54 protein-coding genes and 2 tRNA genes (2 of these 56 only partly in view) are annotated in these 55,169 nt (G+C 71.2%); 33 read left to right on the plus strand and 23 right to left on the minus strand.

The features are described from left to right. The 11 genes in view from H4696_RS32135 to hypB are tightly spaced (at most 8 nt apart) and all read left to right on the plus strand, a layout consistent with a single transcriptional unit that may run on beyond the window. Positions 1 to 1,507 carry the 3' portion of a nickel-dependent hydrogenase large subunit gene (locus H4696_RS32135; protein WP_086862285.1) on the plus strand. The gene continues 266 nt to the left of window position 1, outside the view, so 1,507 of the gene's 1,773 nt are visible here — the last part of the coding sequence; its start codon lies beyond the left edge, outside the window; it ends in the stop codon at positions 1,505 to 1,507. Beyond that, positions 1,507 to 2,016, plus strand: coding sequence for a NifU family protein (locus H4696_RS32140; RefSeq protein ID WP_086862284.1), 510 nt, complete (start codon positions 1,507 to 1,509; stop codon positions 2,014 to 2,016). Before H4696_RS32135 ends, H4696_RS32140 begins: the two co-directional genes overlap by 1 nt. Then, positions 2,013 to 2,600: a DUF5947 family protein gene (locus H4696_RS32145; protein WP_169735057.1), complete on the plus strand. Its 588-nt coding sequence runs from the start codon at positions 2,013 to 2,015 to the stop codon at positions 2,598 to 2,600. The genes H4696_RS32140 and H4696_RS32145 overlap by 4 nt, the downstream gene beginning before the upstream one ends. Then, a complete protein-coding gene (locus H4696_RS32150) occupies positions 2,593 to 3,222 on the plus strand; it encodes a DUF6084 family protein (protein WP_086862283.1) in 630 nt (209 codons plus the stop codon). The genes H4696_RS32145 and H4696_RS32150 overlap by 8 nt, the downstream gene beginning before the upstream one ends. After that, entirely contained in the window at positions 3,219 to 4,346 is a 1,128-nt protein-coding gene (locus H4696_RS32155; protein WP_086862282.1) for a hypothetical protein, read from the plus strand. The genes H4696_RS32150 and H4696_RS32155 overlap by 4 nt, the downstream gene beginning before the upstream one ends. Then, positions 4,343 to 4,831, plus strand: coding sequence for a hydrogenase maturation protease (locus H4696_RS32160; protein WP_086862281.1), 489 nt, complete (start codon positions 4,343 to 4,345; stop codon positions 4,829 to 4,831). Before H4696_RS32155 ends, H4696_RS32160 begins: the two co-directional genes overlap by 4 nt. 3 nt (positions 4,832 to 4,834) lie before the next feature. Beyond that, positions 4,835 to 5,107 (plus strand): HypC/HybG/HupF family hydrogenase formation chaperone, encoded by a 273-nt coding sequence (locus H4696_RS32165; protein ID WP_086862280.1) that lies wholly within the window; start codon positions 4,835 to 4,837, stop codon positions 5,105 to 5,107. A gap of 8 nt (positions 5,108 to 5,115) precedes the next feature. Then, positions 5,116 to 6,243: a hydrogenase formation protein HypD gene (gene hypD / locus H4696_RS32170; protein ID WP_086862306.1), complete on the plus strand. Its 1,128-nt coding sequence runs from the start codon at positions 5,116 to 5,118 to the stop codon at positions 6,241 to 6,243. Next, a complete protein-coding gene (gene hypE / locus H4696_RS32175; protein ID WP_086862279.1) occupies positions 6,240 to 7,316 on the plus strand; it encodes a hydrogenase expression/formation protein HypE in 1,077 nt (358 codons plus the stop codon). Before hypD ends, hypE begins: the two co-directional genes overlap by 4 nt. Continuing rightward, positions 7,317 to 7,652 carry a hydrogenase maturation nickel metallochaperone HypA/HybF gene (locus H4696_RS32180; protein ID WP_086862278.1) on the plus strand — a complete coding sequence of 112 codons (336 nt, stop codon included), beginning with the start codon at positions 7,317 to 7,319 and terminating at the stop codon, positions 7,650 to 7,652. Beyond that, positions 7,645 to 8,340, plus strand: a complete 696-nt coding sequence (gene hypB / locus H4696_RS32185; protein ID WP_086862277.1) for a hydrogenase nickel incorporation protein HypB — start codon at positions 7,645 to 7,647, stop codon at positions 8,338 to 8,340. The genes H4696_RS32180 and hypB overlap by 8 nt, the downstream gene beginning before the upstream one ends. On the opposite strand, the gene hypF is transcribed toward hypB, so the two are convergent. Together hypF and H4696_RS32195 are read right to left on the minus strand one after the other, a co-directional pair. Then, positions 8,297 to 10,447, minus strand: coding sequence for a carbamoyltransferase HypF (hypF, locus tag H4696_RS32190; protein ID WP_086862276.1), 2,151 nt, complete (start codon positions 10,445 to 10,447; stop codon positions 8,297 to 8,299). The two genes, hypB and hypF, sit on opposite strands and share 44 nt — an antisense overlap. A gap of 4 nt (positions 10,448 to 10,451) precedes the next feature. Continuing rightward, the gene (locus H4696_RS32195) at positions 10,452 to 11,363 is read right to left on the minus strand and encodes a LysR family transcriptional regulator (RefSeq protein ID WP_086862275.1); all 912 of its coding nucleotides are present in this window, start codon (positions 11,361 to 11,363) and stop codon (positions 10,452 to 10,454) included. A gap of 87 nt (positions 11,364 to 11,450) precedes the next feature. Between H4696_RS32195 and H4696_RS32200 the strand changes: the two genes are divergently transcribed. From H4696_RS32200 to H4696_RS32210, 3 genes are all read left to right on the plus strand, one after another. Continuing rightward, positions 11,451 to 12,752, plus strand: a complete 1,302-nt coding sequence (locus H4696_RS32200; protein WP_086862274.1) for an aspartate aminotransferase family protein — start codon at positions 11,451 to 11,453, stop codon at positions 12,750 to 12,752. A 64-nt stretch (positions 12,753 to 12,816) separates the two neighbouring features. Then, a complete protein-coding gene (locus H4696_RS32205; protein ID WP_086862273.1) occupies positions 12,817 to 13,386 on the plus strand; it encodes a hypothetical protein in 570 nt (189 codons plus the stop codon). Further along, positions 13,383 to 13,586 (plus strand): DUF6186 family protein, encoded by a 204-nt coding sequence (locus H4696_RS32210; protein ID WP_086862272.1) that lies wholly within the window; start codon positions 13,383 to 13,385, stop codon positions 13,584 to 13,586. The genes H4696_RS32205 and H4696_RS32210 overlap by 4 nt, the downstream gene beginning before the upstream one ends. Positions 13,587 to 13,641: 55 nt before the next feature. Here the strand turns inward: H4696_RS32210 and H4696_RS32215 are convergent, their stop codons facing one another. Next, positions 13,642 to 14,991 carry a cellulose binding domain-containing protein gene (locus H4696_RS32215; protein ID WP_192782648.1) on the minus strand — a complete coding sequence of 450 codons (1,350 nt, stop codon included), beginning with the start codon at positions 14,989 to 14,991 and terminating at the stop codon, positions 13,642 to 13,644. Continuing rightward, on the minus strand, positions 14,988 to 16,619 hold the full coding sequence (locus tag H4696_RS32220) for a glycosyl hydrolase family 18 protein (RefSeq protein ID WP_086856712.1): 1,632 nt from the start codon (positions 16,617 to 16,619) through the stop codon (positions 14,988 to 14,990). The genes H4696_RS32215 and H4696_RS32220 overlap by 4 nt, the downstream gene beginning before the upstream one ends. Positions 16,620 to 17,459: 840 nt before the next feature. On the opposite strand from H4696_RS32220, the gene H4696_RS32225 reads away from it, so the two are divergent. Further along, on the plus strand, positions 17,460 to 17,660 hold the full coding sequence (locus H4696_RS32225) for a hypothetical protein (RefSeq protein ID WP_086856711.1): 201 nt from the start codon (positions 17,460 to 17,462) through the stop codon (positions 17,658 to 17,660). Between the two features lie 8 nt (positions 17,661 to 17,668). Next, positions 17,669 to 18,832 (plus strand): hypothetical protein, encoded by a 1,164-nt coding sequence (locus H4696_RS32230; RefSeq protein ID WP_086856710.1) that lies wholly within the window; start codon positions 17,669 to 17,671, stop codon positions 18,830 to 18,832. A gap of 13 nt (positions 18,833 to 18,845) precedes the next feature. On the opposite strand, the gene H4696_RS32235 is transcribed toward H4696_RS32230, so the two are convergent. The 3 genes from H4696_RS32235 to H4696_RS32245 form a co-directional block, all read right to left on the minus strand. Further along, a complete protein-coding gene (locus tag H4696_RS32235) occupies positions 18,846 to 19,505 on the minus strand; it encodes a DUF4097 family beta strand repeat-containing protein (protein WP_086856709.1) in 660 nt (219 codons plus the stop codon). A gap of 82 nt (positions 19,506 to 19,587) precedes the next feature. Beyond that, the gene (locus H4696_RS32240; RefSeq protein ID WP_086856708.1) at positions 19,588 to 20,583 is read right to left on the minus strand and encodes a HEAT repeat domain-containing protein; all 996 of its coding nucleotides are present in this window, start codon (positions 20,581 to 20,583) and stop codon (positions 19,588 to 19,590) included. After that, positions 20,577 to 21,221, minus strand: coding sequence for a HEAT repeat domain-containing protein (locus tag H4696_RS32245; protein WP_086856714.1), 645 nt, complete (start codon positions 21,219 to 21,221; stop codon positions 20,577 to 20,579). The genes H4696_RS32240 and H4696_RS32245 overlap by 7 nt, the downstream gene beginning before the upstream one ends. 180 nt (positions 21,222 to 21,401) lie before the next feature. Here H4696_RS32245 and H4696_RS32250 point away from each other — a divergent pair, with 180 nt between their 5' ends. Genes H4696_RS32250 through H4696_RS32270 form a run of 5 tightly spaced genes read left to right on the plus strand, consistent with a single transcriptional unit; the run spans position 21,402 to position 26,350 of the window. After that, positions 21,402 to 22,307: an ABC transporter ATP-binding protein gene (locus H4696_RS32250; RefSeq protein ID WP_086856707.1), complete on the plus strand. Its 906-nt coding sequence runs from the start codon at positions 21,402 to 21,404 to the stop codon at positions 22,305 to 22,307. Further along, positions 22,304 to 23,065: an ABC transporter permease gene (locus H4696_RS32255; protein WP_086856706.1), complete on the plus strand. Its 762-nt coding sequence runs from the start codon at positions 22,304 to 22,306 to the stop codon at positions 23,063 to 23,065. Before H4696_RS32250 ends, H4696_RS32255 begins: the two co-directional genes overlap by 4 nt. Beyond that, positions 23,065 to 24,240 (plus strand): streptophobe family protein, encoded by a 1,176-nt coding sequence (locus H4696_RS32260; protein ID WP_192782649.1) that lies wholly within the window; start codon positions 23,065 to 23,067, stop codon positions 24,238 to 24,240. The genes H4696_RS32255 and H4696_RS32260 overlap by 1 nt, the downstream gene beginning before the upstream one ends. Continuing rightward, positions 24,228 to 24,914, plus strand: coding sequence for a response regulator transcription factor (locus H4696_RS32265; protein ID WP_192782650.1), 687 nt, complete (start codon positions 24,228 to 24,230; stop codon positions 24,912 to 24,914). The genes H4696_RS32260 and H4696_RS32265 overlap by 13 nt, the downstream gene beginning before the upstream one ends. After that, positions 24,911 to 26,350, plus strand: coding sequence for a sensor histidine kinase (locus H4696_RS32270; protein WP_192782651.1), 1,440 nt, complete (start codon positions 24,911 to 24,913; stop codon positions 26,348 to 26,350). Before H4696_RS32265 ends, H4696_RS32270 begins: the two co-directional genes overlap by 4 nt. Before the next feature lie 80 nt (positions 26,351 to 26,430). On the opposite strand, the gene H4696_RS32275 is transcribed toward H4696_RS32270, so the two are convergent. The 5 genes from H4696_RS32275 to H4696_RS32295 form a co-directional block, all read right to left on the minus strand. Then, positions 26,431 to 26,504 (minus strand) — tRNA-Arg (locus H4696_RS32275). A gap of 46 nt (positions 26,505 to 26,550) precedes the next feature. Further along, positions 26,551 to 26,639: transfer RNA gene (locus H4696_RS32280), tRNA-Ser, on the minus strand. Positions 26,640 to 26,704: 65 nt separating this feature from the next. Then, entirely contained in the window at positions 26,705 to 28,420 is a 1,716-nt protein-coding gene (locus tag H4696_RS32285) for a phosphatidylglycerol lysyltransferase domain-containing protein (protein WP_086863961.1), read from the minus strand. A gap of 37 nt (positions 28,421 to 28,457) precedes the next feature. Beyond that, positions 28,458 to 30,437, minus strand: coding sequence for an acetoacetate--CoA ligase (locus tag H4696_RS32290; protein ID WP_086863962.1), 1,980 nt, complete (start codon positions 30,435 to 30,437; stop codon positions 28,458 to 28,460). Positions 30,438 to 30,456: 19 nt separating this feature from the next. Further along, on the minus strand, positions 30,457 to 31,086 hold the full coding sequence (locus tag H4696_RS32295) for a dienelactone hydrolase family protein (protein ID WP_086863963.1): 630 nt from the start codon (positions 31,084 to 31,086) through the stop codon (positions 30,457 to 30,459). Between the two features lie 146 nt (positions 31,087 to 31,232). On the opposite strand from H4696_RS32295, the gene hisC reads away from it, so the two are divergent. Continuing rightward, positions 31,233 to 32,297 (plus strand): histidinol-phosphate transaminase, encoded by a 1,065-nt coding sequence (gene hisC / locus H4696_RS32300; protein WP_086863964.1) that lies wholly within the window; start codon positions 31,233 to 31,235, stop codon positions 32,295 to 32,297. Here the strand turns inward: hisC and H4696_RS32305 are convergent. The 3 genes from H4696_RS32305 to H4696_RS32315 all read right to left on the minus strand — a co-directional run bounded on the left by H4696_RS32305 (position 32,278) and on the right by H4696_RS32315 (position 34,104). After that, positions 32,278 to 33,051 carry a sulfite exporter TauE/SafE family protein gene (locus tag H4696_RS32305; protein ID WP_086863965.1) on the minus strand — a complete coding sequence of 258 codons (774 nt, stop codon included), beginning with the start codon at positions 33,049 to 33,051 and terminating at the stop codon, positions 32,278 to 32,280. The genes hisC and H4696_RS32305 overlap by 20 nt on opposite strands. Positions 33,052 to 33,130: 79 nt before the next feature. Continuing rightward, entirely contained in the window at positions 33,131 to 33,484 is a 354-nt protein-coding gene (locus H4696_RS32310; protein ID WP_086863966.1) for a VOC family protein, read from the minus strand. Continuing rightward, complete coding sequence (locus H4696_RS32315) at positions 33,481 to 34,104, minus strand: GNAT family N-acetyltransferase (protein WP_086863967.1); 624 nt, start codon at positions 34,102 to 34,104, stop codon at positions 33,481 to 33,483. Before H4696_RS32315 ends, H4696_RS32310 begins: the two co-directional genes overlap by 4 nt. A 44-nt stretch (positions 34,105 to 34,148) precedes the next feature. Here H4696_RS32315 and H4696_RS32320 point away from each other — a divergent pair, with 44 nt between their 5' ends. The 3 genes from H4696_RS32320 (at position 34,149) to H4696_RS32330 (ending at position 37,224) form a co-directional block, all read left to right on the plus strand. Then, complete coding sequence (locus H4696_RS32320) at positions 34,149 to 34,832, plus strand: FadR/GntR family transcriptional regulator (RefSeq protein WP_420831520.1); 684 nt, start codon at positions 34,149 to 34,151, stop codon at positions 34,830 to 34,832. Beyond that, positions 34,832 to 35,644 carry a class I SAM-dependent methyltransferase gene (locus H4696_RS32325; protein WP_086864924.1) on the plus strand — a complete coding sequence of 271 codons (813 nt, stop codon included), beginning with the start codon at positions 34,832 to 34,834 and terminating at the stop codon, positions 35,642 to 35,644. Before H4696_RS32320 ends, H4696_RS32325 begins: the two co-directional genes overlap by 1 nt. Positions 35,645 to 35,763: 119 nt before the next feature. Next, a complete protein-coding gene (locus H4696_RS32330) occupies positions 35,764 to 37,224 on the plus strand; it encodes an NF041680 family putative transposase (protein ID WP_338078642.1) in 1,461 nt (486 codons plus the stop codon). An 8-nt stretch (positions 37,225 to 37,232) separates the two neighbouring features. Here the strand turns inward: H4696_RS32330 and H4696_RS32335 are convergent, their stop codons facing one another. Further along, positions 37,233 to 37,730, minus strand: a complete 498-nt coding sequence (locus H4696_RS32335) for an FBP domain-containing protein (RefSeq protein ID WP_086855732.1) — start codon at positions 37,728 to 37,730, stop codon at positions 37,233 to 37,235. Positions 37,731 to 37,794: 64 nt separating this feature from the next. Here H4696_RS32335 and H4696_RS32340 point away from each other — a divergent pair, with 64 nt between their 5' ends. After that, a complete protein-coding gene (locus tag H4696_RS32340) occupies positions 37,795 to 39,285 on the plus strand; it encodes an adenylate/guanylate cyclase domain-containing protein (RefSeq protein ID WP_086855733.1) in 1,491 nt (496 codons plus the stop codon). Here H4696_RS32340 and H4696_RS32345 read toward each other — a convergent pair. Then, positions 39,273 to 40,262: a beta-ketoacyl-ACP synthase III gene (locus H4696_RS32345; RefSeq protein WP_086855726.1), complete on the minus strand. Its 990-nt coding sequence runs from the start codon at positions 40,260 to 40,262 to the stop codon at positions 39,273 to 39,275. The genes H4696_RS32340 and H4696_RS32345 overlap by 13 nt on opposite strands. Positions 40,263 to 40,474: 212 nt before the next feature. On the opposite strand from H4696_RS32345, the gene H4696_RS32350 reads away from it, so the two are divergent. The 3 genes from H4696_RS32350 to H4696_RS32360 all read left to right on the plus strand — a co-directional run bounded on the left by H4696_RS32350 (position 40,475) and on the right by H4696_RS32360 (position 43,404). Further along, complete coding sequence (locus H4696_RS32350) at positions 40,475 to 40,948, plus strand: Lrp/AsnC family transcriptional regulator (RefSeq protein ID WP_086855727.1); 474 nt, start codon at positions 40,475 to 40,477, stop codon at positions 40,946 to 40,948. Positions 40,949 to 41,644: 696 nt separating this feature from the next. After that, positions 41,645 to 42,844 carry an MFS transporter gene (locus H4696_RS32355; RefSeq protein ID WP_086855728.1) on the plus strand — a complete coding sequence of 400 codons (1,200 nt, stop codon included), beginning with the start codon at positions 41,645 to 41,647 and terminating at the stop codon, positions 42,842 to 42,844. A 155-nt stretch (positions 42,845 to 42,999) separates the two neighbouring features. Beyond that, the gene (locus tag H4696_RS32360) at positions 43,000 to 43,404 is read left to right on the plus strand and encodes an SsgA family sporulation/cell division regulator (RefSeq protein ID WP_086855729.1); all 405 of its coding nucleotides are present in this window, start codon (positions 43,000 to 43,002) and stop codon (positions 43,402 to 43,404) included. Between the two features lie 94 nt (positions 43,405 to 43,498). On the opposite strand, the gene H4696_RS32365 is transcribed toward H4696_RS32360, so the two are convergent. Further along, entirely contained in the window at positions 43,499 to 44,602 is a 1,104-nt protein-coding gene (locus tag H4696_RS32365) for a S1 family peptidase (protein WP_086855730.1), read from the minus strand. A 443-nt stretch (positions 44,603 to 45,045) separates the two neighbouring features. On the opposite strand from H4696_RS32365, the gene H4696_RS32370 reads away from it, so the two are divergent. Together H4696_RS32370 and H4696_RS32375 are read left to right on the plus strand one after the other, a co-directional pair. Continuing rightward, positions 45,046 to 47,955, plus strand: coding sequence for an ATP-binding protein (locus tag H4696_RS32370; RefSeq protein WP_192782653.1), 2,910 nt, complete (start codon positions 45,046 to 45,048; stop codon positions 47,953 to 47,955). A 148-nt stretch (positions 47,956 to 48,103) separates the two neighbouring features. Next, positions 48,104 to 48,712 (plus strand): DUF1345 domain-containing protein, encoded by a 609-nt coding sequence (locus tag H4696_RS32375; RefSeq protein ID WP_086864270.1) that lies wholly within the window; start codon positions 48,104 to 48,106, stop codon positions 48,710 to 48,712. A 1-nt stretch (position 48,713) separates the two neighbouring features. On the opposite strand, the gene H4696_RS32380 is transcribed toward H4696_RS32375, so the two are convergent. The 4 genes from H4696_RS32380 to H4696_RS32395 all read right to left on the minus strand — a co-directional run bounded on the left by H4696_RS32380 (position 48,714) and on the right by H4696_RS32395 (position 52,397). After that, the gene (locus H4696_RS32380; protein ID WP_086864271.1) at positions 48,714 to 49,424 is read right to left on the minus strand and encodes a G1 family glutamic endopeptidase; all 711 of its coding nucleotides are present in this window, start codon (positions 49,422 to 49,424) and stop codon (positions 48,714 to 48,716) included. A gap of 229 nt (positions 49,425 to 49,653) precedes the next feature. Then, positions 49,654 to 50,703 (minus strand): ABC transporter substrate-binding protein, encoded by a 1,050-nt coding sequence (locus H4696_RS32385; RefSeq protein WP_086864272.1) that lies wholly within the window; start codon positions 50,701 to 50,703, stop codon positions 49,654 to 49,656. Positions 50,704 to 50,716: 13 nt separating this feature from the next. After that, positions 50,717 to 51,601, minus strand: coding sequence for an ABC transporter permease (locus H4696_RS32390; RefSeq protein WP_086864273.1), 885 nt, complete (start codon positions 51,599 to 51,601; stop codon positions 50,717 to 50,719). Continuing rightward, complete coding sequence (locus H4696_RS32395) at positions 51,591 to 52,397, minus strand: ABC transporter ATP-binding protein (RefSeq protein WP_086864274.1); 807 nt, start codon at positions 52,395 to 52,397, stop codon at positions 51,591 to 51,593. The genes H4696_RS32390 and H4696_RS32395 overlap by 11 nt, the downstream gene beginning before the upstream one ends. 192 nt (positions 52,398 to 52,589) lie before the next feature. On the opposite strand from H4696_RS32395, the gene H4696_RS32400 reads away from it, so the two are divergent. Together H4696_RS32400 and H4696_RS32405 are read left to right on the plus strand one after the other, a co-directional pair. Beyond that, positions 52,590 to 54,167, plus strand: a complete 1,578-nt coding sequence (locus H4696_RS32400; RefSeq protein ID WP_086864275.1) for a sensor histidine kinase — start codon at positions 52,590 to 52,592, stop codon at positions 54,165 to 54,167. Continuing rightward, entirely contained in the window at positions 54,164 to 54,823 is a 660-nt protein-coding gene (locus H4696_RS32405) for a response regulator (RefSeq protein ID WP_086864276.1), read from the plus strand. Before H4696_RS32400 ends, H4696_RS32405 begins: the two co-directional genes overlap by 4 nt. A gap of 1 nt (position 54,824) precedes the next feature. Here H4696_RS32405 and H4696_RS32410 read toward each other — a convergent pair whose 3' ends face one another. Continuing rightward, positions 54,825 to 55,169, minus strand: the 3' portion of a protein-coding gene (locus H4696_RS32410) for a hypothetical protein (RefSeq protein WP_086864277.1). The gene runs 273 nt beyond the window's last position; only the last 345 of its 618 coding nucleotides appear in the window; the start codon falls outside the window, past its right edge; it ends in the stop codon at positions 54,825 to 54,827.

Genomic DNA, 55,169 nt, shown 5'->3' on the forward strand with positions numbered 1-55,169 from the left:
CTACGGCGTCCGCCCGCCGCACCTCGGAGAGTGGATCCTCAACCTCGGCGAGGCCGCCGAGTACATGTTCGACCACAACATCTTCCAGGAGAACCTGGTCGGGGTCGACTACTGCGAGAAGATGGTCGCCGAGACCAACCCCGGTGTCCTGGAGCTGGCCAACCGCACCGAAGCACCGCACGCGCGCGACCACGGGTACCGGACCATCGGCGACATCATGCGCTCGCTCAACCCGCTCGAGGGCGAGTTCTACCGCGAGGCCCTGCAGGTCTCCCGGAGCACGCGCGAGATGTTCTGCCTGATGGAGGGCAGGCACGTCCACCCGTCCACGTTGTACCCCGGCGGCGTCGGCACGGTCGCCACCGTGCAGCTGTTCACCGACTACCTGACCCGGCTGATGCGCTACGTCGAGTTCATGAAGCGCTGCCTGCCGATGCACGACGACCTCTTCGACTTCTTCTACGAGGCCCTGCCCGGCTACGAAGAGGTCGGGCGGCGCCGGATCCTGCTCGGCTGCTGGGGCAGCCTCAACGACCCCGAGCACTGCGACTTCAGCTACGAGAACATGGAGTCCTGGGGCCGCAAGATGTTCGTGACGCCGGGCATCGTCGTCGACGGCAAGCTCGTCACCACCAGCCTGCTCGACATCAACCTCGGCATCCGGATCCTGCTCGGCAGCTCGTTCTACGAGGACTGGGCCGACCAGCCGATGTTCGTCACGCACGACCCGCTCGGCAACCCGGTCGACCAGCGCCACCCCTGGAACCAGCACACGATCCCGCGGCCGGCGAAGCGCGACTTCGACGGCAAGTACTCGTGGACGATGTCGCCGCGCTGGTTCGACGGCAAGGACCACCTGGCCCTCGACACCGGCGGCGGCCCGATCGCCCGGCTGTGGGTGACCGCGCTGGCCGGCCTCGTCGACACGCCGTACGTGAAGTCGACCGGGCACAGCGTGACGATCACCCTGCCGCGCACGGCGACCAAGCCCGAGGTCGGCTTCGAGTGGAAGATCCCGCAGTGGAGCAACGCGCTCGAACGCAACCGCGCGCGGACGTACTTCCAGGCGTACGCGGCCGCGATGGCGCTGCACTTCGCCGAGCAGGCCCTCGGTGAGGTCCGCCAGGGCAACACGAAGACGTGGGAGCCCTTCAAGGTTCCCGAGGAGGGCGTGAGCTGCGGCTTCACCGAAGCGGTGCGCGGCGTGCTGTCGCACCACATGGTGATCAAGGGCGGCAAGATCGCGAACTACCACCCGTACCCGCCGACGCCGTGGAACGGCAGCGTGCGCGACAGCTTCGGCACGCCGGGGCCGTACGAGGACGCCGTGCAGAACACGCCGATCTTCGAGGAGAACACGCAGGAGAACTTCAAGGGCATCGACATCATGCGCGCGGTCCGCAGCTTCGACCCGTGCCTGCCCTGCGGCGTCCACATGTACACCGGCAAGGGCAAGGTCCTGGAACGGCTGCACACCCCGCACGCGTTCGGCGGGGAGCTCGGCTGATGACCGAAGTCGACCGGGTCGGCGAGCGCATCGAGCAGCTGCTGGGCGAGTTCTCCGGCCCGGAGGCCGAGCTCGCCGAGGAACTCGTCCACACGCTGCTCGAGTTCTACGGCGCCGGGCTGGCCCGGATCGTCGAAGCCGTCGACCGGCCGTTGCTCGACCGCCTCCTCGAGGACGACCACGTCCGCGGCCTGCTCGTGCTGCACGACCTGCACCCCCGATCGACGCACGAGCGGGTCGCCGAAGCGCTCGACGAGGTGCGGCCGTACCTGGGTTCGCACGCCGGCGACGTCGAGTTCGTCGGGATCGACGACGGCGTCCTCCGGCTGCGGCTGCAGGGGAGCTGTGACGGCTGCCCGTCCTCGACGGTCACCGCGAAGTACGCCATCGAGCGCGTGGTCCGGGCGGCGGCACCGGAGATCTCCGACGTCGTCGTCGAAGGGGTGGCCGAAGAAGCCGGTCCGGGCGGCCGTCCCCTGCTGCCCCTGTGTCCCGTGGAGGTCCCGTGACCGGCGGCCTGCGCAGGTTCCGCACCCGCGCCCCGCGCGCCGCGCCCGGCGAGAAGTGCGAGCTGTGCGCGGAACCGATCGGTGCCGAGCACGGGCACGTCATCGACCTCGAGTCCCGGACGATCCTGTGCGCCTGCCGGGGCTGCTACCTGCTCTTCACCCACCGCGGCGCGGGCGGCAAGCGGCACCGCGCGGTGCCGGACCGCGTCCGGCACCTCCCGCGCTTCGAGCCGGGCGCCGCGCTGTGGGCGTCGGCCGGCATCCCGGTCCGGACGGCGTTCTTGTTCCGGAACTCGGTGCAGGACCGCGTCGTCGCGTTCTACCCGAGTCCGGCGGGTGCGACGGAGTCCCTGCTGCCGCTGGGCACGGGCGACGACCTGCTCGCCGACGTCGCCGACGACGTCGAAGCACTCCTGGTCAACCAGCTCGACGACGACTTCGAGGGGTTCCTGGTGCCGATCGACGTCTGCTACGAGCTGGTCGGGCTCGTCCGGACGACCTGGCGCGGCTTCGACGGCGGCACCGAAGCCCATGAGGCCATCGACGGGTTCTTCGCTCGGTTGCGGGAGCGCGGCGATGGCTGAGCTGACCTTCGACTGCATCGACGTCCGGCCGCTGAAGTACGCCGCCTCCCCCACACTCGCGTTCAAACTGCGGATCTCCGAGCTGAGCGGGCAGCCCGTGCACGCGATGGTGCTGCGCGTCCAGATCCGCATCGAGCCGCAGCGCCGCCGGTACGCCGACGACGAGTCGGAGCTGCTCACCCACCTCTTCGGCGACCGGTCCCGGTGGGGCGAGACGCTGAAGCCGTTCCAGTTCACGACCGTGTCGGTGACCGTGCCGGGGTTCACCGGTGCCACCGAGGTCGACGCCGAAGTGCCGTGCACCTACGACCTCGAAGTCGCGGCGGGCAAGTACTTCCACGCGCTGTCCGAGGGCGTCGTGCCGATGGTGCTGCTGTTCAGCGGGACCGTGTTCGGCAAGGGCGGGCCGGGGTTCTGGGTCGAGCAGGTGCCGTGGCACACGCAGGCCGAGTGCCGGATGCCGGTGGCCGTCTGGGACGAGCTGATGACCCGCTACTTCCCGAACGCCGCGTGGATCAAGCTGCCGCGCGAGACGGTCGACGCGCTGCTCAAGTACAAGGCGCGGCACGCGATCCCGACCTGGGAAGCCGCGATCGACAAGCTGCTGGCCGGTGAACCGTGAACGTTCTCGAGCAGGCCCGCGCGGTCGGTGACGCCGTGCTCTACGAGGGCTACCTCCTCTACCCGTACCGGGCGTCGGCGCCGAAGAACCGCGTGCGCTGGCAGTGGGGCGTGCTGATGCCGCCGTCGTACGCGTCGGCGGAGATCGGCGAGCACGCGTCGGCACGCGTCGAGTGCGTCGTCGAGCCGCTGGAACGCACGATCCTGCGCGTCAAGCTGCGGTTCCTGCGGGCCGAGGCACGCGCCACGGCGGACGAAGGCGTCGAGCACGAGATCGACTTCGAGCTGCCGCTTTCGGAACTGCCCGCCGAGAAGCCGTTCGACGTGCACGAACTGTCCGGCGTCCTGACCGCCCGGGTCGACCCGCTCGACGGGCCGTTCGGCGGCGCCCGGCTGCGCGTCGAGGTGCACAACACGACGTCGTGGCACTCGGACGGCGTCCGCGAGCACGCCCTGCGGCACGCGCTGCTCGCCGCCCACCTCGTGCTCAGCGTCGACACCGGGCACTTCCTGTCCATGCTGGACCCGCCGGAGTGGGCGAAACCGGCGGTCGAGGCCTGCCGGCAGGAGCGGCTCTGGCCGGTGCTGATCGGCGACACCTCGCGCAGCACGGTAGTGCTCGCGTCCCCGATCATCCTCTACGACGACCCGGCGATCGCCCCGGAAAGCCCGGGCGACCTCTTCGACGGCACCGAAATCGACGAGATCCTCACCTTGCGCACGATGACGCTGACCGACGAGGAGAAGCGCGAGGCCCGGGCCACCGACCCGCGCGCGGCGGCGATCGTGGACCGCGTCGACGCGATGCCGCCGGAGCTGCTGGAGCGGCTGCACGGCGCGGTCCGGTCCGTCCGGCCGGTCGAGCCTTCGGTGGTCGTCGCCGGTGTCCGCGTGGCCGAGGGGTCCCGCGTGCGCCTGCGGCCGAACCTGCGCGGCACCGACGCGCAGGACATGTTCCTCACCGGCCGGACCGCCACCGTGCGCACGGTGCTGTCCGATGTGGACGGCGGCACGCACGTCGCGGTCACCCTCGACGACGACCCCGGCGCCGACCTGCAGCACGCGCAGGGCCGGTACCGGTACTTCTCCCCCGACGAGATCGAACCCTTGGAGGTCGCGGAATGAGGCCACGAGTACTGGTCGCCGGCATCGGCAACATCTTCCTGGGCGACGACGGTTTCGGCGTCGAAGTCATCAAGGAGCTGGAGCAGGCCGATCTGCCGCCCTGGGTGCAGATCGCCGACTACGGCATCGCCGGCATGCACCTCGCCTACGACCTGATGGGCGGCTACGACACGACGATCCTGCTCGACGCGACCCCGCACGGCCGCCCGCCCGGCACGCTCTCGCTGATCGAAGCCGACACCGAGGACCTGGCGGCGTCGGCGTCGATCGACGCGCACGGCATGCGGCCGGACGCGGTGTTCCGGCTGCTCAGGTTGCTCGGCGGCGACGCCGGGCGCGTGCTGCTCGTCGGCTGCGAACCGGCGTGCCTCGACGAAGGGATCGGGTTGTCGCCCGAAGTGACCGCGGCCGTCCCGGCGGCCGTCCGTGCGGTCACCGAACTCGCCTGGGGAACCAGTCCGCAGCTGCAAACCACGGAGGTCTGAACCGTGTGCCTCGGCATTCCCGGTGAAGTCATCGAGATCAGCGAAGAGCGTCCCGACCTCGCGAAGGTGTCCGTGAGCGGAGTCAAACGCACCATCAACATCGGCCTGCTCGAAGACGATCCGCCGAAGCCCGGCGAGTGGGTCCTCATCCACGTCGGCTTCGCACTGTCCAAAATAGACGAAGCCGAGGCCGCGGCCGCCCTCGAATTCCTCGAAAGCATCGGCAAGGCGTACGAGGACGAAATGGCCGCGCTGCTGGAATCCCGGATCGAGTAGGAGTGCTCATGCGTTTCGTCGACGAGTTCCGCGACGCGGACAAGGCGCGGGCACTGTCCGCGAAGATCACGTCGTTGTGCGAGCCGGGCCGGCAGTACAAGTTCATGGAGGTCTGCGGCGGCCACACGCACACCATCTACAAGCACGGCCTCGAGGACTACCTGCCCGAGAGCGTCACGCTGGTGCACGGGCCGGGCTGTCCGGTGTGCGTGATCCCGATGGGCCGCATCGACGACGCCATCCACATCGCCCGGCAGCCCGGCGTGCTCATGACGTCGTTCGGCGACATGATGCGCGTCCCCGGCTCCGGCGGGAACTTCTTCGACTCCAACGCCGAGGGCACGAACATCCGGATGGTCTACTCGCCGCTCGACTCGCTGAAGATCGCGCGGCAGCACCCGGACCTGCGCGTGGTGTTCATGGCGATCGGGTTCGAGACGACCACGCCGTCCACCGCGATGACGCTGCTGCGCGCGGCCGCCGAAGGCATCGAGAACTTCTCCGTGTTCGGCAACCACGTCACGATCATCCCGGCCATCAAGGCCATCCTCGACTCCCCCGACCTGCGGCTCGACGGCTTCATCGGCCCGGGCCACGTGTCCACGGTGATCGGCTGCCGGCCGTACGAGTTCATCGCCCGCGACTACGGCAAGCCCGTGGTGGTCGCCGGGTTCGAGCCGCTGGACATCCTGCAGTCGATCTACATGTTGATGCTGCAGCTCTCCGAGAAGCGGTCCGAGGTCGAGAACCAGTACTCGCGGGTCGTGCCCTGGAACGGCAACCTCGTCGCGCTGAAGGCGATCAACGAGGTGATGGAGCTGCGGCCGTACTTCGAGTGGCGCGGCCTGGGGTTCATCACGCACTCGGCGATGGCGATCCGCGAGAAGTACGCGAAGTTCGACGCCGAGCGGATCTTCGAGATCCCCGGCTTGCGCGTCGCCGACCCGAAGGCGTGCCAGTGCGGCGAAGTGCTCAAGGGCGTGCTGAAGCCGTGGGAGTGCAAGGTGTTCGGCACCGCGTGCACCCCGGAAACGCCGATCGGGACGTGCATGGTCTCGCCCGAGGGCGCCTGCGCGGCGTACTACAACTTCGGCCGGTTCAGCCGGCAGCGCGTCCGGGAGGCGAGCCGCACATGACCACCACCGAGCGCGAGCAGCAGGTCCTCGACCGCATCGAGCGGGCCCGACGCCGGCGCGCGAAGGTCCGCGAAGAGCGCATCACGCTGTCCCACGGCGCGGGCGGCAAGTCGACGCACACGCTGATCGAGGCGGTGTTCCTCGACGCGTTCCGCAACCCACTGCTGGAACCCCTCGAAGACGCGGCGACGCTGACCATCGGGGACGCCCGCCTGGCACTGACCACGGACTCCTACGTCGTCTCACCGCTGTTCTTCCCCGGCGGCAACATCGGCGACCTGGCCGTGAACGGCACGGTGAACGACCTCGCGGTGTCCGGCGCGCGGCCGCTGTACCTGACCGCGGGGTTCATCCTCGAGGAAGGCTTCCCGGTCGAGGACCTGCTCAAGATCGTCGACTCGATGAGGTCCGCGGCCCTCGCGGCCGGCGTGCAGATCGTCACCGGCGACACCAAGGTCGTCGAGCGCGGCAAGGCCGACGGCGTGTACGTCAACACCGCCGGGGTCGGCGTGCTCACGCGCACCGGCCTGGGCGTGGCCACCGTGAAGCCCGGAGACGCCGTCCTCGTTTCCGGGCCGATCGGCGACCACGGCGTCACGATCATGCTGGCCCGCGGCGAGCTCGACATCGACGCCGACCTGGTGTCCGACACCGCACCGGTGCACGAGCTGGTCGCCGGGCTGCTGGCCGCGGCGCCCGGCGTGCGCGCGATGCGGGACGCGACCCGCGGCGGCGTCGCGACGATCCTCAACGAGATCGCGAAGGCCGCCGAGGTCGCCGTGGTCGTCGACGAGAAGGCCGTCCCGGTGCGCGAACAGGTCCGCGGCGCGTCGGAGCTGCTGGGCATCGACCCGCTGTACGTCGCGTGCGAAGGCCGGATCGTGGTCGTCGTGGACGGCGCCCAGGCCGGCGACGCGCTGGCCGCGTTGCGGGCCCACCCGCTCGGCGCGGACGCCGCCGTGATCGGACGGATCGCGGACGACCCGCCGGGGATCGTGCTGCTGAACACCGCGTTCGGCGGCACGCGGATCGTGGACCTGCTGGTCGGGGACCCGCTGCCGAGGATCTGCTGAATGCACGAGATGGCGATCACGCAGTCGGTGGTCGACGCGATCGTCGCCAAGCTGGGCGACGCGACGGTGACGAGCGTGCAGCTGGAGATCGGGCGGCTGTCCGGCGTGGTGCCCGACAGCGTCCGCTTCTGCTTCGACGTCCTCTGTGCCGGAACCTCCCTGGCAGGGGCCCGGCTCGACATCGCCGAGCCCGCGGGCCGGGCGCGCTGCCGCGACTGCGGCGAAGAGTTCGGCCTCGACGACTTCATCCTGCTGTGCCCCTGCGGCAGCGCCGACGTCTCGGTGCTCGCCGGACGCGAACTGCGCATCACTTCAGTGGAGGTCAGCGATGTGTGACACGTGCGGCTGCTCCGATTCGGAGGTCCGGATCACCGACCACGCCCACACGGTGGTGCTGGAGCAGGACATCCTGGCGAAGAACGACGAACTCGCGGCGCACAACCGCGCGCACCTGAGCGAGTCCGGCGTCTTCGCGATCAACCTGATGAGCTCGCCCGGCGCCGGGAAGACGACACTGCTGGAACGGACGATCCGGGCTTCGGACACGCCGTGCGCGGTGATCGAAGGCGACCAGGAGACCTTGCTCGACGCCGAGCGCATCAAGGCGACCGGCGCGCCGGTGGTGCAGATCAACACCGGCGCGGGCTGTCACCTGGACGCGTCGATGCTGCACCGGGCACTGCATTCGCTGAGTCTCTCGCCCGGCTCGACGTTGTTCATCGAGAACGTCGGCAACCTGGTCTGCCCGGCGCTGTTCGACCTCGGCGAGGCGGCCCGCGTGGTGATCCTCTCGGTGACCGAGGGGCCGGGGAAGCCGTTGAAGTACCCGCACATGTTCGCCGCCACGGACTTGGTGCTGCTCAACAAGGTCGACCTGCTGCCCTACGTCGACTTCGACGTCGCCGAGTTCGAGCGGGACGTCCGCCGGGTGAACCCGTCGGCGGGGCTGGTGCAGGTCAGCGCGACCCGCGGCGACGGCCTCACCGAGTGGTACGACTGGCTACGGCGACCTGTCCGAAGCTGATCCCGCCGTCGTTGCACGGGACGTCCCGGTGGGTCAGGACGCGGAAACCCTCTCGTTCCAGGGATTCCACGGTCCGGTCCAGCAGGAGGACGTTCTGGAAGACGCCACCGGAGAGCGCGACCGTCGTGCTGTGGTCGCGGAAGCGGTCGCAGGTCCGCGCGATCGCGTCGGCGACGCCGTTGTGGAACCGGGCGGCTCTCGTCGCGTTGCGGCTTCGGTCGTCCAAGAGAGCGGCGATGAGGTCCTCGCCGTGGACGACGTCGTCGATCCGCGCGCGGTAGGCGGTGGTTTCGCCCGGGTCGGCCAGCTGTTCCAGCTCGATGGCGGCCTGGCCTTCGTAGGTAATGGCGTCCCGGACGCCGAGCAGCGCGGCCGCGGCGTCGAAAAGGCGCCCGGCACTGGAGGTCAGGGGTGAGTTGAGGCCGCTGCGCTTCAGCTTGACGATGTCTTCCCGCGCCGGCCGGCCCAGTTCGTCCACATAGGACGCCGCCATCCGCCACGGCTGCTTGATCGCCATCACGCCGCCCGGCATGGCGACCGGCCGCAGGTGGCTCAGCCGCTGGTAGCCGGTGAGGTCGGCGAGCAGGAACTCGCCGCCCCAGATCGTGCCGTCGGGCCCGAAGCCGGTGCCGTCGAAGGCGACGCCGAGCACCGGGCCGTCCTCGCCGTTGTCGGCCAGGCACGCGGCGATGTGCGCGTGGTGGTGCTGCACGCCGAGCAGGTCGACGTCGAGGTCGAGCGCGTACTTCGTGGACAGGTACTCGGGATGCAGGTCGTGCGCGACGAGCACCGGGTCGATGGCGAAGAGGCGCTTGAAGTGCTCGATGCCTTCGGTGAAGGACTTGAGCGTTTCGTAGTTCTCCAGGTCGCCGATGTGGTGCGAGAGGAAGGCGTGCCGTCCCTTGGCGAGGCAGAAGGTGTTCTTGAGTTCGGCGCCGCAGCCGAGCAGGTGCTGCTTCGTCTCGAGCTGGACCGGCTCGGGCGCGTAGCCGCGTGAACGCCGCTGGACCTGCGGTCCACCGCGCGTGATCCGCACGACGGAGTCGTCGGTCCTGGTGTGGATCGGCCGGTCGTGGCCGAGGAAGGCATCGGCGATGTCCTTGAGGCGGTCCAGGTCTTCGTCGCGGTACACGATCGGCTCGTCGGAGACGTTCGCGCTGGTCAGCACGATCGGCCCGGTGTGCTCCAGCAGGAGGTGGTGCAGCGGGGTGTAGGGCAGCATGACCCCGATCCGCCGGTTCCCCGGCGCGACGGCCCGGGCGAGTTCGGCTTTCTTCGGCAGCAGCACGATGGGCCGCCGCCGGCTCGTGAGCGCTTCTTCGGCCGCTGTGTCCACTTCGGCCAGTTCCCGGGCCTGCGCCAGATCGGCGACCATGACGGCGAACGGCTTGTCCTCACGGTGTTTTCTCGTGCGCAGGCGCTCGGCCGCTTCCTCGCTTCGCGCGTCGACGGCGAGGTGGTAACCGCCGAGCCCCTTGATCGCGACCACCTGTCCCCCGCGCAGGGCTTCGACGGCCGCCGCGATCGGGTCTCCGCCACCGGGCCGGAACTCGAGCGACGGCCCACACGCCGGGCAGCAGACGGGCTGGGCGTGGAACCGCCGGTCTTCGGGGTCTTCGTACTCTTGCTTGCACTCGGCGCACATCGCGAAGCCGGCCATGGTGGTGAGCGGCCGGTCGTAGGGCACGCCCCGGACGATGGTGAACCGCGGCCCGCAGTTCGTGCAGTTGACGAAGGGGTACCGGAACCGCCGGTCCGCGGGGTCGCGCAGCTCACGCAGGCAGTCGTCGCAGGTGGCGGAGTCGGCCGAGACGAGCGTGTCGGCGGCGCCACCGGACGGGCTGGCGACGATGACGAACCCGGTGCCGCCGGCCGCCGGGATCTCCCGCGCCTCGACCCGGTCGACGACCGCCAGCGGCGGCGCTTCGGCCGTCAACGCTTCGACGAAGGCCGCCACCCGCGACGGCGGTCCTTCGGCCTCGGCGAAGACGCCGTGCCCGTCGTTCCCGACGAACCCGGCGAGCCCCAGCCGCACCGCCAGCCGGTGGGCGAACGGCCGGAACCCGACGCCCTGCACCACTCCGGCGACGCTGATCGCGACACGCATCCGGTCAGTCTGCGCCCCCGCCGGCCCAGGCGGCCAGCCCCGGCAGATCGGGTGGCTGCCGGAGCGCGTCGAGCACGACGTTCACCCCCGCGCGCAACGGTGTTCCCCGGCGGACCACCGCCGTGATCGTGCGGGTCACCGGGGTCGACAGCTCGCGCGTCGCGACCCGGTAGCGGCGGTCGACCGCCAGGCCCGGCAGGAGCGCGATCGACAGCCCGGCCTCGACGTGCTGCAGCGTCATCAGGTAGTTGCTGAAGCGGCACACCACCCGCGGCTCGAAACCCGACTCGCGGCACAGGCGCAGCGTCAGGTTCGCCATGTACGACTGCGGCACGTCCAGCGCCCACCGCGCGTCCGCGTAGGCCGACAGGACCGCCGGGCCGCGGGGTGCGTCCGGCGGGGTGACCAGCACGATCGGGTCCGTCGCCAGCGGGACGATGTCGAGGTCCGGGCCCAGCGGCTGCTCGACGAAGTCGGTCGTGGTGATGATGACGTCGGCGTCGCCGCCGCGCAGGGCCGGGATGCTCTCGTGCGGCTCCAGCTCCAGCAGCTGGACCTCGAGGTGCGGGTGCGCCAGCCGGGTCACCGCCGGCACGGCGAGGGTGTGGATCGCGCTCTGGAACGCGCCGAGCCGGACCAGGCCGGCCGGTTCGCCGCCGAGGCTGCGCAGCTCCGCCTCGACGGTGTCCATGTGGTCGAGGATCGCCCGCGCGCGGCGGGCCAGCACCAGCCCGGCCGGGGTCAGCCGGACCCGTCGGCCGGTGCGTTCCAGCAGCTGGGTGCGGGTTTCCGCTTCGAGCACCGCGAGCTGCTGCGACACGCTGGACGCGCTCAGGTTGGCGTCCTGCGCCACCGCGCGGACCGTGCCCAGGGTGTCGAGCCGGCTCAGCAGCCGCAGGCGCCACGGGTTCAGCATGCCGTCATTGTTGTCCGGCAAAACCGAACAAGAAAGCCGGAATTGTGAGATGGACGTGGCGCTCGGCGCGGATTTACCGTCGAAGCCATGGCCGCAACCTTCTGGGACGACGTCGACCGGCACCTCGTGCGGTACGGCGGTGCGTTCACCCGCGAAATCATCGACCGCGCCGAGGGCAGTTTCGTCTTCACCGAAGACGGCCGCCGCATCCTCGACTTCACCTCCGGCCAGATGAGCGCGATCCTCGGGCACTCGCACCCGGAGATCGTCGAGACCGTCCGGCGGCAGGCCGCGAAGCTGGACCACCTCTTCAGCGGCATGCTGAGCCGCCCGGTCGTCGACCTCGCGCGGCGCCTGGCCGAGACGCTGCCGGCCCCGCTGGAGAAGGCCTTGCTGCTGACCACCGGCGCCGAGTCGAACGAGGCCGCCGTCCGGCTGGCCAAGCTCGTCACCGGCAAGCACGAGATCGTCTCGTTCGCCCGCTCGTGGCACGGCATGACCCAGGCCGCGGCGAGCGCGACGTACAGCGCCGGCCGCAAGGGCTACGGCCCCGCCGCGCCCGGCAACTTCGCCATCCCGGTGCCCAACGCCTACCGGCCCGATTTCACCGACGCTTCCGGCGAGCTGGATTGGCGGCGACAACTCGACTTCGGGTTCGAGCTGATCGACGCGCAGTCGGTCGGCAGCCTGGCCGCGTGCCTCGTCGAGCCGATCCTGAGTTCCGGCGGCGTCATCGAGCCGCCACCCGGCTACTTCGCAGCGCTGGCCGAGAAGTGCCGTGAGCGTGGCATGCTGCTGATCCTCGACGAAGCCCAGACCGGCCTCTGCCGCACCGGCACCTGGTACGCGTTCGAGCGCGACGGCGTCGTCCCCGACATCCTGACGCTGTCCAAGACGCTCGGCGCGGGCCTGCCCCTGGCCGCGGTGCTGACGAGCGCGGAGATCGAGCAGGAGGCGCACGACCGCGGCTTCCTGTTCTTCACCACGCACGTCTCGGACCCGCTCCCGGCCGCGGTCGGCAACACGGTGCTGGACGTGCTGGCCCGCGACCGCCTCGACGCGCGGGCGGTCGAGCTGGGCGCGCTGCTCCGGCGGGGCCTGGAGGACCTCGCTTCCCGGCACGAAGTGGTCGGCGACATCCGCGGCCGCGGCCTGCTGGCCGGGCTGGAACTGGTGGTGGACCGCGAAACCCGGCGCAGTTCGGACGAGCTGGGCGCCCGCGTCACCCGGCGGTGCCTCGAGCTCGGGCTGCACATGAACATCGTGCAGCTGCCGGGGATGGGCGGGGTGTTCCGGATCGCGCCGCCGCTGACGGCGTCCGAAGAGGAGATTACGCTGGGCGTGTCGATCCTCGACCAGGCGATCGGCGACGCCGTCAAGACGCTCTGAACGTGGAATCCCCGGGCCTGGCGCGACGTTTTCCACGAAAACTGTGTCGCGAAGGAGCTACGTCATGGCTCTCGGCTTCCGCAGTCACCCGCTCACCGTCGACCTGCCGGTCGTCGCGCTGACCCTCGCGGCGATCGCGCACTGGATCCGCGGCGCGCCCGCGGACGCGCTGATCTTCCTGGTGGTCACGCTGGTCCTCCTGATCACCGAACGGCCGCGCGCGGAGACCGCGGTCCTCGGGGAGCCGTTCCGGGTGCCGGGGTTCGCCGTGGTCGCCGCCGGGCTGCTGGTGCTGGCGTTCGGCCGCGACAGCCTCCCGGTGGCGGTCGCCATCTCGGCGATCGGCCTGGTGGCGCTGTTCGCGGAGTGGCGCGACCCGTCATTCCCGGCGGACCGCCCGGTCCCGCGCCGGGCGTGGCTGTGGTCGGCGGTGGCCCTCTCGTGGTGCGGCTGGGAGCTGCTCTCGTTCGTCTACGAGCAGGCGGCGGGCGGGCTGTCGGAGACCCACCCGACGATGAGCGACCTGGTCGACCCGCTGCTGACCAGCCGCTGGGTCCAGGCACTGGCGATCACCGGCTGGCTGGCGGCGGGCCTCGCGATGCTCCGCGCGGCGGCGCTGGCGAGGCGGTCATGAGCACCCGGATCGTCACCGAGCTGGGCTTCGGGCTGATCGTCCTGGCCGCGATCGGCCTGGGCGTGGCCAGTCACCTGGCCCCGAAGCGGGTGCCGAAGCTGACGAGCGTCCTGGCCGTGGTGATGCGGCGCCGGAGCGCGCGGATCGCGTTCGTGCTGGCCTGGTGGTGGGTCGGCTGGCACTTCTTCGTCGGGCGTTGAGAAGGCCTCGTTGCCGGCCCGGGGAGCCGGCAACGAGGCCTCTTTCACGACGACGTCAGAAGCCCGCCGTCACCTTGGTGAAGTCCCAGTCGTTCTGGGCGATGCCGCTGCACGCCGACTGGACGCCGCCACCGGGGCAACCCCGGTCGCGGTTGACCGACCAGAACGCCAGGCGGGCGATCTTGTTCGTCTTGGCCCAGTTGGTGATCTGGGTCCAGGTCGACAAGTCCGTCAGCTCCTGCTGGTCGGACAGGCCGTTCATGCCCGAGATGCCGAGGTGGGCGTACGCCGTGGCGTCGGACCACCCGAACGTCGACTTGAGCTTGTCGCGCAAGCCGTTCGCCGCGCTCACCGTGCTGTTGTACATGTTCGCGCCGCCGCCGAAGTCGAACGGCATGATCGTGAACACGTCCACGTTCGCACCCAAGGCCTTCGACTGGTCGATGAGCCGGTTCCCGTAGTAATTGGGGCCGGTCGTCGACGTGCCGAACGTCAGGATCGTCTGGATCCCCGGGTTGTTCTGCTTGACGATCTTGAGCGCGCCCAGGATGCGGTCCTGCACGGCCTCGTTCTCGAACTCGTCGGAGTTCTCGATGTCGATGTCGATCGCCTTCAGCCCGTACGCGTTGATCACCTGCTGGTACGCACCGGCCAGCGCGGCCGGCGTCGAGCAGTTCGGGCCCAGCTTGTTCCCGCTCCAGCCGCCGAACGACGGGACGACCTGGCCGCCCGCCGCCTTGATCTGCGAGATCGCGGTGGCGTCGGCGCTGCCGGAAAGCGGACGGCTGCTGTCCCACGCCGGGTTGCAGCCACCGGAGGCGTTGATGAACGCCATGGTGAACCACTTGACCCCGGTCGCGTTCATCACCGTCTGCGGGTTCGGCGGGCTGCCCCAGCCCATGTACAGGTAGGGCGCACCGCGACCACCCGGCGGGGGCGGTGTGGTCGTCGTCGGCGGGGTCGTCGTCGTAGGAGGCGTCGTGGTCGTGGGGGGTGTACCCCCGGCGTCGCACGAACCTCCGTTCAGCTTGCAGTTCGACGGCGCCGTGTACGAACCCGAGTACGCCACGTTGAAGCCGAAGCTCGCGCTACCGCCGTTGGCGACGTTGCCGTTCCACGTGTTCTTCACCGTGACGTGCTGCCCGGACGCGGTGTAGCTGCCGTCCCACAGCGAGGAGATCTTCGCCCCGCTCGGCAGGTCGAATTCGACGGTCCAGCTCGGCAGCGTCGACCCCGAACCGTTGTTGATCGTGTACTTGCCTTCGTACCCGGTGCCCCAGTCGGAGCCCTTGGTGAAGGTCGCGGACACCCCGCCCGCCGCGTTCGCCGGAGCGATCACGAACATCGCGCCGATCGTCGCGGCCGCGGCCGCCAGCCCGAGCGCGGGCAACCACCGGCGCGTCACGACAGGCCGTTCTTCATCGCGGTGATGAGCTCGCCGCCGGTGGTGTCACCGGTCAGCTCCCAGAAGAAGGCGCCGCCGAGACCCTGCTGCTTGGCGTAGGACATCTTCCCGCCGATGGTCGCCGGGGTGTCGTAGCTCCACCAGTTGCTGCCGCACTTGGCGTACGCGGTGCCGGCGAAGGTGCCGGTCGACGGGCAGGTGTTCTTCAGGACCTTGTAGTCCTCGATGCCCTGCTCGTACGTGCCGGGCGCGGGACCGGTCGCGGTGCCGCCCGGCGCGTCCTGCGTGACGCCGGTCCAGCCGCGGCCGTAGAACCCGATGCCCAGCAGCAGCTTGCTCGACGGGACACCCTTGCTCTTCAGCTTCTGGATCGCCGCGTCGGAGTAGAAGCCCGGCGTCGGGATGCCGGTGAAGTTGGTCAGCGGCGAGTGCGGAGCCGTCGGACCCTGCGCCGCCCACGCACCGAAGTAGTCGTAGGTCATCACGTTGTACCAGTCGACGTACTGCGCGGCGCCGCCGTAGTCGGCGACGTCGAGCTTGCCGCCGTTGCTGCCGTCGGCCGTGATCGCCGAGGTGATCAGGAACGACGAGCCGAACTTCGAGCGCAGCGCGCCCATCAGGTTCTTGTAGGCCGCGGCACCGCTGGTGTCACAGGAGAGGCCGCACGCGTTGGGGTACTCCCAGTCGATGTCGATGCCGTCCCAGATGTCCGCCCAGCGCGGGTCCTTGAGCAGGTTGTAGCAGGACTGCGCGAACGCGGCCGCGTTCTGCGAGGCCTGGCCGAAGCCGCCGGAGTAGGTCCAGCCGCCGAACGACCAGATGACCTTGAGGCCCGGGTGCAGCTTCTTCAGCTTGCGCAGCTGGTTGAAGTTGCCGGCCACCGGCTGGTCCCAGGTGTCGGCGACGCCGTCCACGCTGCCCGCGGCGTCGTAGGTCTTCTGGTAGTCGGCGTACGGGTCGTCGTTCGCGGTGCACTGCCCGTTCGTGACGTTGCCGAACGCGTAGTTGATGTGGGTCAGCTTGCTCGCCGAACCCGAGGTCTCGATGTTCTTGACGTGGTAGTTGCGCCCGTAGACGCCCCACTGCACGAAGTAACCGACGTTCTTCAGCCCACCCGGCGGCGGCGGCGTGGTGGTCGTCGGCGGCGTGGTCGGGGTGGTGGGCGTGGTCGGGGTGGTGGTCGGCTGCGTCGGCGTCGTCGGGGTGGTGGTCGGGGTGCCACCGCCGGCGTCGCAGGAACCGCCGTTCAGCTTGCAGTTCGCGGGCGCCGAATAGGTGCCGGAGTAGGCGACGTTGAAGCCGAAGCTGGCGCTCGCGCCGTTGGCGACGTTGCCGTTCCAGCTGTTCTTGACGGTGACGTGCTGCCCGGACGCGGTGTAGCTGCCGTCCCACAGGGACGAGATCTTCGCGCCGGACGGGAGGTCGAACTCGACCGTCCAGCTCGGCAGCGTCGCGCCGGAGCCGTTGTTGATCGTGTACTTGCCTTCGTACCCGGTGCCCCAATCGGAGCCCTTGGTGAAGCTGGCGCCGACACCACCGGCGGCGCTCGCCGGCACGGTGACGAGACCGACCGCGATCGCGCCGACCGCGGTGAACAGACCGAGGAGGTGCCATCTCTTTCTGGACATTGCTCTCCCTTGAGCCAGGTGCGGGACGGCGGACACCACCACCGGCGGCGGGGACCAGGCCGGTGTTTTGCGCCGTATGCGAAGACGGTACGTGGTCCAGACCAATGATGGAAGCACTACCACGGAGAGTGCTCAACGGTGGGTGACCGGTTGAGACATTGGCGTGTTCAGTGGTCCAGTCCAGTTACGGAAAGTGGACTTCGGTCCGCCGGGGAAGGATTTTTCCCGCAATGGCGAGAGTTCGCCAGAAACCGACAAGCGGGTCGGCCGTCTCGGCCGTGGGCGGCACGCGTCGCCGCTGCAACAGCCACGCGCACCGCCTGGATCCGGTTGCTCGCCTAGGCCAGACGCCGTCCCGGGGACGACCCGCGGCGCAGCCGTCCGCACGGACGATCTTCACCGCCTACTGGGTCAAGCACCACTATCGGCCAAAACCCCAGCTCAGGGCAAGGATGTGCACACGTTGTGCATCTCACCCCGACGACGGTGCACCTGCTCCCGGCGCCAGAACCGCAGGCTGAGCGAGCCAGGGGCGCGGCCTCGGCGCCTTGTGCAACCACGGCCGCCGGGGCGCGACGACGCCCTGTGCACCCGGCTCCCGAGGGTGGAAACTGCACATTCGTGCACGACCACGGCCGCCGTCGGCGCGGCCGGAAACCACGTGGATCAAGCCGGTGCACAATGTGGCACCGTCGAATTGCTCCCGTCGGCGCTCACGACGTCATAGAGTGACCGCATTCCGCTTCGGCCGGCTTTTCCCAGTGGCTGCAACCACGCGTTGGGCATCGACGGCCGAAGCGGTTCTCATTGCTCGCCTAGGCCACGCCGAAAGGAAGCTTGATGCTCTTCACCCACCCCTCGACCCTCGACTTGCTGCCGCGCGAAGGCGTGCCTGCCACAGCGAGGATCTGGCCGGGCGCCCTCTTCATGGTGCTGTTGATGGTGTTCAGCGTCGTGATGACGATGCTGGGCAACTCCGGTGCCACGAGCGTGGGCTACGCGGTCTTGCTCGGCACGACCGCGGCCCGCCTCACCAAGTGAGCAGGCCGATGGACGAACTCGACACGACGACCGATTTCCCCGACGAAGAGGAATTCGGCACTGCGAAAACCGAAGCCGAGTACATGCAGGTCCTGCGAAAACTGCAGATCCACGCGGGTCTCAACCACAATCAGACAGCGCAGAACTGGGCCAAGCGCTACCCCAAGACCGCCGTTTCCCGCACCCGCGCCTACCAGCTGCTGCGCGGGGAGAAACTGCCGAAGGTCAACCAGCTCAAGGAGCTGCTGACGGTCATCGTCAGCGCCTACGAGAAGCGGACCGGCGCCGTGCAGCGCGCGGTGGCGCTCTACCACGAGCCGGGGGTCCGGCTCCTGCAACAGCGAGAACAGCAGCGCGCCGAGGAGCGGCAGCGGAAGCAACGGGCCCTCGAACCGCCCGCTCCCGCCGATGAAGGGGACCGGCCCTTCGCCGGTCCCTCCCCGCGCGTGCGCGGCGACGCCGTGCCCGAGCTGCTGAAGGGGTTCGGCCCGATCCGGACGCCGGGCGAGGACACGCCGACGGTCATCGATGCCGACGGCGTCTTCCGGACCGCGTCCTGGATCGACGAGTTCCCGCTTTTCCCCGACGACCGGACCGACGACGCGGAGAACCTCGAGCCCGGTGGCCGCGCCGCACGCGCCGAACCCGAACGAGCCGAGGAGCTGGAACGCCCCCGCCGTCACCCCCGGTGGCGCTTCGTCCTCCCGGGACTCGCCCTGGCCGTGTGCGTCGCGGTCGCCGCGATCTTGCTCGTCGACGCCGGCGGCGGGACCGGCCGGTCGTTGAAGACGGTGACCGGCAGCCCGGTGACCGAATACTGCGCGGTCACGACGGCGTGCTGGGCCGGGCAGCACTCCGGGTGGACGTGGAGCGCGCTGGGCCCGAACGCCGACGTCACCACGACGTTCACCGGCGAATCCCTGGGCGGCCACCTGCTCGGCAAGAAGCTCACCCGCAGTCCGGGGTGCCCGGGCGCGATCGTGTCCTGGTCGGTGGTGGCCGCGAGCACCGTCGTCACCCGCGGCTACCTCGACTCGACCGCCACGAGCTCGACGTTCGGCATCCAGCTCGACCGCGCCGTCACCCAGGTCGCCATCAAGCTCACCCGCGTCGACGCCGGGAACGGGTGCGCGGTCGACGTCACGTGGGAGGACAGCATCACCGACCAGTGAACCGGGGCAGTCCTCACAAGCCGCGCGCGGTGATGTCGCCGACCGCGGTGGTCGCGTGGATCGTCAGCTCGGCCGCGCCCCCGCTGTTCTTCAGCGAGTTGCTGATCCGGCCGTGGGCGGTGCCGGCGTCGAGGGCGGCCGACGCCGCGGTCGCGATCTCGATGTCGCCCGCCTCCGTGCGCAGCACCACCGTGCCGGGGCCCGCTTCGACGATCCGGAGGTCGCCCTTGCTCGTGCGGAGCTCCGCGTCGCCGGTCAGGCGGCCGACCGAGACGTCGCCGGCGCGGGTGGTGAGGTGGGCGGTCGTGGCTTCGTCGACGTCGATCGAGCCGTGCTCGGTCTCGACGGCCACGGCGCCCAGGCGCCCGACGGACAGGAATTCGACGTCCGCCGCCGTCAGCTCGACGCGGGAGCCGGTGGGCAGGCCGACCGTCACGTCGATGACGCCGGACGGGCCGAAGTACTGGTTCTTCGCCGGGGCCGCGATCCGCAGGACGCCGTCGGCGTGGTCGACAGTGGTCTGCTCCGCTGCCTTCGCGTCGCGGGTCTTGGCCGCGTCCGCGGGGCGGATCTCGACCGTGGTGTCGGTCCGGTCGGTGGCCACGAACCGGACGCGGGCCGCGGGGACGGTCACGACGGCGGAGATCGGGGCGGGAGTGGGGAACGTGGTCATGGCGGTGTTTCCTGTTCTCTTCGGTGTGAGGAGAACGATCGCCGGGGCCGCTGACACGGCGTGGCCACCGCGCTGACGCGGGTCAGTCAGCGGGCCGCGCTTCGGTGAGGGCCGTGGCGACGAGGGCGACCGTCGGGTCGTCGTCGCCGGCCAGCCGGCGCAGGAGGTCACGCGGGCCGGGCCCCGGCAGCTCGGCGAGGGCCTGCGCCAAGCGGATCCGCACGGCGGTGTCCGCGGTGAGTTCGCCGGCGAGCGCGGCCAGGATCCGCTCGCCGCGGGCGGGGTCGGCCGACAGCGTCCCGAGCACTTCGGATGCCTCGACGTCGTTCGTGCCCTCGGTCACCATGCCGACGAGGACCGGCACGGCGGCCGTCACGCCCCGGCGTCCCGCCGCCAAAGCCGCGCGCCGGCGCACCTCCGGGTCCGGGTCGTCGAGCGCGCCGGTGAGCACCTCGGTCGCTTCGTCACCGGGCAGCGAAGCGACCGCCAGCACCGCGCGGCGCCGGACGTCGGCGTCGGCCGACCGGATCCCGGCCGCCACCCCCGCCAAGCCGTCGCCGCCCGTCCGCGCCAGCGCCCACCGCAGGGCGCCGGCGACGTACGGGTCGCGTTCGGCCAGGACGGCCTTGGCCAGCAGCTCGGCGGGCAGCGGCACGTCGTCGGCCGGCGCCAGGACGGCCTGCTGGCGGCTCGAGGGGATGGGCGAATCCAGGCCGTGCAGAAGTTCGACGACGCGCAGGACGCCCTCCCAGCCGAAGGGCGCCGAAGCGTCGATCGTCCGGAGCCGGTCGAGCAGTTCCCGTTCCCGCTTCAGCCGTTCTTCGGTCCGCCGGATCAGGTCACCGACCAAAGTGGACGGTGTGAACGCGGGATCCGCCAGCGCGCGCCCGACCTGCCGCAGCGACAACCCCAGCGAACGCAGGCCTTCCACGTGGAAGATCCGGCGGATGTCCGCTTCGGAGTATTCGCGGTAGCCGCCGACCGTGCGCCCGGTCGGCCGCACCAGCCCGAGGGAGTCGTAATGCCGCAGCATCCGCGTACTCACCCCGGACCGGCGGGCCACCTCACCGATCAGCACGCCGTTCCCCCGGCGCGTTCCGGGCCGAGCGCGACGACCCGCTTCGCCTCGTCGACGCCCAGGTCGAACCCGGCGTCCGGGTCGCGCAGCAGCCGCCGCGTGGCGCGGGCGTGCGCCCGCACCACCGGATCGAGGCTCGCCAGCCCGGTCCGCAGGGCGTCCTCGGCGACGTCCCCGAGCGCGACGAGCGCCCGGCTGAGACTCAGCCGCACGGCCCGGTCCCCGCGCCCGAGCTGCGCGGCCAGGTCCGCGGCCAAGCCGTCCCGCGCGTCTTCGGGCACGAGGACGACGGCGGCGCGCCACGCACTTCGCGCGACCTCCTCGTCGGCGTCGTGCAGCAACGACCGCGTGATCGCGGGCCACACCGACCGGTCGCCGATCTTGGACAGCGTGTGCAGCGCCTGGCTCCGGGCCTGCGGCAGCTCGGACCGCAGTTCCACGACCAGCTTCGGCAGGGTGACGTCCGCGGGGAGCCTGGTCAGCGCCCAGGTGAGCATGTCGCGCACGAAGAAGTCCGGCTCGACGGCGCACCGGGCGATGAGCGCGTCCACGTCGGCCGGGTCGGCGCGCGTCCCCACCGCCAGCGCGGCTCGCAGCCGCGCCGACGAATTGGCGGCGTCCAGTTGTGTCGGGTCCATGGTGACCACCTCCTCCCCGCAGTGAAGAGGTTGTCACAGTGTGAAGGTCAAGCAAGTTCGCGCGGCCGGGATCGATTTCCGGGGAAGCGGCGGGCGAACCGGCCCCTGGCCGAGCGATCTCCCAGGGTTTTCCCAGAACTTCCCAGGAGCCGGCTAGGCGGCCGGGCCAGGCTCGCCGCCATGACCACCATCGAAGTGCGCGGGCTGACCAAGCGGTACGGCCCCGACACCGTCGTGGACGACCTGTCGTTCACCGTCGAACCCGGGCAGGTGACCGGGTTCCTCGGGCCGAACGGCGCGGGCAAGTCCACGACCATGAAGCTGATCCTGGGCCTCGCCGCGCCGACGCGCGGGTCCGTCACCGTCGGCGGGCGCCGCTACCGCGACCTCCCCGTCCCGCTGACCGAGGTCGGCGCGCTGCTCGACGCGGGCGCCGTCCACGGTGGCCGGAAGGCCTACGACCACCTGCTGGCCCTCGCGGTGAGCAACGGCCTCCCGCGGCGCCGGGTCGGCGAGGTGCTCGCCCGGACCGGGCTGGAAAGCGTGGCGGGCAAGCGGGCCGGCGGGTTCTCCCTCGGCATGCGGCAGCGCCTCGGCATCGCGGCGGCGCTGCTCGGCGACCCGCGCGTGCTGATCTTCGACGAGCCGGTCAACGGGCTCGACCCCGAAGGCATCCGGTGGATCCGCGACTTCATGCGCTCCCTGGCCGGCGAGGGCCGGGCCGTGCTCGTGTCCAGCCACCTGATGAGCGAAATGGCGCAGACCGCCGATCACCTGGTCGTGATCGGCCGCGGCCGGCTCGTCGCCGACACCGCCGTGAGCGAGCTCGTGCGCGGTGAGGGCACGGTGCTCGTCCGCACGCCCGACGCCGGCTTCGCCCGGCTGCTCGCCACCGCCGGGGCCGTCGTGCGCGAAGGCGCCGAAGCCTCGCTCGTCGTCTCCGGCATGACGAGCGGGGAGATCGGCAAGCTCGCGGCCTACCACGGCGTCGCGCTCGCCGAACTCACCCCGCAGCGCGTCTCGCTCGAAGACGCCTTCATGGACCTGACCCGCGACAGCGTCGAGTACGAGGGAGCGAGCGCGTGACCTTCCCCCAGTCCGTCCACGCCGAGTGGATCAAGCTCCGCAGCCTGCGCTCGACCTGGTACACCGTGGGCTGCCTGTTCGCGGCCGGCCTCGGCATCACGGGCCTCGCGATGAACGCCGCGGGCAAGGCGTACGCCGAGGACCCGCAGGCCTGGGACCCGACCAACCGCAGCCTGACCTCGTACATCGTCGCGCAGCTGATCATCGGGGTGCTGGGCATCCTGGTCGTCACCGGCGAGCACGCGACCGGGCTGATGCAGACGTCCCTGATCGCCACGCCCCGGCGGCACCGGCTGCTGGCGGCCAAGGTCGTGGTGGCCGTCGCCGTCGCCGTGGTGGCGGGCCAGGTGCTGATGTTCGCCGCCTTCTTGCTCGGCCAGGCCGTGCTGGGTGCGCAGGACCTGCCGCGGGCGTCGCTCGGCGACCCCGGCGTGCTGTCCGCCGTGACGGGCGGCGGGTTCTACCTAGCGGCGATCGCCCTGCTGGCGGTCGGGCTCGGCACGTTGATGCGGGCGACGGCGGGCGCGCTCGCGACGCTCGTCGGGATCGTCTTCCTGGTCCCCGCGCTCGCGGGCCTGTTCCCGGCGTGGGTGCGCGGGATGTTCGCCTACTGGCCGACGCTCGGGGCGTCCGCGGTCCTGAAGACGGTGCCCGACCCGGACTTCCCGCACCCGTGGCTGAACCTGGGCGGGATGTGCCTCGGGGTCGCCGCGGTGCTGGCGGTCGCGTTCGGGGTCTTCCGGCGCCGGGACGTCTGATGCGGGAGGTGGTCCGCGGTCTCGCTGCGGCCGCCGCCGCGGTCCTCGCGATGGCGGGCGTCGCGGCGGCGGGATTGCTGCTGCTGGGCGGGGAACAGGCGGGGTCGGCGACGGGGGCGGTGGTCGCGGTGGCCGTGGGTGGGTCGGTCGACCTCCAGGCGGCTGCCGCCGGTGGTCTTCCGGTCGGCTTGAGTGGTGACCTGCACGGGATGCCGCTCGGGGTCTCCCTTGCGGGGGCGCTGGTTCTGGGGTGGCTGTTGCTGCGGCGCCGGGAGGGGTTGCTCGTGCGCGGTGGGGTGGCGGTGGTGGCGTTCACCGGCGCGGTGGGCGCGGTCGCGGTTTGGGCCGCGGGAAAGGTGAGCCTGCCGGGTGGTGCGGGCGCGCCCCGGGGCTGCGGTCCGGCTCGGCTGCCGGGCACCGGACTTTCCGCGAGGGTGGGTCAGGCTCTGCCGGGCAAGCTCGGCGGGCCGTTCGCCGGAGCGGGCGGACTCGGCACCGGCCCCTCGGCACCCGCCGGGTCGCCCACCCACCTGGAGGCCGCGTTCTCCGTGGCCCTCGGACCCACCCTCGCCGCCGCCTTGGTCTGGGGGCTCGTGGTCGTCGGCGCCTGCTGGCTGATCGCGCGTTTCCCCACCATCGCGACCACCCTCCGCACCCTGCGGTGGCCACTCGCCGCGTTCACCGTGGTGTGCCTCGCCGCCGCCGGGGTGCTCGGCGGCGGCGCCGCGGCCGGGGCCGTTCTGCTGCTGCTCCCCCAGTTGCTACCCGCCGTCGTCCTCACCGGACTCGGTGTCCCGTGGCAGCTCGGCACCACCGGCCTGCTCTCCTGCGCCCCGGACACCACCTTCCCGGCCACGCACTGGATCGCCGGCGTGGTGCTGCTCGGCCTCGGCATCGCGGTCGCCCTGCGCCGGCGCCGCCCACCCCTGCGTCAAGCCGCCGAACTCGCCGCGGTGGTGGGTGGCGTCCTGGCCGGCACGGCACTCCTTTCACGGTTCGCCGTCGACCTCTCGGTGACCGCGTTCGGCTTCTCGGTCCCCGTCCTCGGCGCGGACCTGGCGGCGAACCCGCTCCTGGCCTTGGCCGCCGGGGTCGCGGGCGGCGCCGTCGCGGGGTTCGCGGGCAGCCTGCTCGTCCGCGGGATCTCCGTATTCTCGCGGGCATGGACGCGATGAACCGGCTGCTGGTGGTGGACGACGAGCCCACCGTCCGCGAGCTGCTCTCCGCCGCGCTCCGGTTCGCCGGCTTCCGCGTGACGTCCGTGGCGACGGCGCGCGAAGCCGTCGCCGCGGCCACCGCGGAACCGCCCGATCTGGTGTTGCTGGACGTCATGCTGCCGGACCTCGACGGCTTCGAGGTCGTCCGCCGGCTGCGTGAGCAGCACCGGCCGGTGCCCGTCCTCTTCCTCACCGCGCGGGACGGGCAGGCCGACAAGGTCACCGGCCTGTCCCTCGGCGCCGACGACTACGTGACCAAGCCCTTCGACCTGGCGGAGCTGATCGCGCGGATCCGCGCGATCCTCCGCCGCACCGCCGGGCACCCGGCCGCCGTGCTGACCGTCGGCACCCTCGCCCTCGACGCCGAAGGCCACCAGGTGACGCGCGCGGGACAGCCCATTCGCGTGTCCGCCACCGAGTTCCGGCTGCTGCGCTACCTGATGGAGAACGCCGGGCGGGTCGTGTCCAAAGCGCAGATCCTCGACCGCGTGTGGCGCGAGGACTTCGGCGGCGACGCCAGCATCGTCGACACCTACATCTCCTACCTGCGGCGCAAAGTCGACACCGAGGAGCCCCGGCTCATCCACACGGTGCACGGCGTCGGCTACGTGCTGCGGGAGCCCCGGCGATGAGGCGGCTGTCGCTGCGGGCACGGCTGCTGCTGCTCACCGCCGGTCTCCTGCTGGCCGGGCTGACCCTCGCCAGCGCGCTCGTCTCCGATCGGCTGGAGCGCTTCCAGCTCGACCGCCTCGACGGCCAGCTGCGCTCGATGACCGAGCTGATCGCCCGCGCGGCGGGCCCGCCCCCGGCCGAAACCCCGGCCGTGCGGCCGGATCTGCTCGACCCCGCGCTCGGCCTGTTCGGCACCCCGTACGTCGTCTACCTGGACGCCGGCGGCGCGGTGGCGGGCGGCCTGCATTCGTCGCGGGTGGACGGTGCGGCGCTGCCGCCCCTCGACGCCCTGCGCACGGTCCCCGCCGACGGGACGGCCGTCGACCTCCAGGCCGCCGACGGGTCGCAGCGCTGGCGGGCAGTCGCCCACCCGGCCCTCAGCTGGGGCGGCACCGTGGTTTCGGCCGCGCCGCTCGCCGAAGCCGACGCCACGATCGCCCAGCTGCGGGTCAGCAGCCTCGTCACCGGCGCCGGGCTGCTCGTGGTGCTGACCGCGGCCGGCTGGTTCGCCCTCGGCCGGGGCCTGCGGCCACTGCGCCGGATCGAGCACACGGCCGCCGCGATCGCCGGCGGCGACCTCACCCGCCGCGTCCCGGTCCTGGCGCCGCCCGGCACCGAGATCGGGCACCTCGCGGCGTCGCTCAACACCATGCTCGGCCAGCTGGAAGGCGCCTTCGCCGACCGGGCGGCGTCGGAGGCGCGGATGCGCACCTTCGTCGCGGACGTCAGCCACGAGCTGCGCACCCCGCTGTTCGGCATCAAGGGGTCCACCGAGCTCTACCGGATGGGCGCGCTGCCCGGACCGTCCGATGTGGACGAAACGATGCGCCGCATCGACCGGGAAGCCACCCGGCTCACCGCGCTCACCGAAGACCTGCTGCTGCTCGCCCAGCTCGACGAGGCACCCGAGGAACAGCTGGACCGGGCGCCGATGGACCTGCGCACCCTGGCCGGCGACGCCCGGCACGACCTGCGCGCGCTCGACCCGTCGCGCCCCGTCGAGCTCACCGGGCCGGGCGGGTCCGGACCGCCGGGCCCGGCCCCGGTCGACGCGGACGAAGCCCGGCTGCGGCAGGTGGTGACGAACCTGGTGGGCAACGCGGCCGCCCACACGCCGCCGGGCACGCGCGTGCGCATCGGCGTCGGCACGGCAGCGGGCCGCGCGGTCCTGGAGGTGGCCGACGACGGCCCTGGGATGACGGCCGAACAGGCGGGCCGGGTGTTCAACCGCTTCTACCGCGCGGACCGGTCCCGCACCCGCACGGCCGGCGCGGACGCCGGGCTGGGGTTGTCGATCGCCCGTTCCCTGGCCCGCGCCCACGGCGGCGACGTCGAACTGGAGACCGCGGCCGGTGCGGGCGCCTGTTTCCGGCTGGTGCTCCCGCTGGCGGACTGAGACTCCCTATGACAGCAAGCAGGGCCTCGTTTCCTAACCGGAAACGAGGCCCTGCTCGGTACTGCTGTCTCAACCAGACGTGCGCCCGAAGGGATTCGAACCCCTGACCTTCTGATCCGTAGTCAGATGCTCTATCCAGCTGAGCTACGGGCGCGTGTTCAGTTGTTCTCTAACCTAGCATCCGGCGAACCGGGTGCCAGCGGAGGCTCCGGGATTTGAACCCGGGAGGGGGGTTACCCCCAACCGCATTAGCAGTGCGGCGCCATAGACCAGACTAGGCGAAGCCTCCTGGGCCCAACGACCACTGCTCAGATAGGTTACACACCCCCCGATCACCCCTGAAAGGCACCCCCCTCACGCCCTCCGCAACAGTCTGAGCAGGCGCGGAGAGCGGCCGCCCAGGCCTTCCGCCTCGAACGTCGCGATGCCGACGCGGGGCAGTTCGCGGACGCCCGGGTAGACCAAATACCGCGGGACCCAGCGCGGCTGGAACTTCGCGTTGAAGCGGTACAGCGTTTCGATCTGGATCCAGCGCGAGAAGAAGTGCAGGACCTTCGCCGCCGTCTTCGCGACCGGGCCCGCGCCGATGCGCTGGCCCTGTTCCATCAGGGCGCGGAACGCCGCGAAGTTCAGGGAAACCTGGGAAATGCCGTGGCGGCCGGCGGCCAGCAGGAGTTCCGAGATCATCAGCTCGTTGACGCCGTTGTCGGCCGTGCGGTCGCGGCGCATGACGTCCAGTGACAGGCCCGTCGCGCCCCAAGGGACGAACTGGAGCACACCGCGGACGCGACCGCCCTGCTCGGCCGTCACCAGGACCGAGGCCGGGTCGCCCATGCGGCCCAGCGCCATCGAAAAACCGCGCTCGGTGTCCGTGCCGCGCCAGTTCGCGGCCAGCGCCGTCAGCTCGTCCAGTTCGCCGAAGCGCAGGTCCTCGGCGCGCCGGACCAGCACCTTGTAGCCCGCGCGCTTCGTGCGGGCCGCCGCTTGGCGGACGCCGCGCATGGTGCGGCCTTCGAGGGTGAAGCCGTCGACGTCGACGACCGCTTCGTCGCCGATCTCCAGGACCTCCAGGCCAAAGCGGGCCCAGACCGTCGCGCCCAGCTCCGAGACGCCCATCGCCGCCGGCACCCAGCCGTTGCGGCGGCAGACCTCCAGGTACTCCTCGATCGCGCCCGGCCAGGCTTCGTGATCGCCCAGCGGGTCCGCCGAGCACAGCGCCACGCCCGCGATCACGCGGTAGGTGACCGCGGCCTTGCCCGTGCGGGAGAACACCGCGAACTTGTCGCGCCGCAACGCGAAGTAGCCGAGGGAATCCCGCTCGCCGTGCTCGTCCAGCAGCTTGCGGAGGCGGGCGACTTCGTCGTCGCTCAGCCGCGGCGCCGGCTCGGCCGAGCGCAGCAGGAAGTACGCCGAGACCAGGACCGCGGCCAGGCCGAACAGCAGGCCGACGGCGGCGGTCATGTCCTCCAGCCACATCTGGTGGAACACCGCGGGGCCGCTGGCGCCGACCAGCGCGAGCGCGGACTCCGCCAGGCGGTCCCCGAAGTCCATCGGCTCCAGCACCGCGCGCGAAGCCACCGACAGCAGGATGAGGTTGATCACGAACCCGGCCAGCGCCAGCTGCAGGAACACCCGCACCGCGCGCCAGCGCCCGACCACTGGGTCCGGCTTAGCGACGAAGTAGCGCCGGCTCGCGATCAGGCCCACCAGCAGCACCACCGACACCATCCCGGCGCCGAAGACGTGCCGCAGCCCGATGTGCGACACCGTGAGCAGCACGGTCGCGCCGACCGCGAGCTGCCAGGCCCGGCGCTTGCGCCGCCGCAGTCCCGCGGCCAGCAGCACCAGCAGCACGCCCGTGACCAACGCCACGGTCGCCGCCGCGACCGTCGCCTCCTGCGGCAGCTCCAGCCACTCCGACAGGTACCCGCGCAGGTTCCGGCGCCCGGCGGGCACCAGGACCGACACGAGCGTCATCAGTCCGGCCAGCCGGGTCACCCAGGTGATCACCCCCACCGTGGTGGCCCCCGCCACCCGCCAGGTGGTCTCCGCGCGTGTTCCCGTCACCACCTGTGCAACCCGTTGTGGACGATCATGCTTCCCCCATCTAACCCCCGGCGAGCTCCACGAACGGCGTCAGCGCCGCCGGGTTGGCCAGCGCGTCGCGGCTGACGGCCCGGTCGGGAGCCACACCGGCGAGGATCTTCTTCACCGGTACCTCACACTTCTTACCGTTCAAGGTACGAGGAATCTCGGAAACCACCACGAACCGATCGGGTACATGGCGTGGTGACAGAGCGCTGCGAAGCTCCTTCTTCAGCCGCGGCTCGACCGCTTCGAGCTCGACGCCGTCGGCCAGCACGAGGAAGCAGATCAGCTGCCCGTCCTCGTTCCCGGCCGCCGAAGTGTCCACGACCAGGGAATCCGCGACCTCGTCATAGCCCTCGACGACCCGGTAGAACTCCGCCGTGCCCATCCGGACGCCGCCGCGGTTGAGCGTCGAGTCGCTGCGGCCGTAGATGACCGCCGAGCCGCGGTTCGTGATCCGGATCCAGTCGCCGTGGCGCCACAAGCCCGGGTACATCTCGAAGTACGCCTCACGCAGGCGCGCGCCGTCCGGGTCGTTCCAGAAGAACACCGGCATCGACGGCATCGGCTTGGTGATGACGAGCTCGCCGACCTCCTCGACGACGGCGTTGCCGGCCTCGTCGAACGCGTTGACCGCGGCGCCCAGGGCCGGGCAGGACAGTTCGCCGAGCCAGACCGGGACGTCGGGGGCGGACGCGACGAACGCCGCGCACAGGTCGGTGCCGCCGGAGACCGAGCAGATCTGGACCTTCCGCCCGACCTCGTTGACGATCCACCGGAAGCCTTCGGCGCTCAGCGGCGCGCCGGTGGAGCCGAGCGCGCGCAACGCCGTCAGGTCGTAGCGCTCGGCCGGCTTGATACCCGCCTTGAGGCAGCTCTGGATGAACGGCGCCGACGTGCCGAAGTAGGTGACGCGGTGCTGCTCGGCCAGGTGCCAGAGCGCGTTCAGGTCCGGGTACCCCGGGCTGCCGTCGTAGAGCACGATCGTCGTGCCGACCAGCAGGCCGGAGATGAGGAAGTTCCACATCATCCAGCCGGTGGTGCTGAACCAGAAGAACCGGTCGCCCGGCCCGAGGTCCGTCTGCAGCGCGAGGGCCTTGAGGTGCTCGAGGGTGATGCCGCCGTGGCCGTGCACGATGCCCTTCGGCAGGCCCGTGGTGCCCGAGGAGTAGAGCACCCACAGCGGGTGCGCGAACTCGACCGGCTCGAACAGCAGCGGCGAGCCTTCGTGCTTCGCGAGCAGCCCGGCCCAGTCGTGCGTGCCCTCCAGCCGGCCTTCCCCGACGTACTCGACGAGCACGGTCGCGGCCAGCGAAGGCAGCTTCTCCCGCAGGTCGGCGACGGTCGGCCGGATGTCGAACTGCCGGCCGTTGTACGCGTAGGCGTTGACGGCGAAGAACAGCTTCGGCTCGATCTGCACGAACCGGTCCGCGACCGCGCGGACGCCGAAGTCGGGCGAGCACGACGACCAGATCGCGCCGATGCTCGCCGCGGCGAGGAACGCGACCAGCGTCTGCGGGCAGTTCGGGGCCAGCGCGACGACCCGGTCGCCCTTGCCGACGCCGAGCTCGAGGAACGCCGCCCGGGCCGCCCCGACCTGCGCGCGCAGCTCGCCGTACGTCAGCTGGCTCGCGAAGCCGTCTTCACGGTGGAAGATCACCGCCGTCTCGTCGTCGCCCTTGGCCGCGCCCGCGACCCCGGGCGTGAGCGCGTGCTCGGCGTAGTTCAGCGTGCCGCCGTCGAACCAGACGGCGTCCGGCATCCCGCCCGCGAGCACCTCGCCGGGCCGATCGTGCCAGCGCACGCCGAGGAAGTCCGCGACCGCGGCCCAGAAGTCCGGGACGTGCTCGACGGAGAACTCGTGCAGCGAGCGGTAGTCGTCCACCTCGACGCCGCGCTCGGTGCGCAGCCACTGGCGGAAGGCTTCGATCTTGGTGTCGGCAACGTGGCCCGGCTCGGGGCGCCACAGGACCTCGGGAGCGTCGGCGGTGTGCGTCACGTCACGAGGGTAATCCCGCTCACCGCAGGTGCGCGTCGAACCAATTCAGCGTTCGCTGCCACGCCTCGGCCGCCGCGCCCGGGTCGGCGTCGAAGCGGTGGTTCGCGCCCGGGTAGTGGACGACGTTCGTGGCGACCTTCGCCGACGCGGCGGCGTCGCGCAGCCGCTCGACCTCGGCGCCGCCCGCTTCGTCGCCGGCGTCGCCGTACATGCCGAGCCACGGGCTGGTGAGCTTCCCGGCGATCTCGACCAGCGCGGGCAGTTCGGCGGACTGCTGCCCGCCGACGCTGACGGCCGCGCCCAGCTTCCGGTGCGAGGCGACGACCAGGGCCGCGGTGCCGCCGAGGTCGAAGCCCATCACGCCGAGGAGGTCGCCCTGGACGCCGCGTTCGACCAGCCAGGCGAGGGTCAGGTCGGTCGCGTCGAGCAGGTCCTGCTGGGTGAGGCGGTCGTTCTCCAGGTGCGGGGTGACGGTCAGCCACCCCTCCGTGGCCAGGCTGGCCAGCAGCAGCTTCACGCCGTCGGTGACGCCGTCCGCTTCGTGCAGCACCACCAGGCCGCCGCGTAGCGACCCCTCGGGCTCCGAGAAGGTCAGGCGGAGGGTGGGGCCGTCGGTGCGCTGGTAGTCCACGGTGCTGGTCGACGTCATTGCGTCACTCAATCACTTCGAGGTGAACGGGAGGAACCCAGTGTGGCAGGAGAGCACGCAGCCGACCGTCTGAAGGGACTCGCGGGGCGGCGGGCGAAAAAGATACGGTGACCGGATCGTCCCGTCGAATTCCAGGAGCGCCGAAGATGCCGTCCGTGTCCCCGCGTGCCGATCTCGAATCGTTGCCGAAATACGTCCCCGGCCGGACGATCGAAGGCGCGATCAAGCTGGCGAGCAACGAGGTGCCCGGCGGCGCGCTGCCGAGCGTCGCGCAGGCGATCGCCGAGGCCGCGGCCGGCATCAACCGCTACCCGGACACCGGGTCGCAGGCGCTGCGCGAGCGGCTGGCCCGCGACCTGGACGTCCCGGTGGAGCGGGTCGCGATCGGCTGCGGCTCGGTGTCGCTGTGCCAGCAGACGATCCAGGCCGTGTGCGCGCCCGGCGAAGAGGTCATCTTCGCCTGGCGTTCCTTCGAGGCGTACCCGATCGTCACGCAGGTCGCGAACGCCGTCTCGGTCAAGGTGCCGATCACCGAAGGCCAGGAGCTCGACCTGGACGCGATGCTCGCGGCGATCACGGACAAGACGCGGGTCGTCTTCGTCTGCAACCCGAACAACCCGACCGGCACGGCGCTGCGCCGCGCCGAGCTCGAGCGGTTCATCGACGCCGTCCCGGAGCACGTGCTGATCGTGCTCGACGAGGCGTACAAGGAGTTCGTCACCGACCCCGAGGTGCCGGACGGCGTCGAATACACGCGGACGCGCTCGAACGTCATGGTGCTGCGCACGTTCTCGAAGGCGTACGGCCTCGCGGGACTGCGCGTGGGTTACGCGGTCGCGCCGGAGCCGATCGCGGACGCGCTTCGCCAGGTGTACGTCGCCTTCTCGGTGAACATGCTCGCCCAGGTCGCGGCGCTGGCGTCGCTGGACGCGGCCGACGAGCTGCTGGCGCGCTGCCAGGAGATCGTCGCCGAACGCGGGCGGGTCCGGGACGCGCTGCTCGAGGCCGGCTACCAGGTGCCCGAGACGCAGGCGAACTTCGTCTGGCTGCCCCTCGGCGACCAGGCGGTGCCGTTCGCCGAGCACGCGCTGGACCGCAAGCTCGTGGTGCGCCCGTTCGCCGGCGACGGCGTGCGCGTGACCATCGGGACCCGCGACGAGAACGACCTCTTCCTGGCCGCGGCCCGGGAGTTCACTTCGCGAACTGCTTGACCACCAGCTGGACGACGGCGGCGACCCCGATCACGACGATCACGCCGCGCAGCACCGCCGGCGGCAGCTTCCGGCCGATCTTCGCGCCGAGGAAGCCGCCGGCGGTCGACCCGACCGCCAGCCACAGCACGACGGCCCAGCTGACGGGCGCGACGAACGCGTAGATCACCCCGGCGACGACGTTGACGACGGCGGCGAGCACGTTCTTGACGCCGTTGAGCTTCTGCAGCGGTTCGGACAGCAGCATCCCCATGACCGCCATCAGCATCACGCCCTGCGCGGCGGTGAAGTACCCGCCGTAGATGCCGATGAGGAAGATGAAGAACATCAGCAGCGGACCGGCTTTGTGCTCTTCGCCGTTGCCTTCGCGGCGCTTCGCCACCCACTTGGACACCTTCGGCTGCACGATCACGAGGACCACGGCCAGGCCGACCAGCACGGGCACGACGGCTTCGAAGGCGTCCTTCGGCAGCGAAAGCAGCAGGATCGTGCCGCCGATGGCCCCGAGGAACGACGCGGCGGCGAACTTCGCGGTCTGCCGCCAGTAGCCCTTGAGCTCGTGCCGGTACCCCCAGGCCCCGCTGAGCGTCCCGGGCGCGAGCCCGATGGCGTTCGACGTCGTCGCCGTCACCGGCGGGTAGCCGAGCGCGACGAGCACGGGGAAGGTCACGAGCGTCCCCGACCCGACGACGGCGTTGATGGTGCCGGCCCAGATCCCGGCGACCACGATGATCGCCGCGTGCCACCACGTCATGAAGCATTCACGTGCGGAGCCTAAGCATCGTGGCGCGAGGCCGCGACGCGCACGGGGTCAGATGTGGCAGGCCAGACACTCAGCGCGGGGTGAAGACGCAGAACTCGTTGCCCTCCGGGTCGGCCAGCAGGTCCCAGTCCACATCACCTCCCCGCTCGCGGATCAAGGTCGCGCCCAGCGCCAGCAGCTCGGCCGTCTCGCCGAAGACGTCCAGGTGCATGCGGTTCTTCACCGACTTCGCCTCCGGGACCGGGTTGAGCCAGATCAGCGGGCCCTCGCCCGCCGGGTCGACGATCGGGACCGGCCAGTCGTCCGGGCGCTCGTCGCCCGTCAGCGAGTCGCGGCGGACGTAGCCCAGCGCCGAGCACCACCAGTCCGCCAGCGCCTGGTGGTCGTTCGCGTCCAGCGCGAGGTCCTTGAACTTCGCCGTCATGCCGCTCCTTCCGGGACGTGCGCGGGCACCAGCTCCGACGCCACCTGCCAGCCGAGCGAGCCGTACAGGCCACGGCCCGCTTCCGTCGCCAGCAACGCGCCGGTCTTCGCCCCGGCCGCCGCGGCCAGCCGGTGCATCACCACCCGGCCGAGGCCCCGGCGGCGGTGCTCCGGCTCCGTTTCGATCTGGTCGAACACCGCGACGCCGGACGCCACCGCGACCCGACCCCGGGCTGCCAGAACACCGTCGAAGGACACCGCCACGTCCCACCGCGGATCAGAACCCGTCACCGTCACCGCGTAGCCCGGCGGGGCGGCGGCGATGGGCACCGGTCCCTCGAACGTCATCAAGTACTCCGTCTCCCCCACCTCCCACTCGGCCGTCAACCCCGCCAAAACCGCAGGCCGCGAGCCGCACGTCTTCAGCCACGTCCCGGGCGAAGCCACCGTGCGGGCCCGCGCCGCCACCGTCGACGGCGAGCGCAGCAGGTAACGCACCCGGTGGCCGGGCAGGCCGACGTCGACGCGGTGCCCGTCCGGCTCCTCGACCGGGGCCGGCACCGCCCGCGACACCGCCCAGCCCCTCGCCCATGCCCCCAAGATCTCCACGTCCGCGATCATGACAGCCACCCCCGACAATTCCCGGAGCTGAGAGGATGGGCGGCGTGGACACCGAGCAGGTCTGGAGCGCGACCGTGGACCGGCTGCGGTCGCGGATCGACGCCGGCGACCTGCCGCCGGGATCGCGGCTGCCCGCCGAGCGTGTGCTGTGCGAAGAGCTCGGCATCAGCCGCGGGTCGCTGCGGCAGGCGCTGCGCGTGCTCGCCTCCATCGGCTACGTGCAGATCCGCGCCGGCTCCGGCACCTACGTGCGTGAGCAGCAGGAACAGCCGCTGCGCACGTGGTTCACCGAGCACGACCAGCTCGTCGAAAAGCTCTTCGACCTGCGCGCGACCGTCGAACCCACGCTCGCCGAACGGCTGGCGCGGCACGCCACCGCGAAGACCGTGAGCCGCCTCGAGGACAACGTCGCCGAGATGGCACGGGCCGCCGAAGACGGGGACATGCTGCGCGTGATCGCCACCGACGCCGAGTTCCACCGGGTGATCGCGCAGAACGCGGGCAACGACGACGTCGCCGGGCTGCTGCGCTCGGTCCTCGCGCTGGTCGGCGAGGAGCGGCGGGCGGCGCTGCGGCTGCCCGGCCAGATCCGCAAGGCCGTCGACGACCACCGCGCCATCCTCGACGCCGTCCGCCGGTCCGATCCCGCCGCGGCTCGCGAGCTGACCCTCAAGCACCTGCTCGACGCCAAGACCTACGCCCACGACTTCGCCGCTGAGGAGCGCTGATGGAGAAGGTGCACTTCACCGAGGAAAAGGCCACCATGCTGGCCACCCTCTACGGCCGTGCGCTCGACAGCCGCGAGGCCGACCCGGTGCTCGGCGACCGGGCCGCCGACGAGGCCGTCCGGCAGATCGACTACGACTTCGCGAAGCTCGGCATCACCCGCGACAGCGCCGTGAGCATCGTCCTGCGCGCGAAGCCGATCGACGGCTGGGCTTCCGACTACCTGAGCCGGCACCCGGACGCGGTCGTGCTGCACCTCGGCTGCGGGATGGACACCCGGTTCCAGCGCCTCGCCCCGCCGGAGACAGTCCACTGGTACGACGTCGACTACCCCGAGGTCGTCGAGCTGCGCGAAAAGCTCTACGCGCCGGCGCCGAACCACACGAACATCGGCACTTCGGTGACCGACTTCGGCTGGCTCGACCAGGTACCGGCGGACCGGCCCGCGTTGATCGTCGCCGAGGGCCTGACCATGTACCTGACCCCCGAGGACGGCACCGAGCTGATCCGCCGGCTGGTCGCGAAGTTCCCCTCCGGCGAACTCGTCTGCGACCTCTTCAGCAAGCTCGGCATCAAGGCGCAGAAGCTCAACACCCCGGTCCGGCGGGCGAAAGCGACCCTGCGCTGGGGCGTCGACGACCCGCACGAGCTGGAGCGCTACGGCCTGACGTTGGTGTCCTCTTTGGACGCGGCGCACTGGTCCACCCCGGACGTCATGGCCCGGCTCCGGCCGTTCACGCGGTTCCAGCTGCGGACGCTGAAGTACTTCCCGCCGCTGGCGCGGATGGCGCACCTCGTGCGATACCGCTTCTAGCTTGAGTTTTAACGTTTGCGTGGCTGGGTGAGACCCTGGTTGATCATGAGTGAAGCCCTTGGTCGATCATTCCTCTTGCGACAGATGGAAGATCGAACCAAAGGCTTCAGTTGATCAGTGTGCACCATGCTGGGGACGTCGATGCGGCCGGGGAGCTGTCGGCGTTGCGGCAGGAGTTCTACCGTTGTCTGCCCCGGCGGGCGGACGCGTTGTTCGAGCTGACCGACGCGGTGTTGTGCGTGGACGGCCCGGTCCGCTCGGTCGCGGAGTTGTCACTGACCGGTGAGCATCGCCGCGGGCATGGCAGCGGTTATGCCGCGCTGGCCCAGGGCCGGGTCGACTTCCACCGGTTACGCACCGCCCTGACCACGGTGTCGCTGCCTCGTGCCGCGGACGGGCGGCTGGTGCTGGCGGTGGACGTCACCTGCTGGCTGCGCCCGGAAGCACACACGAGCCCGCAACGGATCCTGTGTCACACCTATGGCCGGGGCAAGGACCAGCACATCATGGTGCCGGGCTGGCCCTACTCGATCGTCGCCGCTCTGGAGAGCGGGCGGCACTCGTGGACCGCGCCGCTGGACGCGGTCCGACTCGCGCCCGGAGACGACACCGCGAGCGTGACCGCCCGCCAGATCCGCGACGTCGTGGACCGGCTGATCACCGCCGGACACTGGTCACCAGGGGATCCGGAAATCCTGCTCGTGGCCGACGCCGGCTACGACGGACCCCGGCTCGCGCACGTGCTGGCCGATCTCCCGGTCGTCGTGCTGGTGCGGATGCGGTCGGACCGGGTGCTGCGCCGTCCCGCGCCGCCGTTGCGGCCCGGCCCCAGCCCCGGCCGCCCCGCCCGCCACGGCGCCGAGTTCGCCTTCGGCGACCCGGCCACCTGGGGCGAGCCGGATATCACCATCGAGACCACGACCCGGCTCTACGGCCCAGCACTGATCCGGGCCTGGGACCGGCTGCACCCCAAGCTCACCTCCCGCACCGCCTGGACCGGCCACACCGGAGACCTGCCCATCCTCGACGGCACCGTCATCCTTCTGCAGGTCCAGCGGCTGCCTTCCGGCGCGATCCCGAAACCCGTGTGGCTCTGGCATTCCCGCACCGGCCTCGAGGTCGCCGAGGTCGATCTGGCCTGGCAGGCTTTCCTGCGCCGGTTCGACATCGAGCACACCTTCCGCATGCTCAAGCAAACCCTCGGCTGGACCACCCCGAAACTGCGCTCAGCCGACGCCGCCGACCGCTGGACCTGGCTTCTTCTGATCGCCTACACCCAGCTCCGCCTCGCCCGCGACCTCACCGAGGATCTGCGCCGCCCCTGGGAGAAACCCCGCCCCGCCCAGCGACTCAGCCCGGCACGGATCCGACGGGGGTTTCGCAACCTGCGTCCACAACTGGCCTGTCCCGCCCGTGTCCCGAAACCTTCCCGGCCCGGCCCCGGACGACCCGCGGGACTGCCCAACCAGCAGCCCGCCACACGCCACGACGTCCACACCGTCACCGGCACGAACAAGCAAAAACCCAAACACGGCAAGAAAACCAAGTCCAGCAACCCACGACCCCGCCAAACAGGTTAAAACTCAAGCTAGCGGGACTCCAGCACCCGCGCCACGAACTTGTGCAGCTTCTCCTCGAGCCGCGCGATGCGCTCCTCCGGCGTCAGCGTCTCGAACGGCTGCGGCACGTCGGACTTCAGCTCGCCGCGGACGTACTGGCAGCAGCCGAGGTTCCCGCACGCGTAGATGCCCAGCGTGTTGCCGTCGCGGCCGGCCTTGCCGGCGCGCTTGCCGGAGAACAGCGTGATGTCGGACAGCCCGTGGGTCGTGGTGCAGAAGCCGCAGATGTTGCTGCGCAGGCGGGACTTCGGCGCGGGCGCCGCGCGCAGCGCGAGCCCGACCACCTCGCCGCCGTAGGGCAGCACGAGGTAGGCGCGCGCCGGTGCCTTGGGGTCGCGCCAGCCGAGGAATTCCCGCTTGTCCCAGGGGATTTCTTCGGGCCGGGCGGGCAGCGTCACGCCCTTGGCTTCACCGCGGGTGCAGTTGACGAACGAGGCCCGGATCTCGTCCTGGCCGAGTGGATCCATGCCCGGCACGGTAACCAGCGGCCACCGGCGGTGGCCACGCATTTTCGGCCGTACGATCGACGCCGTGCGCAAGATCGCCGTGAGGAACTTCCGGGTGGTGTTGCGCACCAGCCTGGGCTTCGCCGGTCTGGGCGTCGGCTCCAGTGTGGCCGGATCCGGGGTCGTCGCCCTGCTGCTGGTGCTGCAGGGCCTGCCCAGCGACGTCGGCGAGCACGGGTGGGTGCTCGGCATGACCGCCGCCCTCATCGTCGCGGCGGCGCTGCTCGCCGGTACCGCGTGGACGGCGTGGCTGCAGCGGCGCACCGCGATCTGGTTCGTGCTCGGCCGCCCGCCGTCGGAGAGCGAAGCCAAGCGCGCGCTGCGGCTGCCGGTGGACATGGCCGTGGTCAGCGGCACGCTCTGGCTGATCGGCACCGTCGTCCTCACCACGCTCGCCGGCGTGCTCGGCTCGGCCGACGACGCGGTCGGCATGGCGACGGTGATCGGGCTCGGCGGCCTGACCACGGTCGGCCTGACCTACCTCGCGGCGGAGTGGGTGGCGCGGCCGGTGATGACGATCGCGCTGGGCGTCCTGCCGCCGCGCGGTTCGCTGCCGGTCACCGTGCTCACCCGGCTGGTCGTCACCTGGGCGCTGGCCAGCGGCGTCCCGTTCGTGGGCGTGCTGCTCGTCGCCACCCCGCCGGACCTCGGCTCGGGCGACCCCACCGCGAGCCTGGTCCTGCTGTCGGTGATCGGCCTCGGCGTCGGCGCGATCGGCACCGCGCTGCTGGCCAGGGCGGTCGCGGCGCCGCTGCACCGGCTGCGCGTGGCGCTCGACGGGATCGCGCACGGCGACACGAACGTCGCGGTCGACGTCGACGACTCCAGCGAGATCGGCCTGCTCCAGACGTCGGTGAACCAGCTCGCCGCCGGCCTGCGCGAGCAGGCGCGGATGCGGGACCTCTTCGGCAGGCACGTCGGCGCCGACGTCGCCCGGCACGCGCTCGAGTACGGCGCCTCGCTCTCCGGGGACGTCCGGGAGGTGACGGCGCTGTTCGTCGACGTCGTCGACTCGACCGCGCTGGCCTACCGGACGCCGCCGGAGGAGCTGGTCGGGAAGCTGAACCGGCTGTTCGCGGCCGTCGTCTCCGCGGTCGGCGCGCGCGGCGGGCTGGTCAACAAGTTCCAGGGCGACGCCGCGCTGTGCATCTTCGGCGCCCCGACGCGGCTCGCGGACGCGCCGACCGCCGCGCTCGCCGCGGCCCGCGCGATCCGGGACGCCGTCCACGAGGCCGGGGAGCTCGACCTCGGCATCGGCGTCTCGAGTGGCCCGGTGTTCGCCGGACAGCTCGGCACCAGCAGCCGCCTCGAATACACCGTGATCGGCGACGCGGTCAACGAGGCCGCACGGCTGACCGAGCTGGCCAAGACGACGCCGTCACGCATCCTCGCCAGCGACGCCGTCGTCTCGGCGGCCCTGCCGAGCGAAGCGGCCTACTGGACGAAGCACGGTGAGCTCGAGCTGCGCGGCCGTGAGGAAGCGACGCCGACCTGGACCACGCGTCAGGACAGCTGACCCAGATCCGGCCAGCGCAGCACGGTCGACCCCCAGGTCAGGCCCGCGCCGAACGCGCTGAGCAGGACGCGGTGGCCGGGCGCGAGGGTGCCGTCGGCGCGAGCGTCGGCCAGCGCGAGCGGGATGGACGCGGCGCTGGTGTTGCCGACCCGGTCGATGTTGGCCACGACGGCGTCCACCGGCATGCCCAGCTGCTTCGCCGTCGCCTGGAGGATCCGGATGTTCGCCTGGTGCCCGACGAAGCGGTCGACGTCGCCGACCACCCAGCCCGCGCGCTCCAGCACGGTGCGCGAGGACTCCGCCATCCGCGCGCAGGCGTGCCGGAAGACCGCGGTGCCCTGCATGGCGAGGAACCGGTCGGCCGGGGTGTCCGAAAGCCGCTTCCGGGCGCCGCCGGCTTCGACCCACAGCAGGTCGGCGAGCTCGCCCTCGCTGTGCAGGTCGAACGGCCCGAACGCGCCCGGCTCGTCGGCGTCGCCGGCCCGCAGCAGGACCGCCCCGGCGCCGTCACCGAAGATCGGCACGGTGGTGCGGTCGTTCGGGTCGATGAGCGTGGTGAAGGTGTCGGCGCCGATCACGAGCACGCGCTCGGCGAGCCCGCCCGCGATGAATCCGGCCGCGGTGGCGAGCGCGTAGACGAAGCCGCTACAGACGGCGTTGACGTCGAACGCCGCGGCCGTGCCGAGCCCGAGCCGGGCGGCGACCTGCGGCGCGCTGGCCGGGCACGGCTGGTCGGGTGTGGAGGTGGCGAGCACGACCATGTCGGCGCTCCCGCCGCCCAGCGCTTCGCGGCCCGCGCCGACCGCGAGGTCCACAGTGGACTCGTCCGGCCCGGAGACGCGGCGCTCGCGGATCCCGGTACGGGTCCGGATCCACTCGTCCGAGGTGTCGAGCCGGGCGGCGATCTCGTGGTTGTCCAGGACTTTCGTCGGCAACCACGAGCCGAGGCCGGTCAGCACGGCGGCAGGTGCGGGCACGGGAGAGCCTCCCCACGCCGGTGGGTTGGCGGGTGACCGGCTGGTCTTCCACTTGTATGGGCTACCCCCTGGTAGACCCGTGAGTTGTGTTCCAGGTCACTCAAAAAGTTGTTTCATCTTCGCCTCGTTCGGAGTAGTGAGCGACGTCACGGAGGAGTGAGCGCCGAAGTAACTCCAGGCGGATTGTCGGGGGTGCCGGTTAGCCTGCTTGAGTGCAGACACCCGACCTCGACCAGCTGGACACCGCCATCCTCGCCTGCCTCCAGGCGGACGCCCGCACCATCGCGGAGACCATCGGAGCGAAGGTCGGCCTCTCGGCCGCGGCGGTCCAGCGGCGGATCAAGCGGCTGCGCGAGGCGGGCGTCATCGAGCGCGAGGTGGCGGTGCTCTCGCCGGAGGCGCTCGGGCTGAACATGACGTTCGTGGTGATGGTCGAGATGGAGCGGGAGAACCTCGCGGTCCTCGACGCGTTCCGCCGCCAGGTGCTCACCGACGACTGCGTCCAGCAGTGCTACTACGTCACCGGCAACGCGGACTTCGTGCTGATCGTGACGTGCCCGGACATGGCGGGCTTCGAGGCGTTCACGCGGCGGATGTTCTTCGAGAACCCGAACGTGCGGCACTTCACGACGAGCGTGGCGATGGACCGGGTGAAGGTGGGGCTGGACCTGCCGCTGGGGCCTTAGGCGGCGCGAGTCTTCGCAGGCCGGTTGCTTCGTTCAGAGCGCGAACGCCGTGACGACGTAGCCGCCGACCTGTGCGATGTAAGTCAGCTTCACCACGTCCCCACCGGACGTCATCTTGACGGCCAGCACCTGGGTGGGATCGGCCTTCGGGTTCGGCGGGAGCGTGAACCGGATGTCGAGGGCGTCACCGTCGCCGACCCGACCGCACCGGTCGGCTTGCGCACGGACGGCCGCGACGTCGACGGTCCCGCGCGCGGTCGTCCCGGGATCACGTGCGCCTGGTCTTCGAAGGTGTGTGTGTGTGTCGAGCGCGAACCGCGTGCCGACGTACAGCTGGCCGTCCGGGTTGCTGGTGGCTGTGCAATCCGCGGGCCGGGGACGAGCAGGGCGATCTCCGCGAGGATGAATACCCGGTGCGCGAGGCCGTTATTGCGGGTCAGGTGCGACTGGAACCCGGCGGGGTCGGGCGGGAGCGAGACGAGGTCCGTTGCCGCCTTCGCCGGAGCGGGCCCGGCCGTTCCGGCGCTCTGCCCCGCGCTGCCCGCGGCGCACATCGCCAGTAGAACCGGCACCAGCCGCCATCCGGGCCTCATGACGTCCCCTGACCGCGGCCGGTGGCCGGCGGAAATCGGTGGGACAGCCACCGGGCCACCGATATCCTGGTCCGCTGTCCACCTGGGGGAAGGACTCCGCAGCATGCTCCGGGACCGCCGGCTCTTCCTCGCCGCCACCCTGATCGACGCGCTCGGCAGCGGGCTGTGGGTGCCCTTCGCGCTCCTCTTCCTCGTGCACGGCCAAGGCCTCGGACTGGTCGACGCCGGGACGTCGCTGAGCACCGGGGCGCTGCTCGCGCTCGTCACCGGGCCGGCCACCGGGGCGGCCATGGACCGGTTCGAGCCGCGGGCGCTGCTCGTGGCCGGGAACCTCGTGCGGGTCGGGGCCTTCTGCGCCTACCCCTTCGTGCACAGCAACTGGCAGGTGATCGTCGTCTCGACCGTGGCCGGGGTCGGGGACCGGCTGTTCTGGACGTGCAACGCGCCGATGGCAGCGCAGCTCGCCGGGGGACGGGACACCGATCGGGTGCTCGCGACGCAGACGGCGGGACGGTTCGCCGGGGCGGGTGTCGGCGCCGCCGCGATGGCCGTGCTGCCGACCATCACCAGTCCGTGGGCCTTCCACCTGCTCGCGTACGTGAACGCGGCGAGCTTCGCCGTCGCGGCGGTCCTGATCCGCCTGCTCCCCCGTGCCGAAGCCCGCGCCGGCCGCCCGGCGGGGAGCTGGCGAGCCGTGCTCGGAGACCGGCCCTTCACCGGTTTCTGCTTCACCCACCTGGCTTTCACGCTCGCCAGCGCCAGCAAGTTCGCCGTACTGCCGCTCGTCGTGCGGGATCTGCTGCACGGTCCACAGTGGATCGCCGGGACCGCCATCACGCTCGGGACCGTGGTCGTCGTCACGACGCAGCGGCCGGTCGTCGCGGTGCTGGCCCGGCGCAGCCGGACGGCCGGGCTGATCGGGGCCGCCGTGCTGTTCGCCGCCTGCTTCGCGCTGCTGATCCCGCTGGAAGCCGTTCCGCTGGGCGTCGCCACCGGGCTGATCCTCGTGGCCAGCGTCGGGTTCTCGGTCGCGGAGGCGATGTTCGGCCCGACCGCCACCGCGGCGGCCGCCGAAGCCGCGCCGCGCGGGGCCGAAGGGCGGGCCAGCTCGATCTTCCAGCTCTCCTGGGGGCTGCCCGTCGCGCTCGCGCCCGGCCTGCTGGCCCTGCTGCTCACCGCGGGCAACGCCCTGACCTGGTCGGTGCTGGCGCTGACCTGCGCGGCCGCCGTCCCGGCGCTGCTCGCGCTGCGGAAACGGCTGCCGGCCGCACTGCGCGAGCCGTCACCACCCGTGCCCGCCTGAGCGCAAGGGGTATGTGCCCGGTGTTACACCACAATGGACGGATGCAACCGATCAAGTGAACGTGAAGCATTCTCCGTCATGACCGTCGGCCCTGGTCATCTCCTTGCCGAACAGTTCGCGCCGCGCGAACCGACCGCGAGACTCCAGGAGGGGCCGTGCACACCGACGCCGTACACCAGAGCCAGTTCGTGCTGCTGAACGAGAGCACCACGCCCGTCCTGTCCCGCCTCTCCTACCACGTGCACGAGCCGTTCGCGGTGACCGTGGCCTTCCGGACCGAGCGCGGCCGGTGGATCGAGTGGACCTTCGCGCGTGACCTCCTCGTGTCCGGGCTCGACGAGCCCACCGGTCTCGGCGACGTCCGGATCCGCCCGGACCTGTCCGAGGACGAAGACTTCCTCACCCTGGAAATCGAGTCACCGGACGGCTATGCGTCGTTCGAGCTGGAGCGCGAAGACATCCGGACGTTCCTCGAAGCGTCCTACGAGCTGGTGCCGCTCGGCGAAGAGAGCGCGCACTTCGACGTCGACGGGCTGATCGAGGAGATCAGCAACGTCTGACCCCTGAACCTCCCAATCCCGCGGCGAGGAACGAAGGGCGGGGTTTCGAGTGCGCTGGAGGCACTCGAAACCCCGCCCTTTCGCGTAACCGGGATCAGCTGGTCTTGAGGGTGGTGCCGGTGCCCGACAGCGCGCCGGCGATCGGGTAGAAGTACGTCACGCTCGTGTTGCCGCCGGACAGGACGCCCTGCGCGTAGTTGCCGGCGATGAAGCCGCCGCCGGAGTCGCCGGCCGCCGAGCGGACGTTGGTCGCGGTCATGCCGTTGACCGTGCCCTCGGCGTAGCGGACGCTCTGGTTCTTGGCGCCGATGGTGCCGCAGGTCCAGCCGGTGGTCGAGCCGGCCTTGCAGACCGACGAGCCGGTCGCCGCGTTCGACGAGCCGCGCACCGCGGTGCCGTTGTTCATCTGCGCGAGCGGGGTCCAGCTGCTGTTGGTCCGGACCGCCGCGTAGTCGACGCCCGGGAAGCGGTAGGTGATCCAGCTGCCGAGCGCCGCGCCGTTCGACCCGGTCAGCGAGCCGCCGCCGGTGAGCGCGCCGCAGTGGCCGGCGGTGACGAAGCCGGTCGTGGTGGCGAAGCCGACCGAGCAGCGCGACGAGCCGCCGATGTAGTAGGCGTCACCACCGCGGATGTTCGCGTGCAGCGTCGGTTTCGCGGCCGCGTCGAGGATCGTCACCGACGACTTGTCCACACCGGACTGCGTCAGGAAGGTTTCGGCCGCGGCGCGCTGGCCCTGCAGAACCGACACCGTCACGCGGTTGGTCGTGGAGTCCACGCCCCAGCCGGTGATCGCGTACGGCGCCGAGGCGTCCCGCGCGTTCAGGGTGTCCACAGTGGAGTCGAGCTGGCGGGCGCTGAACTTCACGACCTCCGCTTCGGCCCCGGATTCGCGGATCTTGGCGACCGACGCGGCGTCGGTCGTCTGGATGTGCGCCTTGCCGGTGGCCGCGTTGTAGGTCGCGCCACCGAACGCGTCGCCGAGCGTCGCGCTGACGGCCTCGGTGACCTTGGTCGCGACTTCCTCGCTCTTCAGCCGCGTCAGCACCTGGTCGTGGGTCAGGCCGAGGTCGCGCTGCATCGCGGGCACGATGTCCGGGTTCAGCAGGTCCTGGCCCGACGCGGGAACGGCGGTCGCGGCCAGCGCGCCCGTCGCCATCACCGCGGTGGCAGCGGCACCGAGAAGTCTCGCGATCTTCATGCTTCTCCCTAGTTGATTACGCGCGGCTCCGCACCGGCCACGCAGTGGTACTCACCCGGCTGAGCGTCCCCGCAGTGGGCGTTACGGTGCAATCCGGGCGCCCGGCGAATGGGTATACGCATTCACCCCGGACGTATCCCCTGCTCCAAGCGGTTCCGGACGCGGCACGTCACCCGGTCGGACAGGTCCTTAAGTAGGGTTTCCGTGAACTACTTTCAGTAGCAGAAGCACCTACCTGATCAAGCTAAGCGCCCCCGGAACGCGGGAATCACCGAGGTTTCGCACGCACGGTGCACCGAAAGCCCTCGATCCCGCGGCAAACCGGTGACAGCGGGTAGGCGGACGTGTGACGGCGGTACCGGCCACCTATTCGGTTAATGGTTTACGAGCGGATCGGCGCTGCTTAGGCTCCGCGCACAGTGCCGGAGCGCCGAGGAGGTCATATGTGGTTGACCGCTCCCCGCCCCACCTCCGTCTCGATCCGGTCCGGACCGGCGCGCCTGACCGGCCGCGACGCCGAGCTCGACGCCATCGTCGACGTGCTCCAGCACCGCCCCGCGGCGGTGCTGATCGAGGGTGAACCCGGCATGGGCCGGACCCGGCTGCTCGCGGAGATCGCGCGGCGCAAGGAGTTCGCGGGCTGCCGCGTGCTCACCGGCGCGTGCCAGCCGCTGCGGGAACCGTTTCCCTACGGGCCCGTCCTGGAAGCGCTTCGCGCGTGCGGCGACGCACCCCTCGGCCCGCTCAGCCCGGTCGCCGGCGTGCTGCGGCCGTTGCTGCCGGAGCTCGCGGAAGCGCTTCCCCCGCGGCCCGAGCCGCTGGCCGACCCGGTCGCCGAGCGCCACCGCGTGTTCCGCGCGGTGCGGGAACTCCTGGCCGCCTGCGGGCCGGCGCTCGTGCTGATCGACGACCTCCAGTGGGCCGACGAGGACACCCGCGACCTGATGCGGTTCCTCGCCGGCGCGATGCCGTCCGACCTGGCCGTGGTCGCCACCTACCGGTCGGCCACCGACGTGCGGCCCGGTCCGCTGGGTGCCCCGTTCCGGACCGACCCGGCCGTGCACTCCGCCCGCGTGGCGCTGGGCGCGCTCGACGTCGCCGCGGTGCGCGGGCTCGCGGTCGAAATCCTCGAACTGCCCCGGGTCACCGACGAGTTCGCGGCGAAGCTGCACGAGTGCACCGCCGGGATCCCTTTCGTAGTCGAGGAAACGCTGCGGGCGCTCAAGGAAGCGGCCGACCGCCTGCCGGTCGGCGAAGTGCTTTCCGACCGCTTGCTGGAGAACCTCGAAGTGCCGGTGCTGCTGCGGGAAGCCGTCACTGAACGGCTTTCCGCGCTGCCCGACCCGGCGGTGCGGCTGGCCGGGGCGGCCGCCGTGCTCGGCGTCGCCGCCGAAGCCGCGGTGCTCGGCGAGCTGGCCGGGCTCGCCGACGACGTCCTGCGCACCGCGCTGCTGGCCGCGTTGTCGGGCGGCGTGCTCGGCGAAGTCGGCGACGGCAAGTACGGCTTCCGGCACCCGCTGGCGCGCAAGGCGGTCTACGACACGGTGAGCGGGCCCGAGCGGGCCTTGCTGCACGCGCAAGCGATCCGCGTGCTCGCCGCCCAGCCGTCCCCGCCGCTCACGCTGCTGGCCCGCCACTCCCGCGCGGCGGGCCGCGTCGACCAGTGGCGGCACTACGCGGAAGCGGCCGCCGACGAGGCGATCGCCCGCGGCGAGACGTCCCGGGCGATCGACCTGCTGCAGTCGGTGCTCGCCGAACCCGGGCCGGCGCAGGCGGACGCCGGGCGCGTGGCGGGCAAGCTGAGCCAGGTCGCGCTGCGGGGCTTCCGGCCCGACGTGATCGGCACGCTCGAGCGCGTCCTCGAAGAAGTGGCGCTGCCGCCGTCGGTCCGCGGCTCGATCCGGCTGAGCCTCGGCATGCTGCTGGTCCGGACCATCGGCGGGCTCGGCCGCGGCCGCCTCGAAGTCGAGCGCGCGATCGGCGAGCTGACCGACCGGCCGGACCTCGCCGCGCGCGGGATCACGCTGCTCGCCCAGCCGATCGACGGGCTGACGCCGTTGTCGTGGCACGAATCCTGGCGCGCCCGCGCGGGTGAGGTGTACGAACGGCTCGACGACCCCGAACTGCGGCTGGCGCTGACCGCCGACCGCATCGCGGCCGCGTCGCACGTCGGCGACGGCTCGGCGTGGGCGGAGTTCGAAGCGCTGTCGGACACCGTCGGCACGGTCGCCGAGCGCGTCCAGCTGGCCCGGCTGTGGTGCAACCTCGCCGACGGCCAGTCGTGGGCCGGGCACCTCGACCGCGCGGACCGGCTGGTCACCGAGGGCGTCCGGCGCGCGACCGACGCCGGCGCGCTGTACGCGATCGGGCTGATCCAGGGCACCCGCGTCCGGCTGGACTGGGTGCGCGGGCGCTGGACCGGCCTCGCCGAAGCCGCCGAGCAGCTGCGCGACAGCTACCCGGAGCTCGGCCCGATCGTCATGGAGTCGTCACTGGTGCTCGGCGGGCTCGCGGCCGTGCGCGGGGAGTTCGCCGCGGCGCAACGGCACCTGAGGGCGGCGAGCGTGCACGCCCCGGACCGCGGGCCGATCCCGGTGGTGCTCTCGGCCGCCGGCGTGCTGATCTCGGTCCTGCTGGCGACCGACGACGTCGACGGCGCCTGCGCGGCGGCCGACACCGCGGTGGCGGCGGCCGGGCGCAAGGGCGTCTGGATCTGGGCCGCGGCACTGGTCCCGGCGGCGGCGCAGGCGTACGCGCGAGCCGGGCGCTGGCCGGAGGCGGACAGCGTGGTCGAGGCGTTCGCCCGCGGCATCGAGGACCGCGACGCCCCGGTGGCCGCGGCCGCGCTGGTGGCCGGGCGCGCGGTGCTGCTGGAGGCTCGGGGCAAGCACCTGGCCGCGGCGACGCTGTTCGACGAAGCCGCGGCGGGCTACACGGCGCTGCCGATGCCGTACCCGGCGACGGGGATGCGGGAGCGGGCCGCGATGTGCCGGCTGGCGGCGGGCAACCGCGAGGCCGTCGAGGAGCTGACCGCGGCCGCGGAGGCGTACGAGCAGCTGGGCGCGACGCGGGATGCCGGACGCTGCCGTCACCAGCTGCGCGAGCACGGGGCCTGGGCGCCTTCGCAACGCGGGCGGCGGGGGTACGGGAGCGAGTTGTCGCCGCGGGAACGCGAGGTCGCGCGGATGCTGGCGGAGGGACGGACGAACCGCGAGATCGCCGACGGGCTGTTCCTGTCGCCGCGGACGGTCGAACAGCACGTGGCGAAGGTGCTCCGGAAGCTCGGCGCGCGCTCACGCACGGACGTGGCCCGCAAACTCCCCGGCGACTTCGCCACCGCCCCCGCCGGCTGACCCGACGCGGCACTTTCACGTGAAAGTGCCGACCTGGGGGCGGAGCTTTCACGTGAAAGTGCCGGGGTTGGCCTAGCGTGGGCCGGTGACAGAAGAGGCACTTCCCGCGTGGCGTCGGCGGACCTCCGGCGAAACCCGGTGGCCCGCGATGGGCGTCGTCGTGGCCACGCTCGTGCTGCAGGTCGCCCTGCCCGACGACATGGCGCTGCACCCGCAGTGGCTGCTGCCCGCGGTGTCGGCGCTGCTCGTCGTGGCGCTGCTGCTGGTCAACCCGGGACGGATGTCGCAGTTCAGCGCGGTCGAGCGGGTGATCTCGCTGCTGCTGGTCGCCGCCGTGACCGCGGTGAACGCCGGCTCCGCGGTGACGCTCGTCTACCGCATCGCGGCCGGCACGATCGGCGACCACGCGGGTGCCGTGCTGGTCACCGGCGGGATCGTCTACTGGACGAACATCGTCGCCTTTTCGCTCTGGTACTGGGAGTTCGACCGCGGCGGCCCGGGACGGCGGGCTGCAGGCCGGGCGGAGTTCCCCGACCTGCAGTTCCCGCAGATGGCCGACCCGGACCTGGCGCACCGGGACTGGGAACCGTCCTACTTGGACTACCTGTACTTCTCGTTCACCAACGCGGCCGCCTTCAGCCCGACGGACGTCATGCCGCTGCGGATCTGGGCGAAGCTGACGATGATGCTGCAGGCCGTCATCTCGCTGATCCTCGCGGTGATGGTGGTCGCCTGGGCCATCAACAACCTCAAATGACTCAGTGGCGGGAAATGTTGAAGCTCTGGCCGTCCGAACCGATCGCGCCCGGGATCCACGTGTAGCTGCCGCGGTCGTCGGCGTTCAGGGCGGACGGGTTGGTCGAGGCCAGGTTCGTCCCGTTGAACTTGACGCCGGTGAACGTGATGCCGCCGGAGATCGACGGGTAGGAGTCCGTCGGCGACTCGATGATCGCCTCCGCCGACGCGTGCTCGGACGTCAGCGACTTCGTGGTGGACTTGGACCAGCCCTTGGTGGTGTCGGACAGGTCCAGCCGGTAGGTGTTCGTGGCGGTGCGCGTCACCGTCGCGGTGATGTGGTCGCCCGCGCTGACCGACACGTTGTAGTACACCGGGGCGGCCGGGTACATCTCGTACCAGGCGGAGTAAACCGGACGTCCGCTCGAGCAGTCCGTTTCGACGCCGGTCTGCTCCACTGTGGACGATCCGTCACCGTCGATGCCGACCCACGGGGCGAAGAGGTCGTTGGTGGAGTTGCAGCTCACCGACGGTTCGGTCCAGCTCGCCGTGGCCGTGGTGAAGCTGCCGAAGCTGACGTAACCGCCCCAGTTACCGCCGGAGAACTGGTGGCCGTGGAAGTGCGAACCGTACTCGACGGCCGCGTGGGCGGTGCCCGAGACAGCGAGGCCGGCGGCGGCCGCGGCGACCGCCGTGAGGACACGGGCAGCGCGCGACGCAAGGATTCTGGACATGCGGGGACTCCGTTCACCGATGGGGACCGGGAAAACCGTGTCCCCAAGTGTTGGATCCGCGCCCGCGAGAAGGTAGCTACTTTCGAAGGGTCTTCACATTCCGGGAAATAGTCACCAGTTTGCCGGAATTGCACGGGAATGAACGAAAAGACCCGTGAAGGCCTCCACGGGGGAAGAGGCCTTCACGGGTCCATGACGCTCACCTACCGCCCGGACAGGTGAGCGGGGCTCAGCCTTGTTTCGCGGCCGCGTCGACGAACTCGGTCGTGTACGTCTTCGACAGGTCGATCGAGTCCTTCTTCGGCTGCACGTTCTTCGAAAAGCTCGAAAGCACCTCGAGCACGTTCTTCGCGCCGGCGGCGTCCATCTTGCCGTCGCCGTTGAACATCCCGATGCTGTCCTTGATGGACTTGATGTAGAGCGCCTTGTCGCCACCGCTGTAGGACGGCGGCATCTTCGCCGCGATCTCCTCCGGGCTGTGCTGCCCGATCCACTTCAGCGTGGCCACGAACGCGTTGGCCAGCTTCTGCACGGCGTCCTTGTTCCGGTCGACGAAGTCGCAGCTCATGTACAGCGACGACGCGGGGTACAGCCCGCCCAGCGCGGCCTTCGTGCTCTCGGCCGTCCGCAGGTCGTACAGCACCTTCGCCTTGCCCGTGTTGGTCAGCTGCGCGATCGTCGGGTCGGTCGTCATGCCGCCTTCGATACCGCCGTTGTCCAGGCTCGCGATGAAGGTCTGCCCGGCGCCGACCTTGACCGGCGTGTACTGGTCGGCACCCACGTTCGCCTTGGCCGCCAGCGCCTTCGTGAGGAAGTCGGTGGACGACCCGAGCGAGGTCACGCCCATCTTCTTGCCCTTGAAGTCGGCCGAGCTCTTGATCTGGTCGACGTGGGCGGTGCCGACGACCAGTGCCTCACCGGGGATGTTGGCCAGCTGCACCACGCTCTTGATGCACTGGTCCTTGGCCTGCAGGTCGATCGTGTGGTCGTAGAACCCGACCACGCCCTGCACCTGCCCGGCGACGAGCGCGGTCTCGGCGTTGGCGCCCGACTGCTCGCTCTGCAGCTCGACGTCGATGCCCTGCGCGGCGAAGTTGCCGAGCTGCTGGGTGAGCATGGCGGGCAGGTAGATGACCTTTTCCAGGCCACCGACCATGATCGTGACCTTCGGCTTGCCCCCCTCGCCCGTCGCGGCGGTGCGGGAGTCCTGGCAGGCGGTGGTCAGCCCCGCCACCACGGTCAGCGCGGTGACCGCGACGGCGATCCGGCGAATCCTCATCGATTCGGTCCTTTCAGATGACGGTCTGGCTGGAGGTGGACATCGAGGGCCGCCACCGCAGCAGCCGGTTCTCGAGGTTTCCGATGCCCCACTCGGCGACCAGTGCGACGACGGTGATGATGATCATGGCGGCGTAGATGCCCGCCGAATCGAAGGTGCCCTGCGCGTTCGAGATGAGGAAGCCGATGCCCGCCTTGGACCCGGCGTACTCGCCGACGACCGCGCCGATCAGCGCGAAGCCGAACGCGGTGTGCAGCGACGAGAGGATCCAGGACGTCGCGCTCGGCAGCACGATCGCCTTGATCACCTGCATCCGGCCCGCGCCGAGGATGCGTGCGTTGTCGATCAGGTTGCGGTCCACTTCGCGGGCGCCGGTGAAGGCGTTGAAGAACACCACGAAGAAGACCAGCACGACGACGGTCGCGACCTTCGACGCGAGCCCCAGCCCGAACCAGATCACGAACAGCGAAGCGAGCACGATGCGCGGCACCGCGTTGGCGGCCTTGATGAACGGCGCGAGCACGTCGGCCAGGTACCGGCTGCGGCCCAGGATGACACCGAAGATCACGCCCGCGACGGCACCGATCGCGAAGCCGACCAGCGCCTCTTCGACGGTGACCCACAGCTGGTACCAGAGCGAGCCGAAGTCAGTGCCGCTGGTGACCCACTCGACCAGCCGCTGCCAGATGCGCGACGGCTTCGAATAGAAGAACGGGTCGATCCAGTAGGTCGCGGTCAGCTCCCAGCTGCCGAGCCAGACGACGACCAGGGCCAGCCGCAGCAGCCACGTGTTGCGCTTGCGCCGCGACGACGCCCGCTTCGCCCGCGTGAGGATGTCCTGCTCGGTTTCCAGCACCGGCAGGGAGGCAGCCGGAGCCGCGGAGGTCTCAAGCGACATTTGCCGCTCCCTTCTCGCGGGCCTTGTCGACCTCGCTGCGCAGTGATTCCCAGATGTCCGCGTAGAGCTTGCGGAACTCGTCGGTGAGCCGGAGGTCCTCGACCTTCCGCGGCCGCTCCAGCGGGATCTCGAAGACGTCCTTGACGGTGGCCGGCGACGTCGTCAGCACGACGACCTTGTCCGCCAAGGCGATCGCCTCGTCGAGGTCGTGCGTCACGAAGATGACCGCCGCACCGGACCCCGACCACAGCCGCAGCAGCTCGTCCTGCATCAGCGCCCGCGTCTGGACGTCCAGCGCCGAGAACGGCTCGTCCATCAGCATGATCTTCGGCTTGGTGACCAGCGTCTGGGCCAGCGCGACGCGCTTGCGCATACCGCCGGAGAGCTGGTGCGGGTAGTACTTCTCGAACCCGGCGAGCCCGACGCGGGCGATCCAGTCGACGGCCTGCGCGCGGGCCTCGGCCTTCGGCACGCCGCGGAAGCGCGGGCCGGAGGCGACGTTGTCGAGCACCGAGCGCCACGGCATCACGGCGTCGGTCTGGAACATGTAGCCGACCCCGTCCGGGATGGACTTCACGTCCTCGCCGTTCACCCGCACCCGGCCGGCGGACGGCGGCTGCAGCCCGGAAACCAGCGAGAGCGTCGTCGACTTGCCGCAGCCCGTCGGGCCGACCACGGCGACGAACTCGCCGGGCTGCACGGACATGGTCAGATCGCGGACGGCCGTGTGCACGGAACCGGACCCGCTCGGGAACCGTTTCGTGGCTCCGGTGAGTTCGATCAGTGGGGGAACCATGGGGAGGTGACTCCTTCGTCACGTGGTGGGGCTCACGTTGGGAAGGGACGTTAAGTACGGGTGGCGCCCGCGTGAAGCTTGTCGACGTTCTCCGCGCGAGCTGTGCGTTCTGAATGTTTTGCTCATTTAGCGCACAGCGCTGACCAGGGGGTATGGTCCCTAGCCATGCCAAAGAGGGCGCTCTTCCCGCGCATGCGGTTCAGCAGGCAGGTGCTGCTGCTGCAGATCGGCGTGGTGCTCCTCGTCGTCGGGATCGGCGTCGCGCTGGTCAGCGTGCTGCTGAGCCACACGCTGACCGACCAGTACGGCCGCCGTGCGCTGGCCATCGCGAAGTCCGTCGCCGCGGACCCGGTCGTCGTCGCGAACGCGGCCGCGAAGCTCCCCGGCGGCCCGCTCGAGGAACGCGTCCTCGCCGTCACGAAGGCCAACGACGCCTTGTTCGTCGTGATCACCGACGACCAGGGCATCCGGCTCGCGCACCCGACGGCGAGCCTGATCGGCCAGCGGGTGAGCACCCCACCGGACGTCGCCCTCGCCGGCGGCGACGAAGTCAGCGCGGTGCAGAGCGGCACGCTCGGGCTCTCGGTGCGCAGCAAGACGCCGATCTGGCAGGGGCCGCGGGTGGTCGGCGAGGTCAGCGTCGGCTTCGAGGTCGGCGACCCGACCGGCGACTTCAACCGGTTGCTGACGATCACGCTGCTGTTCGCCGGCGGCGCGCTGCTGCTCGGCGCGGGCGCGTCCGCGCTGCTGAACCGGCGGCTGCGGCGCGTCACGCACGGCCTCGAACCGCACGAACTGACCGAGCTGCTCTACGAACGCGAAGCGGTGCTGCACGGGATCGGCGAGGGCGTCCTCGCGGTCGACGAGGCGAACCGCGTCTCGGTCCGCAACGACGAGGCCGAGCGCCTGCTCGGCACCGAGCTCCCGATCGGCGCGGCGCTGGCGGAACTCGAGCTCAGCCCGCGGCTGCACAAAGCCGTCGGCGAAGGCCTGCCGGTCGACAACCTCCTGGCCGTGGCCGGGAACCGCGTGCTGGTCGTCAATTCGCGCGCGGTCCGGCTGGACGACCGGCCGATCGGCACGGTGCTGACCTTCCGCGACCGCACCGACCTCGACGCGCTCACCCGCGAGCTCGACGGCATCCGCGCGCTGTCCGACGGCCTGCGCGCCCAGCGGCACGAGTTCGCGAACCGGCTGCACACGCTCCACGGGCTGCTCCAGCTCGGCCACCACACCGAGGCCGTCGAGTACCTGCAGACGCTGACGGATTCGCCGTCGGCGCGGCCGAGCGAGCTGGGCGACGCCGTCGCCGACCCGTACCTGCAGGCGCTGCTCGTCGCGAAAACCGAGCAGGCGCAGGAAAAGGGCCTCACGCTCAAGCTCGCCGACGACACCTGGGTGCCGACGACCGTGACCGACCCGATCGCCGCGAACACTGTGATCGGCAACCTCGTCGACAACGCCCTGCACGCGGCCCGGATGGGCCCGCGGCGGCCCGCGACGGTGGAAATCGGCCTGCTGGCTGAGGGCGACACCCTGCACGTGTCCGTTGTGGACAGTGGTCCGGGCGTACCCGAAGACCTGCGGCGCACGTTGTTCGACGAAGGCGTCTCGACGAAGATCGCGCCCGGTCACGGCCTCGGGCTGGCGCTCGCCCGGCAGGCCGCGCGCGCCCACGGCGGCGACGTCTGGCTGGCCGACCCCGGCGCGGGCGAGACGGGTGCCCTGTTCGTCGCCAAGCTGCCCGGAACGCTGACGGAGGACCGATGATCCGCACGCTCATCGTCGACGACGACTTCCGGGTCGCCGGCGTGCACGCCGGGTTCGTCGAGGAGGTCGACGGGTTCGCGGTGGTCGGCACCGCGCACACCGCCGCCGAGGCGCGCGCCCGCGTCCGCGAGCTGTCGCCGGACCTGGTCCTGCTCGACGTCTACCTGCCCGACGAGTCCGGCCTCGCCGTGCTCCCGGAGCTGCAGACCGACACGATCGTGCTGTCCGCGGCGACCGACAGCGCGTCGGTGGCCGCGGCGATCCGGGCCGGCGCGCTGAACTACCTGATCAAGCCGTTCACCACCCGCCAGCTCGCGGAGCGGCTGACGTCGTACGCGCGCTTCCGCGGCCTGCTCGCCGAGGACCGGGCCTTCGCGCAGGACGACGTCGACCGCGCGTACCGGGTGCTGCACGACCAGGACCGGACGTCCGCGCCGAAGGGCCAGTCGACGGCGACGTCCCGCCTGGTTTCCGAGCAGCTGCGGCGCGCGGGCCGTCCGCTGTCCGCGGCCGAAGTCGCCGGCGAGCTGGGCATGGCGCGAGCGACGGCGCAGCGGTACCTGACCGCGCTGGCGGAGTCGGGGACGGTCCAGATGCGGCTGCGCTACGGCGCCACCGGGCGCCCCGAGCACGAATACCGCTGGAGCGGCGCCTGAGTCAGCGCCCGCCCGTCTGACCGCCGTAGTGCTTCACCATGCTTTCGGCGACGTCGACCCAGGCCTGGACCGGGTTCGTGGTCGACGTCGGCGTGGTGGACGACGGCAGGTCGACCCGCGCCTCGTCCTCGGTCGAGGGCTTCTTGGGCTGCGGTTTCGCCTGGGCCTGGACCTGCCTCGGCGCGGGCTTCGCGGGCACCGGCACGAACACCGTCTTCGGCGGCGGCGCGACCACTGGCACCTGCGGGGCGGGCGGCTGGGGCGCGGGGGCCGCCGCGACCGCCGGGCGCGAATCGACCTGGGCCACCTCGTCGGCGGCCGGCGAGAACAGCCCGCCGGTGAACAG

The sequence above is a fragment of the Amycolatopsis lexingtonensis genome (assembly GCF_014873755.1).
Taxonomy (GTDB): domain Bacteria; phylum Actinomycetota; class Actinomycetes; order Mycobacteriales; family Pseudonocardiaceae; genus Amycolatopsis; species Amycolatopsis lexingtonensis.

Excerpts from the sequence above, each read along its gene's own strand:
- H4696_RS32270 (WP_192782651.1), top strand. The coding sequence starts at position 24,911 with ATGAGGCGGCTGTCGCTGCGGGCACGGCTGCTGCTGCTCACCGCCGGT.
- H4696_RS32395 (WP_086864274.1), bottom strand. The coding sequence starts at position 52,397 with ATGGTTCCCCCACTGATCGAACTCACCGGAGCCACGAAACGGTTCCCG.
- H4696_RS32205 (WP_086862273.1), top strand. The coding sequence starts at position 12,817 with ATGGCTCTCGGCTTCCGCAGTCACCCGCTCACCGTCGACCTGCCGGTC.
- H4696_RS32225 (WP_086856711.1), top strand. The coding sequence starts at position 17,460 with ATGCTCTTCACCCACCCCTCGACCCTCGACTTGCTGCCGCGCGAAGGC.
- H4696_RS32335 (WP_086855732.1), bottom strand. The coding sequence starts at position 37,730 with ATGGATCCACTCGGCCAGGACGAGATCCGGGCCTCGTTCGTCAACTGC.
- H4696_RS32195 (WP_086862275.1), bottom strand. The coding sequence starts at position 11,363 with ATGCTGAACCCGTGGCGCCTGCGGCTGCTGAGCCGGCTCGACACCCTG.
- hypE (WP_086862279.1), top strand. The coding sequence starts at position 6,240 with ATGACCACCACCGAGCGCGAGCAGCAGGTCCTCGACCGCATCGAGCGG.
- H4696_RS32235 (WP_086856709.1), bottom strand. The coding sequence starts at position 19,505 with ATGACCACGTTCCCCACTCCCGCCCCGATCTCCGCCGTCGTGACCGTC.
- H4696_RS32355 (WP_086855728.1), top strand. The coding sequence starts at position 41,645 with ATGCTCCGGGACCGCCGGCTCTTCCTCGCCGCCACCCTGATCGACGCG.
- H4696_RS32250 (WP_086856707.1), top strand. The coding sequence starts at position 21,402 with ATGACCACCATCGAAGTGCGCGGGCTGACCAAGCGGTACGGCCCCGAC.
- H4696_RS32305 (WP_086863965.1), bottom strand. The coding sequence starts at position 33,051 with ATGACGTGGTGGCACGCGGCGATCATCGTGGTCGCCGGGATCTGGGCC.
- H4696_RS32220 (WP_086856712.1), bottom strand. The coding sequence starts at position 16,619 with ATGTCCAGAAAGAGATGGCACCTCCTCGGTCTGTTCACCGCGGTCGGC.
- H4696_RS32315 (WP_086863967.1), bottom strand. The coding sequence starts at position 34,104 with ATGATCGCGGACGTGGAGATCTTGGGGGCATGGGCGAGGGGCTGGGCG.
- hypD (WP_086862306.1), top strand. The coding sequence starts at position 5,116 with ATGCGTTTCGTCGACGAGTTCCGCGACGCGGACAAGGCGCGGGCACTG.
- H4696_RS32390 (WP_086864273.1), bottom strand. The coding sequence starts at position 51,601 with ATGTCGCTTGAGACCTCCGCGGCTCCGGCTGCCTCCCTGCCGGTGCTG.
- H4696_RS32210 (WP_086862272.1), top strand. The coding sequence starts at position 13,383 with ATGAGCACCCGGATCGTCACCGAGCTGGGCTTCGGGCTGATCGTCCTG.
- H4696_RS32400 (WP_086864275.1), top strand. The coding sequence starts at position 52,590 with ATGCGGTTCAGCAGGCAGGTGCTGCTGCTGCAGATCGGCGTGGTGCTC.
- H4696_RS32370 (WP_192782653.1), top strand. The coding sequence starts at position 45,046 with ATGTGGTTGACCGCTCCCCGCCCCACCTCCGTCTCGATCCGGTCCGGA.
- H4696_RS32405 (WP_086864276.1), top strand. The coding sequence starts at position 54,164 with ATGATCCGCACGCTCATCGTCGACGACGACTTCCGGGTCGCCGGCGTG.
- H4696_RS32375 (WP_086864270.1), top strand. The coding sequence starts at position 48,104 with ATGGGCGTCGTCGTGGCCACGCTCGTGCTGCAGGTCGCCCTGCCCGAC.
- H4696_RS32265 (WP_192782650.1), top strand. The coding sequence starts at position 24,228 with ATGGACGCGATGAACCGGCTGCTGGTGGTGGACGACGAGCCCACCGTC.
- hypF (WP_086862276.1), bottom strand. The coding sequence starts at position 10,447 with ATGCGTGTCGCGATCAGCGTCGCCGGAGTGGTGCAGGGCGTCGGGTTC.
- H4696_RS32230 (WP_086856710.1), top strand. The coding sequence starts at position 17,669 with ATGGACGAACTCGACACGACGACCGATTTCCCCGACGAAGAGGAATTC.
- H4696_RS32150 (WP_086862283.1), top strand. The coding sequence starts at position 2,593 with ATGGCTGAGCTGACCTTCGACTGCATCGACGTCCGGCCGCTGAAGTAC.
- hypB (WP_086862277.1), top strand. The coding sequence starts at position 7,645 with ATGTGTGACACGTGCGGCTGCTCCGATTCGGAGGTCCGGATCACCGAC.
- H4696_RS32325 (WP_086864924.1), top strand. The coding sequence starts at position 34,832 with ATGGAGAAGGTGCACTTCACCGAGGAAAAGGCCACCATGCTGGCCACC.
- H4696_RS32140 (WP_086862284.1), top strand. The coding sequence starts at position 1,507 with ATGACCGAAGTCGACCGGGTCGGCGAGCGCATCGAGCAGCTGCTGGGC.
- H4696_RS32260 (WP_192782649.1), top strand. The coding sequence starts at position 23,065 with ATGCGGGAGGTGGTCCGCGGTCTCGCTGCGGCCGCCGCCGCGGTCCTC.
- hisC (WP_086863964.1), top strand. The coding sequence starts at position 31,233 with ATGCCGTCCGTGTCCCCGCGTGCCGATCTCGAATCGTTGCCGAAATAC.
- H4696_RS32180 (WP_086862278.1), top strand. The coding sequence starts at position 7,317 with ATGCACGAGATGGCGATCACGCAGTCGGTGGTCGACGCGATCGTCGCC.
- H4696_RS32365 (WP_086855730.1), bottom strand. The coding sequence starts at position 44,602 with ATGAAGATCGCGAGACTTCTCGGTGCCGCTGCCACCGCGGTGATGGCG.
- H4696_RS32295 (WP_086863963.1), bottom strand. The coding sequence starts at position 31,086 with ATGACGTCGACCAGCACCGTGGACTACCAGCGCACCGACGGCCCCACC.
- H4696_RS32310 (WP_086863966.1), bottom strand. The coding sequence starts at position 33,484 with ATGACGGCGAAGTTCAAGGACCTCGCGCTGGACGCGAACGACCACCAG.
- H4696_RS32160 (WP_086862281.1), top strand. The coding sequence starts at position 4,343 with ATGAGGCCACGAGTACTGGTCGCCGGCATCGGCAACATCTTCCTGGGC.
- H4696_RS32385 (WP_086864272.1), bottom strand. The coding sequence starts at position 50,703 with ATGAGGATTCGCCGGATCGCCGTCGCGGTCACCGCGCTGACCGTGGTG.
- H4696_RS32245 (WP_086856714.1), bottom strand. The coding sequence starts at position 21,221 with ATGGACCCGACACAACTGGACGCCGCCAATTCGTCGGCGCGGCTGCGA.
- H4696_RS32200 (WP_086862274.1), top strand. The coding sequence starts at position 11,451 with ATGGCCGCAACCTTCTGGGACGACGTCGACCGGCACCTCGTGCGGTAC.
- H4696_RS32380 (WP_086864271.1), bottom strand. The coding sequence starts at position 49,424 with ATGTCCAGAATCCTTGCGTCGCGCGCTGCCCGTGTCCTCACGGCGGTC.